Origin of the sequence: Treponema bryantii, from assembly GCF_900111035.1 — a bacterium.
GTDB classification, from domain to species: Bacteria; Spirochaetota; Spirochaetia; order Treponematales; family Treponemataceae; genus Treponema_D; species Treponema_D bryantii_C.
The window spans coordinates 115,343-173,013 of sequence record NZ_FOFU01000006.1 but is presented as its reverse complement, the minus strand read 5'-3'; the positions used below and the strand labels follow the sequence as shown (position 1 = coordinate 173,013).

General features: G+C 35.9%; 34 protein-coding genes and 1 pseudogene (2 of these 35 running past the window's edge). 12 read left to right on the top strand and 23 right to left on the bottom strand.

From position 1 onward, the window contains the following. Positions 1-350, top strand: partial view of an AmmeMemoRadiSam system radical SAM enzyme gene (amrS, locus tag BMY21_RS11290; protein WP_074644242.1) — the 3' portion only. The gene continues 499 nt to the left of window position 1, outside the view; only the last 350 of its 849 coding nucleotides appear in the window; its start codon lies beyond the left edge, outside the window; its stop codon occupies positions 348-350. After that, positions 347-1,033: a helix-turn-helix domain-containing protein gene (locus tag BMY21_RS11285; RefSeq protein WP_083379842.1), complete on the top strand. Its 687-nt coding sequence runs from the start codon at positions 347-349 to the stop codon at positions 1,031-1,033. The genes amrS and BMY21_RS11285 overlap by 4 nt, the downstream gene beginning before the upstream one ends. On the opposite strand, the gene BMY21_RS11280 is transcribed toward BMY21_RS11285, so the two are convergent. Beyond that, complete coding sequence (locus BMY21_RS11280) at positions 975-1,364, bottom strand: cupin domain-containing protein (RefSeq protein WP_074644238.1); 390 nt, start codon at positions 1,362-1,364, stop codon at positions 975-977. The genes BMY21_RS11285 and BMY21_RS11280 overlap by 59 nt on opposite strands. A 125-nt stretch (positions 1,365-1,489) precedes the next feature. Here BMY21_RS11280 and BMY21_RS11275 point away from each other — a divergent pair, with 125 nt between their 5' ends. After that, positions 1,490-3,784, top strand: coding sequence for a transglutaminase domain-containing protein (locus BMY21_RS11275; RefSeq protein WP_074644235.1), 2,295 nt, complete (start codon positions 1,490-1,492; stop codon positions 3,782-3,784). Between the two features lie 24 nt (positions 3,785-3,808). Continuing rightward, positions 3,809-5,539, top strand: coding sequence for an ABC transporter ATP-binding protein (locus BMY21_RS11270; RefSeq protein ID WP_074644233.1), 1,731 nt, complete (start codon positions 3,809-3,811; stop codon positions 5,537-5,539). A 10-nt stretch (positions 5,540-5,549) separates the two neighbouring features. Here the strand turns inward: BMY21_RS11270 and BMY21_RS11265 are convergent, their stop codons facing one another. After that, positions 5,550-6,581, bottom strand: coding sequence for a Gx transporter family protein (locus BMY21_RS11265; protein WP_074644231.1), 1,032 nt, complete (start codon positions 6,579-6,581; stop codon positions 5,550-5,552). Next, positions 6,565-6,927: a NusG domain II-containing protein gene (locus tag BMY21_RS11260; RefSeq protein ID WP_177177753.1), complete on the bottom strand. Its 363-nt coding sequence runs from the start codon at positions 6,925-6,927 to the stop codon at positions 6,565-6,567. The genes BMY21_RS11265 and BMY21_RS11260 overlap by 17 nt, the downstream gene beginning before the upstream one ends. Positions 6,928-7,000: 73 nt before the next feature. Between BMY21_RS11260 and BMY21_RS15975 the strand changes: the two genes are divergently transcribed. The 3 genes and pseudogenes from BMY21_RS15975 (at position 7,001) to BMY21_RS16190 (ending at position 10,881) form a co-directional block, all read left to right on the top strand. Beyond that, complete coding sequence (locus BMY21_RS15975) at positions 7,001-8,425, top strand: HD-GYP domain-containing protein (RefSeq protein ID WP_074644226.1); 1,425 nt, start codon at positions 7,001-7,003, stop codon at positions 8,423-8,425. Between the two features lie 146 nt (positions 8,426-8,571). Further along, positions 8,572-10,278, top strand: a pseudogene (gene pheT / locus BMY21_RS11250) (phenylalanine--tRNA ligase subunit beta); the annotation flags it as partial. Continuing rightward, a complete protein-coding gene (locus BMY21_RS16190; protein ID WP_439895608.1) occupies positions 10,276-10,881 on the top strand; it encodes a hypothetical protein in 606 nt (201 codons plus the stop codon). The pseudogene pheT and the gene BMY21_RS16190, both read left to right, overlap by 3 nt. Before the next feature lie 81 nt (positions 10,882-10,962). Here the strand turns inward: BMY21_RS16190 and BMY21_RS11245 are convergent, their stop codons facing one another. From BMY21_RS11245 to BMY21_RS11210, 8 genes are all read right to left on the bottom strand, one after another. Then, positions 10,963-11,463 carry a response regulator transcription factor gene (locus BMY21_RS11245; protein ID WP_074644222.1) on the bottom strand — a complete coding sequence of 167 codons (501 nt, stop codon included), beginning with the start codon at positions 11,461-11,463 and terminating at the stop codon, positions 10,963-10,965. A 3-nt stretch (positions 11,464-11,466) separates the two neighbouring features. Further along, the gene (locus tag BMY21_RS11240; RefSeq protein WP_074644219.1) at positions 11,467-12,441 is read right to left on the bottom strand and encodes a MotA/TolQ/ExbB proton channel family protein; all 975 of its coding nucleotides are present in this window, start codon (positions 12,439-12,441) and stop codon (positions 11,467-11,469) included. Between the two features lie 135 nt (positions 12,442-12,576). After that, on the bottom strand, positions 12,577-15,417 hold the full coding sequence (locus BMY21_RS11235) for a glycosyl hydrolase family 18 protein (RefSeq protein ID WP_074644217.1): 2,841 nt from the start codon (positions 15,415-15,417) through the stop codon (positions 12,577-12,579). Positions 15,418-15,432: 15 nt separating this feature from the next. After that, positions 15,433-17,496, bottom strand: a complete 2,064-nt coding sequence (locus BMY21_RS11230; RefSeq protein ID WP_074644214.1) for a glycosyl hydrolase family 18 protein — start codon at positions 17,494-17,496, stop codon at positions 15,433-15,435. Positions 17,497-17,779: 283 nt separating this feature from the next. After that, a complete protein-coding gene (locus tag BMY21_RS11225) occupies positions 17,780-19,828 on the bottom strand; it encodes a beta-1,3-glucanase family protein (protein ID WP_074644212.1) in 2,049 nt (682 codons plus the stop codon). 123 nt (positions 19,829-19,951) lie between these two features. After that, entirely contained in the window at positions 19,952-20,977 is a 1,026-nt protein-coding gene (locus tag BMY21_RS11220) for a GGDEF domain-containing protein (protein WP_074644209.1), read from the bottom strand. A gap of 55 nt (positions 20,978-21,032) precedes the next feature. Then, entirely contained in the window at positions 21,033-21,680 is a 648-nt protein-coding gene (locus BMY21_RS11215; protein ID WP_083379840.1) for a YczE/YyaS/YitT family protein, read from the bottom strand. 2 nt (positions 21,681-21,682) lie between these two features. Next, positions 21,683-23,470 carry a hypothetical protein gene (locus tag BMY21_RS11210; RefSeq protein ID WP_074644203.1) on the bottom strand — a complete coding sequence of 596 codons (1,788 nt, stop codon included), beginning with the start codon at positions 23,468-23,470 and terminating at the stop codon, positions 21,683-21,685. A gap of 186 nt (positions 23,471-23,656) precedes the next feature. On the opposite strand from BMY21_RS11210, the gene BMY21_RS11205 reads away from it, so the two are divergent. The 4 genes from BMY21_RS11205 to BMY21_RS11190 all read left to right on the top strand — a co-directional run bounded on the left by BMY21_RS11205 (position 23,657) and on the right by BMY21_RS11190 (position 28,876). Beyond that, positions 23,657-24,934, top strand: coding sequence for an endo-1,4-beta-xylanase (locus tag BMY21_RS11205; RefSeq protein WP_143064219.1), 1,278 nt, complete (start codon positions 23,657-23,659; stop codon positions 24,932-24,934). An 80-nt stretch (positions 24,935-25,014) separates the two neighbouring features. Beyond that, positions 25,015-28,173, top strand: a complete 3,159-nt coding sequence (locus BMY21_RS11200) for an FtsK/SpoIIIE family DNA translocase (RefSeq protein ID WP_074644198.1) — start codon at positions 25,015-25,017, stop codon at positions 28,171-28,173. A gap of 18 nt (positions 28,174-28,191) precedes the next feature. Then, the gene (locus tag BMY21_RS11195; RefSeq protein ID WP_074644195.1) at positions 28,192-28,452 is read left to right on the top strand and encodes a hypothetical protein; all 261 of its coding nucleotides are present in this window, start codon (positions 28,192-28,194) and stop codon (positions 28,450-28,452) included. Between the two features lie 91 nt (positions 28,453-28,543). After that, complete coding sequence (locus tag BMY21_RS11190; protein ID WP_074644193.1) at positions 28,544-28,876, top strand: hypothetical protein; 333 nt, start codon at positions 28,544-28,546, stop codon at positions 28,874-28,876. A gap of 124 nt (positions 28,877-29,000) precedes the next feature. On the opposite strand, the gene BMY21_RS11185 is transcribed toward BMY21_RS11190, so the two are convergent. The 5 genes from BMY21_RS11185 to BMY21_RS11160 all read right to left on the bottom strand — a co-directional run bounded on the left by BMY21_RS11185 (position 29,001) and on the right by BMY21_RS11160 (position 50,359). Further along, a complete protein-coding gene (locus tag BMY21_RS11185) occupies positions 29,001-30,245 on the bottom strand; it encodes a hypothetical protein (RefSeq protein WP_074644191.1) in 1,245 nt (414 codons plus the stop codon). A 2-nt stretch (positions 30,246-30,247) separates the two neighbouring features. Beyond that, positions 30,248-40,651, bottom strand: a complete 10,404-nt coding sequence (locus BMY21_RS11180) for an RHS repeat-associated core domain-containing protein (protein ID WP_074644187.1) — start codon at positions 40,649-40,651, stop codon at positions 30,248-30,250. 12 nt (positions 40,652-40,663) lie between these two features. Beyond that, positions 40,664-48,574 carry an Ig-like domain-containing protein gene (locus tag BMY21_RS11175; RefSeq protein WP_143064218.1) on the bottom strand — a complete coding sequence of 2,637 codons (7,911 nt, stop codon included), beginning with the start codon at positions 48,572-48,574 and terminating at the stop codon, positions 40,664-40,666. A gap of 23 nt (positions 48,575-48,597) precedes the next feature. Then, positions 48,598-49,005: a hypothetical protein gene (locus BMY21_RS11165; protein WP_074644181.1), complete on the bottom strand. Its 408-nt coding sequence runs from the start codon at positions 49,003-49,005 to the stop codon at positions 48,598-48,600. Positions 49,006-49,186: 181 nt separating this feature from the next. After that, positions 49,187-50,359, bottom strand: a complete 1,173-nt coding sequence (locus BMY21_RS11160; RefSeq protein ID WP_074644178.1) for a type III PLP-dependent enzyme — start codon at positions 50,357-50,359, stop codon at positions 49,187-49,189. Positions 50,360-50,620: 261 nt separating this feature from the next. Here BMY21_RS11160 and BMY21_RS11155 point away from each other — a divergent pair, with 261 nt between their 5' ends. After that, positions 50,621-50,827, top strand: a complete 207-nt coding sequence (locus BMY21_RS11155; RefSeq protein ID WP_074644176.1) for a hypothetical protein — start codon at positions 50,621-50,623, stop codon at positions 50,825-50,827. A 22-nt stretch (positions 50,828-50,849) separates the two neighbouring features. Here the strand turns inward: BMY21_RS11155 and BMY21_RS11150 are convergent, their stop codons facing one another. The 7 genes from BMY21_RS11150 to BMY21_RS11120 all read right to left on the bottom strand — a co-directional run. Next, positions 50,850-52,775, bottom strand: a complete 1,926-nt coding sequence (locus BMY21_RS11150) for an NAD(+) synthase (RefSeq protein WP_074644174.1) — start codon at positions 52,773-52,775, stop codon at positions 50,850-50,852. A 126-nt stretch (positions 52,776-52,901) separates the two neighbouring features. Continuing rightward, entirely contained in the window at positions 52,902-54,386 is a 1,485-nt protein-coding gene (locus BMY21_RS11145; RefSeq protein ID WP_074644171.1) for an APC family permease, read from the bottom strand. Between the two features lie 9 nt (positions 54,387-54,395). After that, positions 54,396-54,794, bottom strand: coding sequence for a Rid family hydrolase (locus tag BMY21_RS11140; RefSeq protein ID WP_074644169.1), 399 nt, complete (start codon positions 54,792-54,794; stop codon positions 54,396-54,398). Beyond that, complete coding sequence (locus tag BMY21_RS11135; protein WP_074644166.1) at positions 54,795-55,160, bottom strand: P-II family nitrogen regulator; 366 nt, start codon at positions 55,158-55,160, stop codon at positions 54,795-54,797. It abuts the gene before it with no gap. 42 nt (positions 55,161-55,202) lie between these two features. Beyond that, on the bottom strand, positions 55,203-56,342 hold the full coding sequence (locus tag BMY21_RS11130; RefSeq protein ID WP_074644163.1) for a tyramine oxidase subunit B: 1,140 nt from the start codon (positions 56,340-56,342) through the stop codon (positions 55,203-55,205). 147 nt (positions 56,343-56,489) lie between these two features. After that, positions 56,490-57,314 carry a helix-turn-helix domain-containing protein gene (locus tag BMY21_RS11125; RefSeq protein WP_074644162.1) on the bottom strand — a complete coding sequence of 275 codons (825 nt, stop codon included), beginning with the start codon at positions 57,312-57,314 and terminating at the stop codon, positions 56,490-56,492. Positions 57,315-57,432: 118 nt separating this feature from the next. Beyond that, positions 57,433-57,671, bottom strand: the final stretch of a protein-coding gene (locus BMY21_RS11120; RefSeq protein WP_074644159.1) for an NAD(P)/FAD-dependent oxidoreductase. The gene runs 907 nt beyond the window's last position; 239 of the gene's 1,146 nt are visible here — the last part of the coding sequence; its start codon lies beyond the right edge, outside the window — the gene reads right to left on this strand; its stop codon occupies positions 57,433-57,435.

Below are 57,671 nucleotides of genomic sequence, written 5' to 3'. Positions count from 1 at the left end.
CAATGAACATCGACCTCAAGACATTTACCACCAGCTTTTACAAAGATTTTCTCGACGGTGATTTTCAAATGGTAAAGGATTTTATCCAGTCAGCCACCGCTTCCTGCCACGTAGAACTCACAACACTAATCATCCCTGATGAAAACGACAGCGAAGAAGAAATGCGCGAACTCTCCGCCTGGGTCGCTCAACTCGAAAATCAGCTGAATAAAAAAATCCCTCTTCATATCACAAGATTTTTCCCGACCTTCAAACTCACAGACCGCGAGCCCACACCAGTCAACACAATAATGCGCCTCGTCGAAGTCGCAAAAGAAAATCTCGAATTTGTTTTCCCGGGGAATATATGATGAACGAAATCTCTTACCGCAAAAAAAATGATGACATTGAATGTGTTCATTATAAAAACTGGACAAAGACTTATCCGCCCCACACTCATGCCGAGCACCTCACTCTGGGAATTGTTGAGGCGGGCAAAGTTTGCATTGTAATGAATGGAGCTTCAAAAGTTTTTTGCGAAGGAGATGAGTTTCAGATTCCGCCGGATGTTCTTCATGAGATTAAGCCCGTTGATGACAAAGGCTATTCGATGCTGGTTACCTGCGTGCGCGTCCCAGCCCAGGCACAAACTGACCCAGACGATAAATCAGACGCCCCTCTCATCGAACTCAAAGATTCAATCCTAGATCAGCCGGAAAATCTTTATCTCATTGAAGAAATGGCTCAGGACACAAATATCAGTCCGTTTCATTTAATCAGGAAATTCAAAAAGCTATACGGTCTTACACCACATCAGTTTCAGATTCAGTGCAAGGTGCGTAAAGCACAGAAGCTGCTGGAAGAAGAAAAAAGCGTCTGCGAGGTAACTTATGATGCAGGCTTTTGCGATCAAAGTCACCTCGACAGATGCTTTCAAAAAATTGTGGGTATGACTCCCAAAGAGTACAAGGAAGCTTCAAGCCCATCAGAAAATACTAGCACAAAGCCGGGAAAAACTTCGCAAAAAGATAAAGACCTTCCGGACCGGCATTAACTTCGTGTGGCACCTTCGCAGGCATAATCGAAATTACACCAGGCTCATAACCAAGACTCTTCCCGTTATTTACACACTCACCGTAACCCGCAATAACCTCGTGAGTTTCGTGCTGAGTTTCGTGAATATGATTCTTAATGCTTTTATTTGGCGCAATTCTAACCAGATGATAACTGAAGTCCCCACCCGTATCCTTTGCAGTAATAATGTGCTTAAGCTCAACACCTTCAAAAGTCGGATGCTTGTTCCAGTTGATTTTACTGAAATCAATTTCACCGTTCGGCAAACGCAGACAGCCGCTGTTAAATTTTTCAAAAAGTTCTTTACTCATATTGTTACCTCTTGAGCAAAGTGTAATGAAGACATGATTTAAAAAATTGGATAAAATTGCTCTTAGTTAATTAAAAAAATCATGTTATGATAATATTTAAAAAGTAATTTAATGCGAGGTAAAAAATGAAAAAAACAAAACTATTTATTTCAGCCGTAATGCTTACTTTATTATTTACTGGCTGTAATTCAAATCCTAGCGGACCTTCCTATACGGATGAAATCTTAAATAATCCAGACTGGGAAATAACTAACAAGTCAGCCATACATTTTGATACAAGCAACGGTGTATATACAATTAATGCAAAAGAAAATGGCTGTGGATTTAAAACAACTATTACTTCCGCAGAACCAAAAACTGTAAACTTTAAAATTAAAACTCATATACTTGACCAATATGATGGCTATATGCAATTTCTTATTGATGATGAAATTATTGGTCAATACACAGGAACATATAGCATCTGGCAAAATGAACAAATTGATATAGGTTCAGGTACTCATACATTTGAATGGAAACATTATGATACGAACCCTGGAACATATTCAAACTTCGCTGCAAACAAACAGGCAGATCCTTATATTGCATTAAAAGAAATTAAATTGACAGATCAATCAAATGCAATTAAATCAATAAATAAGGATTCAAATAATGCAGTTATTTCTAAAATGTGGGTCGCATCAGGATTTTACTCAGAAGTTGTTGATAAAGACCCTGTATATGCCAGCTGGCCTCAATATGGCAAAGCCTTGGTGGACACACATGGAAAAGTTTTAAAACTTGCTACCTATAAATTAGAAGATGGAAATAAGTGCTGTGGTAACTCAACCATGACTATCAAGGAGATTGAGGTTTCCGAAGATTCAACTCTTTCTTTTGATTATAAATGTGACTTACTTGATTGGTCTGATGAAAACAATGTTTATCACAAAAATTATTTAAAAGTTTATGTCGATGATAATACAACTCCTGCTGTAGAAGGTTCTGGTTTCAAACAGATCTGGCAGAAAGCTTCGATTAATCTTCCGAAAGGAATTCATACAGTTAAATTTGTTTCTGGTACTGATGATTTTTATTTTGGAAATAATATTACAAATGCAACTTACATTGATAACATCACACTTGTTCCAAATACAATTGCCTCTGTAGATATATATCCAAAAGGCTTACAGGAGACCTATGTAAACGGAGATGCAATTAAATTTAATGCGAAGGCATTGCGTTCAGATGGTTCTGTAATTTCAGACAAAATTGTAAGCTGGTCTTCTACAGGCGGTAGTATTGATTCTGATGGTCTTTTTACTCCAGGTTCTGCAGAAGGAACTTTTACCGTAACTGCAACAATCGATGGACTATCTGCTTCCAATCAGACTATAAAAATCCACGGTTCAAATTATCTTTCAGATCCTGTAACAATTAATAATCATACTTTTACTGGAGAAATCTCAGAAGAATCTGGTACTCTTTTTTCCAAAACTAATAATATTACTCTGGAAGCTCCATCACCTAAATACACAAAATTTGCTGCAAATGGATTTTTCGTTCTAAAGGGATCAACTACAAATAATAAGTCAGTCAGAGTTTTTATTCGTAAACAAGGACCAGGAGCTTTAACAAGCAATAACCAATATAACCCTAATTACCGTTATCAGGCCGACATACTTATTCCGCCCGGAGATTTTGAACAAAGAATCTGGCTGCGTTTTGGAGATGGTTTATATGATGTAGAATTTGCTGAAGCTGATGCAACATTCAATGAAAATTATGACCAATATGAAGGTGCATTAACTGGATGGAATGTTCCATTTTCAGAAGGCAGCGTGATAAGATGCGAAGTAACTAACAAAACAGGCCTCAACTGGTCATCAGATGACTGTGCATATCTTATGCCTTCTGACAACTGCCAGTGTGATGACTTACTTATAAGCAATGCCTTTAATGCAGTTATGGCTGAATTGCCGGAAAATGCCTCTCTCGGTCAAAAACTTCAGGCCTTATATGATTGGGAAGCTCATACAAGTCATTATGATTATGTAAGCTTCTCTAATGGACAATCTACACCCAAAAGAAAAAAGCAGGATGCCGTTCATGTTCTAAAATATGGAATGGCAATATGTGAAGGTTATGCAGACCTTTATACGGCATTTGCACGACTTGCAGGTGTAAAAGCAACTTTCCAATATTCTAGAAACTTAAACCATAACTGGACAGAAGTATATTATGATGGAAAATGGAGAATGATAGATGTTACATGGGATGATACTACTAATGAAGGTTCTGTTGATAAAAAACCGACATCAGAAAACTATAGTTATTTCCTTATAGATCCTAACGATGCTTCACATATCAAAACAAATTCAGGTGGCTCTGACAGAATAACTGTCTACTCCAGAACAGCTTTTACAGAAACACAACAATAAGGACTTATAATCTGGAAGAAATATATGGACTTTTCAAAACACCCGCTTAAGATTTTTTTCTCTTACTACAAACCACACTGGCCCCTCTTTGCAGCTGATATGACATGTGCTGTTTTTATGGCAGCCATTGATATTGCATTTCCAATGTTTTCACGGTATGCACTGAATACCCTGATTCCGAATCATGAACTGAAAACCTTTTTGATTCTTGTGGCTGTACTGCTTGTTGGATTTTGCCTGCATAAAGGCTGTAACTGGTTTGTTGCTTACTGGGGACACGTTTTTGGAACACGTGTTGAACAGGATATGAGGCGGGATGTTTTTGATCATCTGGAAAAGCTGCCTTTCAGTTTTTATGATACTAACCGCACCGGAAAAATCATGTCGCGTGCGACAACTGATCTTTTTGAAATTACAGAGCTTGCTCATCACGGGCCGGAAGATTTTACAATCGCAATGCTCAATCTGATTGGTGCTTTTGTAATGATGCTTCATATTCGCTGGGAGCTTGCTATTATTGTTGTAATTGTACTTCCAGTAATGATTGCAATTGGAATTGTTTCGCGTAGAAATCTTTCAAAAACTTCTAAAAAAGTAAAAGAAATTACCGCCGAAGTAAACGCCGGACTGGAATCCAGCATTTCTGGAATTCGTGTAACAAAAGGCTTTAACAACGAAGAGTTTGAACGTGAACGTTTTGCCGGATTTAATAAGCAGTTTAGTGATGCAAAAAAATGGCGCTATAAATACATGGCAACTTTTTTCTCAAATATTGAATTCTGTAATAATCTGCTGTCACTGGTTGTGCTGGGAGCAGGCGGATATTTCATTATTAAAGGAAAAATGACTCTTCCAGATTTGGTTGCTGCAAATCTTTTTGTAGCAGCCTTTAGAGCGCCAATTGGTAAACTGAACTTTCTTGTTGAACAGTACACAAACGGAATGGCAGGTTTCCATCGCTTCCTTGAAATTATGCGTACAGAACCAGAGCCAGCTGATTCACCAGATGCAGTGGAGATTCTCTCAGCACGGGGAAACATCAATTTTAAAAATGTTGATTTTTCCTATACTGCAGACTACCCTGTTCTTACTGGAGTAAACCTCGACATCCGCTCCGGTGAAAAGTTTGCCCTGGTAGGTGCCAGCGGCGGCGGCAAGTCCACCCTCTGCAACCTAATTCCACGCTTTTATGAAATTACCGGCGGTGAAATAAGCCTCGACGGCATCGACATCAAGAAAATTAAAAAGAGTTCCCTCCGTTCACAGATTGGAATTGTTCAGCAGGATGTCTTTTTATTCGCCGGCACAATCCGTGAAAATATTGCCTATGGAAAACCAACTGCAACCGACGCAGAAATTGAACAGGCAGCACGTCGTGCAGAAATCCACGACGACATAATGAAAATGCCAAACGGCTACGACACAATTGTCGGTGAACGCGGAATCAAACTCAGCGGCGGCCAGAAACAGCGCGTTTCCATTGCACGCTGCTTCCTTAAAAATCCACCGATCCTTATCCTCGACGAAGCAACTTCCGCCCTCGATACTGCAACTGAAATTAAGATTCAGCATTCATTTGATGAACTTTCAAAAGGCCGTACGACACTCGTAATTGCACATCGCCTTTCAACAATCAAAAATGCAGACAAGATTGCTGTTGTAACAGACCACGGAATTGCCGAGCAGGGCACACATGATGAGCTTATGGCAAAACGTGGAGAATATTATAAACTGCGAACAGTTCAGGAAGAATAGCTTTTGACTGTTAATTCTTATTAAAGACAAGCGCAGTTCGAAGTTTTGTAAAGATTGAACCTGGTGTATTTACAAAACTAACTACCATTAGTTTGTAATATTTTAATGTCAGTCCCAGAAGACTTTTTTCTCCAGGCTGAATACAAACTGCACACTGACTGAATGCGGTTACAGTTGAAAGCCGGAGAGCCTTTTGAATGCCACTAACCATTGCGCCATGTGTTATTGAAAATCCCAGAAACTTAAATAATACATGGCCATTTGGAACCAGCACGGAAGTAATAAGAACAAAAAGCCACAGAGAAATATGTGGAAGAAGTAAAATCTTTCGCCCGCTGACTTTTTGTGAAACAAAAGCAATCAAAAGAAATCCGCACAAAACATAAGTGTTCTTAATAAAAAACACCGAGGCGCTCGCCGTAATCAAAACAATTAGCAATACAATATTAAATACTTTCTTTTTACTGTCTGAGTCTGCCGAATCAGCCGCAGAAGTTTCCAACTCCCCGTTTACTGCATTGACCCCTGCTGACTCACCCACTGCATTCTCCAGCACTACCGCCAGCCATGCTGTAATCACACCACTGATAACATTAAAAATCAGCATTGGCCCAAGTAAACTCCAGGTACCCTGACCAAGATACAGCGAAGTAAGACTTATCTGAACTACAGCGCTTACGGCAGAACCGAGAACAGAAATACCGTAAAGACTCAGAATTCTTCTTTGACGAATCATCCTGCTCAGACAAAACATCACCAGTACACTTGCAATACTCTGTGCAAAAGACACAAGGAAAAAAGGAGAAAAAAGAGTACCGGCCATCAGATTGGCACAAACTGTTTTTACTACACCTAAAAGCATAAATGCCGGAAAAGAAAATTCGAGTCCCATCAGTAAAGCGGCATTTCCCAGACCAAGACGAAAGTAAGGAAAAATACGCGGTATAAGCAGCTCTGCATAAGAGAACATAAGTGTCAAAGCAGAGAGGTATGCAATTTTTTGTCGGGTTTCAAAATTTAGTTTTTTATTCACTGATTGCATCTAACTCGTCCTCGCTTTCAACTGTGATAATTATTTTATTCGGTAGACATACCAGCGGATTATGCCAGCCCTGAGTGATGCAGGTTTTATTTGGACACGGAGAATCTGTTATCCTTACCAAGCCGTTTTTTATTTCAAAAGTAGTTGGACCAAGTTCGCCCTCTACAGTGTAAATTCCATTTTGTGATGCAGAATATTCGTAATGTGTTCCATTGGCATTTACGCAAATCTTCGAACCTTTATGTCTGGCTCCGCGTATAGTCAGCAGTATTCCACATATGAATAAAATAAGAATGATTAAAATGTCCAGCGGCCTTAATCCAAGCTTTTTTAATTGTTTCTGCATAGTCATATTATAACAGAAATATGTCATAAAAATACATTATGTGTTTTTGAAAATTTAGTTTATAATATAATCGATGACGGAAAAACATTTCCCTAAAATTACAAAAACAATAATTCTTTTCATTGTTCTTACAGATTTCATTTTATGTTCTCTTGTATTTACAGTAAGTTATTTTTCTTTTAATCAACAGTTCCGCGAACAATATGATACTAGTATTCAGGAAATTTGCAGGGCTGCACGAGAAACTCTGAATCCCGAAGATTTTCCTAAATATCTTCAAACAAAAGAACCTGATGAAAATTATTATACCGTATTCAATAGTCTGAAGAATTTTTGTGATCAGTTTGAATTAAATGTAATTTACGTTTCTGCTGTTAAACCTCCAGATTACACTCACATTTTCTATTTTTATGATCCTTGTGGCAAAGTAACACACTGGGAACCTTATCCTCTTGGATATGAAGAAGATTATTTTGAACCAAATTATAATGCATCTACCAAACGTGTTTTTGAAGAGGGCGCAACTATTACCCGCCATACTATTAAAACTCGCAGTGGCTCCCACATTACCGCCCAGCTTCCAGTTTATGATTCTGCAGGAAAAATAGTTGCAGTAATTGGTGTAAATAAAAGTATTCAGGAATTCGTTGATGCCCGCCAGTCTTTTGTTCGTTTTGTTATTATTACTGCTTTGATTTTTGGTATCTTTTTTATTGTTGTTTTCTCTTTCTATTTTAATCATCGTTTTATTAAACCTATTATGATGATTACAAATGAAACAAATCGATTCTCAACATTCAATGGTAATCCAAATAACGAGCTGCTGGAAATTACAAATCGTGATGAGCTTGGAACTCTGGCAAAAACAGTATTCCAAATGGAAAATTCTATTGCAGATAACATTTCGGCTCTCACCCGAATGACAGAAGAAACTGCTAAGGCTCTGGCAACTGCAATTGATGCTAAGGATAAATATACTCACGGACATTCAATCCGTGTTGCAGAATACTCAAGAGAAATAGCCCGTTTGTCTGGAAAAAGTGAAACTGAATGCCGTGACATTTATATTGCCGGCCTTTTGCATGATGTCGGTAAAATCGGTATTCCTAATGTGATTATCAATAAGCAGGATAAACTTACTCAGGAAGAATACGATAAAATTAAAACTCATCCTGTAATTGGAAAACAGATTCTTTCGAATATCACTCAGACTCCACACATTTCCGACGGTGCTTATTATCATCATGAACGTTATGATGGAACAGGATATCCTACTGGATTAGCTGGAGAAGCCATTTTAGACATTGGCCGCATTATTGCTGTAGCAGATGCCTATGACGCTATGACCAGTAACCGCAGCTACCGTAAAACTCTCTCTCAGGAAAAAGCCCGCAAGGAAATTGAAGAAGGTATTGGAACTCAGTTCGATCCTGTTTATGCAAAAATCATGCTAGCTATGATCGATGCAGATAAAGATTTTAATATGCGCGAGATGTAAGCCGGGGGCGTTACGGGGGTGTCCCCCGTTAGAAGGGGTAGCAGAAAACGCCGAAGGCGTTTGAAGCGAGGGGAAGACTTTCCCCATAATTGAATATCTCTCGAAATTCTTCTATAATTAAACATTAAAATTTCTCGAGGAAAAAAATGCCTAAAATCGAATGTAACGAAAAACTCTTTTTTGATGCTATCGGAAAAAAATACACTTATGATGCTCTGGAAGACGTACTTCCTTGCGCTAAGGCTGAGCTGGATGAAAAGCCGGATATGAGCCAGAGCGAAAACGAGCGCGTTGTAAAAATCGAATTGAATGATACTAACCGTCCGGACCTCTGGTCTACAAACGGTGTTGCCCGCCAGATTAAACTTCACGAAGGCGGAAAAACTGTTGATTATATGAAGCTCATGGCTAACCACGGAAACAGCGACTATGAAGGCCGCATTGTTGAAGTTGACCCAGAGCTTAAAGATATCCGCCCTTACATGGTTGCTTTTATGATTACCGGTAAGGCAATTGATGATCCGATGCTTAAGGACATCATCCAGACTCAGGAAAAGCTGGCATGGAACTTTGGACGCAAGCGCAAGTCTATTTCTATGGGCGTTTACCGCGTTGACCAGATTAAGTTCCCTGTTAAGTATCACGCTGTTGATCCAGACAAGACTTCGTTTGTTCCTCTTCAGTGCGACGCTCCAATGACTTGCCGCCAGATTCTTACTGACCATCCAAAGGGAAAAGACTTCGGCTGGATTTTGGCTGATATGAAAAAGTTCCCTCTCTTGAGCGATGCTAAGAACGAAGTTCTTTCTATGGCTCCAATCATCAACTCAGCTACTCTTGGTGCTGTTCAGGTTGGTGACAAAGACCTTATGGTTGAGCTTACTGGTGATAATATTGAAAACCTCATCCTTTCTGCAAATATCGTTGCATGTGATTTTGCTGATCAGGGATATGAAATCAAACCTATTTTGGTAAAGCATCCTTATGACACTGGTCTTGGAAAGGACATCATGGTTCCTTACTACTTCCAGCCAACTACAAAGACAACTCTTGGTGCAATCAACAAGCTTCTTGGAAGCGACTTTGATATGAACAAGGTTGTTGATGCTCTTACACGCATGGGAAGCACAGTTGAAGTTAAAGGTGAAGAAATCACTTTGAGCCCTGCTCCATACCGCAACGACTTCCTCCACGAAGTTGATATCATTGAAGATGTTATGATTGGCTGCAATGTTGCTGCATTCGAGCCACGCACTCCACAGGACTTCACTGTTGGTCGTCTTCTTCCACTTACTGAGTTCAGCCGCAAAGCTAAGACTTTGATGGTTGGTCTTGGATATCAGGAAATGATTTTCAACTATGTTGGTTCTAAGAAAGACTATATTGATAATATGCTGATTGATGGTTCTAAGGTTATCGAAATTGCTAACCCTATGAGCGAAAACTATCAGTTCATTCGTCCAGAAATCCTTTCTTCACTTTGTCGTGCCGAAGCAAGTTCTGCAAACGCAATGTACCCTCACAAGATTTTCGAAATCGGTAAGGTTGCATATCTTAAGGAAGATGAAAACACTGGAACAATTACTCGCCAGCACCTCGGCTTCCTTACAGCTGCAAGCAATGCTAACTTCAATACTTTGGCATCTGAAGTTTCTTCACTCGTTTACTTCCTCGACCACGAGTACAAAGTAGTTGAAAGCGAAGATCCACGCTTTATTCCTGGCCGCCAGGCTCAGCTTATTGTTGATGGTCAGCCAGCCGGAGTATTTGGTGAAGTTCACCCACAGGTTCTTGAGAACTGGGGAATTACAACTCCTTGTGTTGCCGGAGAACTCGACCTCGAAACTTTGATGGCAACAGCTGATACAAAAACTGAAGCTGAAAAGGCAAAGGACAAGAAAGCTGCAGAGCCAGCTGCTCCAGCAGGCAACAACCAGAAATCAGAAGCAGAAACAAACCCTGTAAAATACTTCAACGAGCACATTGAGCTCCGCGTTGCAAAAATCACAAAGGTTGAAACAAACCCACAGGGCGACAAGCTTTATATCGAAACTTTGGATGACGGTACAGGCACAGAACGCATTATTCAGAGCGGTCTCCGCCCATACCTCACAGAAGACGAACTTCTCGGCCAGCACGTAATCATCGCTGCTAACCTCGCTCCAAGAAAGATGAAGGGCGTAGAAAGCCGCGGTATGCTCCTCGCATGCGACTACACAGAAGACGGAAAAGAAAAGGTTGAACTCCTCACAGCTCCATGGGCAGCTCCAGGAACAATCATCCAGATCGAAGGTGCCGAATACACAGGCGAAAAACCAGCCAAAATCGACATCGACCACTTCTGCAAGATTGAATACCGTGTAAGTGGAAAATGCTTCACAATCGCAGGTCAGAAGGCAACAGCTGCTGGAAAGCCAGTTACTACAAACAAGGCTGATAACTGCGAAGTTTGCTAGACTTCGTCATTGCGAGGCATAGCCGACGCAATCCATAAAAATGAAAACCGTCCGAGCTCTCGGACGGTTTTTTTATGCCTTTTATTCTTTCAGTTCGGTACGGGATTTAATCTCCAGTTTTTCGAAGATTGTTGCCATATGGCGTTTTACGGTTTCTACACTGATAAATAATTCTTCGGCAATCTGGGCATTGGAATAACCGCGGGCGGCCAGGCGGGCAACTTCTTTTTCTCGCGGTGAGAGAATGGCAAAACGATCGATGAATTTAGTCTCTTCGCTTTTATTATATATCTGTTTTTTCTCAAAAGGAAATAAAATCAGCTTTATCAAAATACCAAACAGTAACGGACGGAAGTTCACAAAAACCATCAGCAAAAAAGTTGTGCTGGTGTAATCGGAATAAGCACCGCTGCTTGTCTTAAGACTTAGTTCAATCTCAGAAATCAAAATCACAAGTTTGACTACAGTGATAAAACTTCCGCTTAGGATCGCCGCTTTAGAGAAATCTTTTTTCTTTTGTAGAATTGCAGGAATCATGAAAATCACAAATCCCACAATCACAAGAATCAAATCTATTATCATCTGCTATTCCGAATCACCAAGCAAAGAAATCTTACTTTCTATTGGAAGTAAAACCAGATTGATGAGCAAAGCATAAATTAATGGAACACATGCAATTAAATAATTTGTTCCAAGCATAGATCTGTCTATGAGATTAAAAAGCATTCCTAAATATCCGGCTAAGGCATTCATAATCCCTTCCAGAAGCATAATCAATCCTAAAAGTCTTACTGCATTCATAGAAATTGCTTTTTGCGAAACTGAAAGCTTTGTATTTGTAGCAGCATACTTTAATGCTTTGAAAAAATTTTTGAAGTTTCCCGAAACCGCAAGCAAAAGAAAAGGCGGGATAAAAATATAAATCAGTCCTGGAATATCTCTAAGATAATTAAAACTAAGTGGCTCCTGACCTGAGTGATTTACAGTACTTGTATAGATAATCAGATAATAAAGACAAATTATCAGAACAAGTGAAATGAGGATTTTGCAAACACATCGAACTTTTTGTTTTGCAGAAACGGGATCTGGCTTTTCTGGTTCTGTCTCGTCTGTCATAAATCTAATAATCCGGGTTTTGTTTTTGCCCTTTAGCGTAAGAATAATCATTCCAAAAAAAGCAAGATAAAAAATTGAAAGGATAAGTACCGAGAGATTAAAACCGAGAGTTTGAGTTTCGTCGAAATTCAGATAAAAATATATTGCACTTATCAGCATGATAAAACAGCAGATAAAAATCAAAGCGCGGAAAGCAAAGCCCAGTGCACCGTCAATTTTTTTCAGCTCAGATAATTCAGTGTTTTTCATCCTTTTTGGTGGATAGAAAATCCGCAGAAATGACTTTCCGTATCCGCTGAGAAAAATCATAACAGCAAGAATGCCAGGAATAGAGAGCAGTAAGGCAGGTTCAAACAATTCTCTGATAAGCCCACCGCTTGTTAAAATGCACAGGCTGGAAGTTAAAAAAAGAACCAGTAGAGATAAAATAAATTCGACAATCATATATCCTCCTGAAAGGCCTGGCCGGCTTGCCTTTGACTATCTTAATTATCCCACTGGTTCTGTTCTAAAACAAGATGTAAAAAGTTGTAATTTTAGTTGTAATCTTTTATTTCACCTCAATTACAAAAACACAAACTAATAGTTATTCAAGAATGCTCTATTCTGGCGACCAAAACTGTTGTTGTTCTGGTATGCGTCCCAGTTAATAGACCAGGTCATAAATCCTCTCATTCCTGGATACTTTGCTTCAAGAGTTCTGAAAGCTCCCTGAAGCTGTGTATTAGAAACCTGACCCGAACCAGCAGCACTTGAAGAAGAAGGAACTGCAATTACAACCTGATCGGCTCTTAGTCCTGGGAAGAAATACTGTTTTCCACCATTAAGATAGAAACCGTCTATTAACATTTCGCACATCTCTACCAGAGAAGGTTCATCTCCCATTGAATACCAGCTGCCGTCATTTCCCTGAATTGCACATGAATTATACAACTGAACCTGAACGTAAGTTGTCTTATCTCTCAAGGCATGAATCATAGGAATATATCCACCGGCACGAGAATCTACATAGCCGTTGAGTCCGCCATAATAGGTGTGACCAAGCTGCATATAGAAGGTTTCCGGAGCCCATGAAAGAATGAAGTCGTCTCCATAAGAATCACAAATCTGACGAATTGCATTAATCATATTTACAATTCTTGGTGTTTTAGGATTTGCAAAATCCGGGTCTGCACCACTGTTCATTGCAACTGAAGACTGCTCAAGGTCGATATCAATTCCATCAAATCCATATTCGTTAATAAAGCCTTTAATATCATTAACGAAAGTATTTACAGCTGAAGAATTTTCAAGATAGAAATATCCTTCATAACCGCCGATAGAAAGAACGATTTTCTTGCCCTTTGCCTGAAGAGTTTTGATATCTGCCTTGAACTGATTTACGTCCCCTGCAACTCCAAACTTCATGCGGCCGTTTCCGCTTCCAGGAGTAACCGGTTCAGCGAATGAAACGTTAATTACATCCCATGAAGAATCTACGTCAGCAAGGCGGATATAAGGACAGCCGCCGTCCCAGGTGTGCCAGTAACCGCTCATAATGCGTTTAGGAAGGCTCTTGTTGATTACAGGGTCTCCGCTGCCAGTACCAGGATTTATAACCGGAGGTTCTTCGCCCTGTCCCGGCTGAGGCTCAGGCTCTGGTTCAGGCTGTGGCTGAGGAGTAACTACTGGAGTTGTAGAAGCCGAGCCCTTTGTTACTGTGTAATTAACAGTATTCGATGCCGCTGTACCAAAACTGTTAGAAAGCTTTACCTGATAAGCGTAAGTACCATTAGCCTTGTTTGAAATATTGAATACATAGCTTTGAGCATTTGGTGAATTATCAGTGAAGGTTTGAGAAGCAATTAAGTTTCCGTTTTCATACAACTGAGCAAGAGTACCATTATTGCCCCACCACATATTCATTTTGATTCCAAAGCTTGCCTCACCATTCCATGTAGACTGCTCGATGAAAGGTGTTCCAGGAATACCTGTTGCTTTAGGACTTGCAGGAACTTCTGTTGAAGGAGTTTCACTGCCAGGATTCTGATTTCCAGGATTATCAGTTGAAGGCTCTTCCTCATGTGGAGTCTCGTTTCCAGAATCATCACCAGGAGTGTCGCCTGTATCGCCATCTTCTGTGTCATCATCTCCAGGAATTACGATTGTGCCGTTTCCATTATCGTAGCCGCCATCAGCCTCGTTCATAGCCTTAAGCTTTGCACCAACAACCTTTGAAAAATTCCAGCCGTTTGAAGCATCCCAGTTAATAGACCAGGTCATAGCACCACGAATATTAGGATACTTACGAGGAGGCATATAAGAACCGTGCTTTGTTCCATAAGCCAGTGTATCCAGCGCATTTACAACAATCTGAGGGTCTACATATCCGCTGCCGGCACCTCTTGTACTTGCAGGAAGTCCAAGACCTACCTGATCAGCACGCAGACCGTTTTCAAGCTGAATTGTTGCAAGAGCAGTTAAGAAGTCTTCTCCACCCTGACCATAAACCTTTCCATCATAACCGCACATAGTACCCGAATTGTAATACTGAGTGTTATTTACAGTTAGAATATCTTTGATTGCCAGAGCAAGCTTAAAATATTCCTGACCAGTACCCTGCATATCCAGAGTCTGAGGAGCAAAGGTGATAATTGAACCTGATGGAATTGCGCGAAGAGCCTTTTCGATATATCTGGCCTGAATACCATGCTCCAGGTCGATATCTACACCTTCAAAGCCATATTTACGCATAAGGTTTGTTACAGAAGTTGCAAAACGATTAGCGTCTGCATCGCTGGCAATTGTAACATTACCAGTTTCACCACCAACCGAAATGATTACATGCTGGCCGCGAGCCTGAACAGTTTTAATATCCTGAATAAACTGTGCTTCAGAAAAACCTAATGAAGTATCAAGATTAAAAGTTACTTCACCCGGATTTCCTGTTGCATCAGCAAAAGAAACTACAATCAGATTATAAGTTTCTGGAACTTCACTGATACGCAGTACCTTTGCACCGTTATTAAAATTCTGCCAGTAACCGGTAAGAATATGCTTTGGAAGTCCTGGAACTGTGATTACAGTTTCATCTTCATTATCATTACCAGGATTTTCATCTTCTGCCGGAGGATTATCTGGAGGCAAAACAGGTTCGTCCTCTGCAACTCCAATTTCAAGCCAGAGAGCAGGAACGCCGTCAGGCTGCCAGCCGTCTAAAGCTGTGTGAGCAAGACGACACTGATATACTTTACCGTTGTAGGTAACCTTATCACCAATACTATATGATGTTCCTGCAGCCCATGGAGCAATTGCTGAATATGCAGCACGGGCACTGACTGTCCCTGAATTCTGTAAATCACTTACAGCATTAGAACAGCCTGCAAAAGTAAGGCCGAAAGCCAAAAGTCCAGCCCCTATTATTTTATGAATTTTTTTCATTTAATAACCTTCTTTTTAAAGTCTTGTCCACAAGGCAGGAGTATCTGCCGGATTCCAGGTTTCTGAATATGCTACGTGTGTTACCAGACAGCTGTAGTTAGCACCATTGTAAGAAACAACCTGTCCTGCAGTATAAGTTCCCATTACTGCCCATGTGTTGCCACCAGCTGGAGGCTGATTGTTTCCTGGCTGATCACCACCCTGATCTCCCGGCTGAGGTTCTGGCTCTGGTTCAGGCTGTGGGTTTACTGGTTCAGAAGAAGCGCTTCCCTTAGTTACTGTATAAGTTACAGTTCCAGAAACAGCTGTTCCAAAGCTGTTGATAAGCTTTACCTGATATGCATAAGTTCCGTTAGCCTTTCCAGAAATATTGAAAGTATAAGACTGTGCATTAGGAGAATTATCTTCAAAGCTTACCGAAGCAATCTTTACACCGTTCTCATAAAGCTCTGCAACAGTACCGTTATTTCCCCACCACATATTCATTCTTAATCCGAAAGAAGCTTCTCCATTCCATGAAGTCTGTTCAAGAGAAGGAGTTCCCGGAAGGCCTGTAGCCTTAGAACTTGGAGGAACTTCTGTACCCGGATTTGTACCAGGGTTAGTTCCTGGGTTATCATTTCCAGGATTTGTACCAGGGTTAGTACCCGGATTGTCATTTCCCGGGTTAGTTCCAGGATTATTATTACCAGGATTGTTTCCACCATTATCACCAGGATTTATATCTGTTCCAAAATCAACACCATTCAAAATTGATTCATGAACAATGTTTACAAGGTCATAACCGTTTTTCCAGTCATCACCATCGAGCTCCCAGTACATAGCTCCACCAAGACCAAGCTCATTGATGTAGTCGCACTTTGTTTTGATTGTAAGCTGATCATCATAAGTATAAAGCTCTCTTGCTCCGCGATTGTACAACCAGCAGGCCTTACTTACTTCATCACGATATTTTACCCAGCCCGGTGTATTTTCCAAAGCCTTTACAGCAAAATAAGGGCTCTGTCCACCAACACCCCATTTTCCAGACAAGGTTGAACCACCAGTACCAAACATACCGTCTCCAATGCCATCACCATCAAAATCGAGACCACCAGATACATTGTTCCAGCCACGACTGTAGAAAGGAAGACCTACAACAATTTTACTTGCAGGAACACCTTCTGAAATGAATTTCTTTACAGCCCAGTCAATGTTATACTTTTCTCTAACATCATCTGAATAAATGCCGCAGTTCATGTTTGCATAAAGCGGAGCCTGATGTCCTGTATTGCTTTCAAATGCACCGTGCATATCGTAAGTCATAAGATTCAATGCATCCAGATATTTGCAATAGTCACCAGGATTTGTTACAGCGATTTTATCATAACCTACACCAATAGCAGCTGTAAGTTCATACTTTTTACCATCTTTGCGTCCCTGAGCATCCAGAGCTTCCCGAATAGCTTTTAAGAACAAAGTAAAGTTTTCTTTATCTTCAATTCCACCAGGAGCACCAAGATCGTATTCATCATTTGGATCTTTTGGACGATTTACACCGGGGTATTCCCAGTCGATATCAACACCATCAAGACCATACTGAACAACAAAGTTTTTTAAATTTTCTGCAGCACGTGCACGTGTAGTTGCATTAGCAGCAGCGGCATGGAAGCCATTTGATTTTGTCCATCCACCAACAGAAATCAAAACCTTAAGATGAGGATATTCCTCCTTGAGTTTACGTAACTGACCTAAGTTACCTTTGTACTCTGTATCCCATTTGTCACCAGGGTATACAATATCTGTAGTTGCCCATGGGTCAAAAATCTGAACCGCCTGCGAAGAAGGATCCAGACCAACAAATGCATAATTAATGTGGGTTAATTTGTTTGCAGGAATAGATGTCGCATAATAGTTATCATGCGCACCATAGATTCCCCACTCACAGAAATAACCAACAACCCTTTTTGAACTGGTAGCCACTGCTGCCGCTCTTGAAGAGCTTGAACCTTCCGCAAGGTCCGAAGCTACAATCCCTTTACAACTCGTAAAGGCCAATGCCATTGCCATAGCAACCAGAATCGTTTTTGTCTTTTTCATCACAACCTCCTATGTGTGGTGTAATAATTTTGATTAGACAAGATAAACTCAAACTCTTAGGGCCCTGTACAATACATATATGTTTGTACAAACAGTGTACAATAAATAAATCATAAATCGTCTTTTAAAGAATTGTCAACAAAATATTTGATTTTTGTAGGGGTTTTTACTTATTTTACACTATTTGTTTGTAAATTCGGTGTACATACTTAAATGTGAGAAAAAGCCGTCCGATTTTTCGGGCGGCTTTTTTCAAGAAAACTAAAGAGTTTCCATATTTAGATTAAAAACCAAGTCTTACAACTACACCACGTGCATTTGTAGTGAAGGTTGTAGCACTCTGGTCATTTACATCGTCGTAGCAGAAACCGTATGCGAGTCCGCCGCGTTCGCTGTGATCATGCCAGAACTTAGAGTAGTAGTTACATGGGCCGGCATTGTAATATGCTGCAGCATTGTTCCAGTATGCATCTGGTTCCATGTGAGCTACGTGACGGTTGAGAGCCGCACAGATCCAGGCTTCAAGAGCAAGTTCCATAGGATTTCCAGAAGCGAGAACTCCATAGCCTTCGAATACTTCGCTTGTAGTTGGCTTACCGCGGATTACATAAGTCTGACCTGCAGCTGCAATTGAACCGTAAGCTTCGATACAGCGGAAATAGAGATTTGTTCCGTCACCAGTAAGAATAAACTTTCCCTGTGGATGAGTTACAGTCTGGCTCTTAGAAGCAATTGTGTTCCAGGTCTGTGTAACGTAATCATTAAAGTAATTACCGTAAGCACCACCAGTTCTGTTATCAAATGCACCCTTACATGGAGCAAAGATTCTGTATTCACTTGCAAGAGTCTTAAACTCAGCAGGCATTTCTTTCTTGAAGTAATCCCAGATAACTTCACGCTTTGTAGAAATACCAGTCTGCTGAACACGTCCATCATTATCATAAACATTCATAAGAACAGGGAAACCAAGCTGATCTACCTGAGTTGTATTTACCCAGAAACCGTTGTCCGTTACTGTATACTCAAGCCAGTCAAAATATGTTTCGTAGTTAGCATCTGAAGGATTGCTCAAAGAAGGAAGAACTACACCGTTGCCATTTCCCCACATTACAAGAGGCTTACCGTAAGAGTAGTAAATACGTCCTGAGTGAGAGAGAGGAATCTGGAAACCAGAGTACTTTACATCAGCAAGTGTGTACTGCCATGCAGAAGAATCAGAAGAGCCGATTGGAATAAGAGCTCCGTCTGGACGTGCATAGCACCATACATTGTTCTGATTCATACAGATGATGTAGATGTAAATCTGATTATCAGCAAATTTTCCGCGTGTATGATTCTGGAACTGATAAGTTACCTTCATTCCCTGTTTACGTTCTACAAGAGTATCGTTTGTATCAATTGGAATACCTCTGTCACCTGGCTGTGGCTGAGGCTGTGGTTCTGGATTTACAGGATCTCCGCTACTATTAGAAAGATTAGTAAGTTCCCAAAGCTGAGCGTCTGTACCATTCCATGTCCAGGTCTGAACGTTTGCACCGTCTTCTACAGAAGCAGCACTTACATCAAGAGCAAGATTAGAATAAGCATTTATGATTTTGTAGTAGGAACCTTCTTTAGTGATGTACCAGTCCTGATTTCTGTTATTGAGGTCAGTCCACTGAATAACGTTTGTACCATCAGTTGTTCCCCAGTTAGCAGCATCAAGTGCAAGGTTTGAATATGCATTTATGATTTTCCAGGTACCGTCAGAATTCTGGCGCAAAATCCACTGCTGGTTTGCCTGATTGTCACCATACCCCCACTGATGAATGTTAGTACCAGGAGCTGTCTGCCAGTTATCATTGTCCAGGGCCTTTCCAGAACATTTAGCAAGAATCTTATAAGTAGCACCCGAAACAAGACCAGAACTGTTTTCTACAGGAGCTGGAGTTCCCTTTACAGTAACTTCAATACCTTCTGCTTCTGAACGTCTTCCATTCTTTACAGCAGCTACTGCAACTACATGATTTCCAGCATAGCATTCAATTTCTACCTGCTTTAGAATTGAAGTTTCATCTACTTTTTTTCCATCAAGATAAATATACCATTTGTCTGGCATAACGGAAGGACATCCCCATGCAAGACGAATCAGATTGTTCTCTCCAACATCAGCTACAAGACCAAAAGGAATTGCAATTGAAGAATCTATTGAAACAGATCCATCAACCGAAACACTTCTCGAAGCTGAAAGTACAGTTTCATTTGAAACATCATACCCCAGATTTGAGCACCCGCTAAGGCTCAGCGCAATAGCTGCAACTCCCGCACAAATAGCAATTCTTGCTTTTTTCACAAAAGACCTCCAAATTTTTTTATGGACTTTTTCTCCATAAATCATGGTCTCATTGAATTTTTGTGCCGTCAATTCGCAAAAATTTCGGTATATACCTATTATTTTCTGTTATCAGGGGATAGATTACTTAACTACGCAGTTTTTACCGTTACGTTTTCCGTAATAAAGGCGGTCGTCAGCATTGCGGATTACCAGTTCATAATCTGTAAGATTTGTTCCGGTACACATACCAACAGTAACTGTAACTTTTATTTTTTGATTATCAAATTCAACAATATTGTTTTCTATTCTTTTTCTCAGATAAGTAAGATGTTCATAAGCTCGAATTTCATCTGTTTGAGGCATGTATAAAACAAATTCTTCTCCACCCCATCTGACTGTAACAAATTCATTATCATATGATTCTTCAATTATTGAACTTACAGCTTTTAAAACTGCGTCTCCTGCTTGATGACCATAAGTATCATTTACCTTTTTGAAATCATCAATATCAAAAATTGCAATCGTATATTTGTTTTCATTTTCAGTTTTATTACGCTGCATGATATGTTCAAAAAAGCGGCGGTTAAAAAGCCCCGTCATCAAATCATGATCACTACAATAAGTCAGTTTTTCATTAGCAGCATTCATCTCAAAGAAATACAGATTTGAAATATAGAACATTGTAAACAGAGTGATGCAGAGATTTAATAATCCGATTTCCTGTTTACATTCATCTATTACAGGAAGATATTCCGGAAAGATACATATTTGTTTAATGTGAATAAAATAAATGGCAATTGCATAAATAATGCCACATCCCTGAAAAATCTGCTTCATTCGCCTTTTTGGAGGAAGCAGATAATAAACTGAAGAAATCATTCCAACTACATAAAAGATATAAAAGAATGATCCTCCAGAAAATAATTCACTTGTTAATGAAAAAGTCAGAATTTCAAAATATGTAAAAATAATGTAAAAATCTTTTTCTTCTTTATAACTGACAATTACAATTGAATAGAAAACTGTGCTTAAAATATTCAACATTGAAAGAGGAACTAATCCAACGAAAAAAAATAAAACGGAATTACCTGCATGCACCATAAAGCACATAATCAAAAAAATCCAGGTCTTTTTTTTCGAAAGATAATCAAGAAATTTTTCGCACATAGAAACTCCCTTAAATATATTTTAACACAGTTTCTATATAATTCATAAAATTTTTTTATTTATTCAAAATTGGTCTTGCACAGTGAACATTAAAGAATTCAATGAGAGGTCCCATGAAAAAGGCCGTAATTATTGTACCAGCACCTGCAATTGTGATAATGGCTCTTGCAGCTCCACCAGAAAGCATGAAAAGTACTACGCCGAGAATTACACAAACAAGGTCAGTAATAATGCGAACGTACTGGAATTTTCCTTTGTGCCAGGTATTTACGATAATAAGAGCAACAGCATCGTAGGTTGAAACTCCAAGATCTGCAGTCATATAGAAAGCTGAACCAAAGCAAATAATTACAACACCAATCACAAGACACGCAATTCTTACAGGAAGAGATGGATCAACAATCACAGTCTGAAGATATTCATAAGTAAACTGTGTGATATATCCAAGTAAGAACAGATTAATGAAAGTTGCAATTCCAATATAGTGACGGTCAAAAAACAGCATGAAAATGAAAAGCACAGCGTTCGCAATAACATACAGCGTACCAAACTTAATTGGAACGAGCGCATCCAGTCCTGCCATAAACGACTGAAACGGATCTACACCAAGTGCTGCAATTTTGAAAATACCAACACTGATTGCACAGATGATTACACCAAATAATGACATTAAAATGCGTTTAACAAGATTCTTCTTATCCATAATTATTCCTTAATTTCGAAAAAGTCAAACTCTCCCGGAGTTGCACGGCCGTAGAAAACCGTTTCTGAATTTGCTGCGTTATCGTCCGGTCCCTCTTTTACATACAGCGGCTTATAAACCTGTGGCTTAAACATTTCTGGGCGGTCGCTGTCTGGAATGCGGACAAGTTCCTTTACACGGCCCTTAATATGCACATGGAATTCCTGTGGAACACAGCCATCCCATGCATAACAGTAAATACCAAAGGTTTTGTTGTCGTAAGTGAAGAGTGATACACCGCTGCCACCGTCAATCCAGATGCCTGTAGTGTCGAGTTCACGACGGATTGCTGTAAGAACCGGAGCAGGAAGGTCGTAAAGCTTAGAAGGCATTTCTGGAATTGAAAGTACCGTAAAACGTCCCTTGCCATAAGTATCGTAACAGAGGATGCTCTCATGGTATTCACCGTGACCCGCATTCATAATAGACCAGGTTGCATTATTACGGTGCTCAAGCAGAGGGAACTCTATTGGCTGAGCTGATTTCACATAGTTTTTGAAATGTGGGATTTCAGCTGGTGTCTGGAACTCATCTGCAGAAAGAACGCGATTTGTATAAGTTACGCTTGTAAGTTCGGAGATCTCCGGATATTTCTGCAAAGCACCAATCATAAAAGACGACGTCGCAATTGCGTGACCGCCGGCCTCAACAAACCGCCGCAGCTTTCCGACAATCTGCGAATCCTCGAGGGACGCTGCAGTTACCAGTACTTTGCGCGAAGCGCCGACCTCTGAGAACTCCAGAAATTCACAGCATGGCTCCATAGGAACTCCGACCATACCAATAAAATCCTCAATATGGTCATCACCCTGAGAATTAAACGGAATATAAGTCTTCAAACCACAAGGCTCACCAAGACGACCCAAAATCCTATCCAGCTTGTCATACATAAAGCCAAGCGGAGTTGCCCGTTTATTTCCTGCAATAGAAGGCCAGCAGAACATCATAATTTCCTTTGGCTTAGCAAATGCAGTCAGATATGCCTGCTCAAGGTAAGTATCAAATCTGTCACAATCATAAGGATCAAACCAGCCGCCACCATTACGGCCTGGTGCAACACTTTCAAAATAACGCATCAGCGAATATGAAAGATATCGCGGCAAATGCTGATCCTGCTGAGCTCCGTGGCGTGTTTCTGTTCCAGTGTAAATTGAATCAAAAATCTCACGCTGCTGACCCGGATTATAACCGGTTTCCTGGAAACTCTCGCGCCAGTTCGGATATTTGATGATTATATGAACCTTCGGATTTACCTTCTTGGCTGGCCCGATAATAAGATCTCGGGAAACTTCCATCATCTTTGCAAGACGGAATTCCTTCCACGAACGATTACCCTTTTCGCGGATACAATCCTCACACATACACTGTGTAAAGAAAAAGTCATCTATAATGAATTCATCAAAAAAAACTGCAGTATATTCGCTCACTTCCTTAAGACGGGCACGCATCGGCTCATTACAGTAACAGAAAGTATTAAACAGACGTTGACGCTTTTTATCACTCTCATTCAGATCAGGAGTTACAGTTGTAATTCCACCGGAAACTTCAATTCCGTAATCCTTCATTACGCGCTTTATCATTTCAATCTGTTCGCGGGAAGCGAACTCGTCACGATAAGTTTCAAGGTAAATCTTATCAATTTTCACATATTTCTGAAGAAAATCTGCATCTTTGCGAAGCTGTTCTTCAGTTACGCGGTTTACCCATGCAGCCACACAATAAGTTACGGTCTTGAAATTTTTATAAAACATAGCAGGCTTAAGCTCCTAAAAAATGATAAATATATAACGGAATTGTAAAAAATTATAACACGGAACTTTTATAAATATTGAAATCTTCTCTATATTTCTAGTAAGTTTTTTTTACAATTTTTTTACACGCCCATTATATAAAACCGCAATTTTTTGTGTACAATAATGATTAATTCGAGGTTATATATGTTTCATAGAAAAGATTCAGCAAAATTCAGAGTTCTCGACAGCAACGGAAAGCCTGTCGCAAATACAAAGGTTCATATCAATCAGATAAATCATGAATTTTTGTTCGGCTGTGGTGCTTTTGAAAGCCTTCCGTACACTCATGGACAAGCTGTACACAACGGTACCGGTGCTCCTCTTCCAACAGGACCAGACGGCAAACAATACACCGAAGAAGAACTCATAAAAGAACATGATCGCCTCGAAGACCGCATGAACAAATGGCTTGGTCTTTTCAACTATGGAACCCTTCCTTTTTACTGGGGCGGCTATGAACCCGAAGAAGGAAGCCCTCACACAGATCAGCTTATGGCTGCTGCTAAATTCCTTAAGAGTAAAGGTGTTACTGTAAAAGGACATCCTCTCTGCTGGCATACAGGCTGTGTTCCATGGCTTATGGAATATGACAATGAAACAATCCTCAAAAAGCAGCTTGAACGTATTCACCGCGATGTAGGTAACTTCAAAGGCGTAATTGATATGTGGGATGTTATCAATGAAGTTGTGATTATGCCTGTTTATGATAAATATGATAACGCAATTACCCGAATCTGTAAGGAATATGGCCGCGTTGGACTCGTAAAAAAGGTTTTTGATGCAGCACAGGAAACTAATCCAGATGGAATTTTCCTTATTAACGATTTTAATCTTTCTGAGAAATACGAACAGCTCATTACAGACTGTCTTGATGCCGGAGCTCCAATCAAAACAATCGGACTTCAGTCGCATCAGCATCAGGGAGTGTGGTCTCTCGAAAAAACAGAAGAAATTCTGAGCCGTTTTGAACATTTTGGCCTTCCAATTCACTTTACAGAAAATACAATTGTTGCAGGTCCTCTTGTTGCACCGGAAATCACCGACCTTCAGGATGCACATTATAATGATGATGATTCAACTCCAGAACTCGAACAGAAGCAGGCCGAAAATCTCGAAAAAATGTATAGAAACCTCTTTGAAAATCATCCGCTTGTCACAGCAATCACAAACTGGGACTTTGGCGACGGAGCCTGGCTCAATGCCCCTAGCGGTGTAATTCGTAAAGACGGCAGCCTTAAACCATCATATAATGCCCTTCATCACCTTATAAAAGAAGAATGGCACACTGAACTGGACGCAGAAACAGACGCAAATGGCTTTATCACAATTGAAGGTTATAAGGGAAAATACGAACTTTCCAGCAATGCTGGCAAAAAAGCAACATTTGAACTCAGTAAAGGCGGCGATATTCAGCTCATTTAGAACTTTCCATCCCTTTTTTGTGTCTTTTTATTACTAATAATTTCTCTAAAATCTTTTTTGATTGTTCCGATAATCGAACTATGAGAGCATCTAATAAGTCTAGTATCATAACCGGAGTCGTTTTGCTCGCGCTGGCGGCCCTTTTTACAATCAGTTTAATTCTTCTGCCACTGGATTACGGCGTTGCCGGTCCAGGACATAACAATATTATTTACTTACTCGGAGACATGCTGTATTCAGTATACGGATTCTGCAGCATTTTGATTCCATCTTTCCTGCTTGTTTCAGGACTTTCATGCTTTGCTTCTAAGTGGACAGCACGCAAAACACTTCGCCTTTTAACAGCACTTATTCCATTTTTTACCTGTGTTGTTACAGAAAGCATTATACGTTCAATTGTAAAGGTAGATCATTCTCCTTTTGCCATTGCTAAAATCCTCATTGCGCTTGTAACTGGCGCTATGTTAGTTGTAATTGAATATCTCGGAACTGGAATTATAGCTGATCGTCTTAATCATGGCGGCTTTAAAAATCTTAGAAAGAAGCCTTTAAAAGCCAAAGATTCCGCAGATGATATTCTTTCTGATGTTGAAGATATTTCAGAACCTGAAGAGACATCAGATGAAGCAGATACTGAACTTCCAGAATTCAAAAAACTTTCAAAACTCAAAGTACCAAAGGACACTCTTTTTGGTAAGTTGAAGAAAAAGTTCAAGAAAGCTGATGATGAAGATGATAACGATGAAACTGTAGTCTCAAAACCAACAATTTTTGATGAAATTCTTGATGATGTTGAACCATATGAGGAAGAACCAGCTGCAGAAGAAGAAACTTCAGTAGAAGAGCCTGTTGCAGCTGAAACATCTTCCCTCACACAGGAAGAATTTGCCGCCCTCACAACACCAGCCGATGAACTGGAATGGCCGGGACTTCCTCCACAGCCAAAGAATCTTCCTCCAGAATATGATGCAGATTTCGATGAAAACGATCCTGCCTTGGAATTCCCTCCAAAAGACGACAATACAGACGATACAGTAGTTGAAACTGTTGAAGACGCACAGCCAGTAGCTCCAGAAAAACCAGCTTCTGACGATAGCAACGATCCATACGCAACAACACGCTATATAGACTCAGTTGTGGAAAATCCTCTTTATCCTCATAAAATCGTGATAAACGATGATCCAACCCCTGCTGAAGAACCGGAAAAAAAAACTCCAGCTCAACCAGTAACTGAAAAACCTAAATATCCTACACGCATCCAGCTTCAGGATGATGCAGTTTTTGAATCAAAAACAGAACCTGCTATCAATACAAGGCCAGCTATTTACAATAAGCCTGCAGAAGATGCTAACGAACGTGCAGTTGGTTCATATTTTGAAGATGAAGTTGATGAACCTAAAATCGCAACAAAAGAAAATCTCTATAACTACTTTGAGAATGTAGACACCAAGAAAACAGCTCCAAAGATTGAAGACCCATATCAGGCCGAAAAGAATCAGGTTTCTGAACCTGACGAAACTAGCGCAGCCGTAGGGGACGACCATCAGATCTTCTCACAGCTTGCCCAGCAGGAAGAAACACAAGAAGAAGTAAATATCTCAACCGCCGCAGCAAGCGTATTTGCGGCAATGGATGCAGATATCAGAAAAACCATGCCGGCAAAAGCACCTGCAGCTAACGCTCAGAGCTCAAACCCGGCCTCTGCAAACAATCTCACAAGAGATGAACTTTCAGATTTCTTCAATGCCCAGCAGGAAGAAAACACACCTAAAACAAAAGAAATCGCCGCAAATCCACCAAAAACACATCGTGCCGCAAAGAAAGGCCCTTATGTTATTCCTTCAGATTTGCTCACAGCATACAAAGATGACCAGTACTGGATTATCGACGATGCAACAAAACAGGCTTCACTCAACCTCAAGCAGACCCTCTCAGAGTTTAATATCGAAGCCGACATTATCGGAATCAAAAAAGGTCCGGTTGTTACAATGTTCGAAATCCTTCCGGCACCTGGCGTAAAACTCAGCAAAATCGTAGCCCTTCAGGATAACATTGCACTCAGCCTTGCAGCACAATCAGTCCGCATCGTAGCACCAATTCCTGGAAAGCAGGCCGTAGGTATTGAAGTTCCAAACAGAAACCGCTCAGTAGTCGGCTTCCGTGAAATCATAGAAATGGACCTTCCTGAATGGAAGAAAATGGCCGTTCCAGTAGTACTTGGTAAAGACATCCTCGGAAAAGCTCAGCTTATCGACCTTGTAAAAACACCACATATGCTTATCGCCGGTGCAACAGGTTCCGGAAAATCCGTTTGTGTAAACTCTCTGATTCTTTCAATCCTGTACAAGAGAAGCTTCGAAGATGTAAAGATGATTCTCGTAGACCCTAAAGTAGTTGAGCTTAAGCTCTATAACAATATTCCTCACCTGCTCACTCCGGTTATTACAGAACCTAAGAAGGCACTTCAGGCCCTTCAGTGGTGTCTGTGTGAAATGGAACGCCGCTATGCCCTTCTCGACAGCATGGGTGTACGCGATATTTCTAACTACAACGCAAAAATCAAACAACAGAAAATCTGTACACAGAAACTGCCTTATATCGTTGTTATTATTGATGAGTTTGCAGACCTTATGGCAACAAGCGGTAAGGAGCTCGAAAACATCGTAGCCCGCCTTACAGCAATGAGCCGTGCCGTAGGAATCCACCTCGTACTTGCAACACAGCGTCCGTCTGTAAACGTAATCACAGGTCTCATCAAGGCAAATATCCCAACCCGAATCGCATTTATGGTTGCCAGCCGTACAGACTCGAACATCATTATCGATACAGTCGGAGCCGAAAAGCTTCTCGGCCGCGGTGATATGCTTTACGCTTCTGCAGTTGATCCTGCTCCAATCCGTATCCAGGGAACATTCGTAAGCGATCAGGAAGTAGAAAATGTAGTAACCGCAGTAAAAGATTACGGCGAACCAGACTACATCGACGAAGAAATCTTTGTAGAAGATGAAGAAGACGAAGCTCGTGACCTCTTCGGTGAACCAATGAGCGACGACGATCCGTTGTACGATCAGGCCCTCGAAATTGTAGTTCAGAGCGGAAAAGCCAGCGCAAGTTATCTCCAGCGACGCCTTAAGATCGGTTACAATCGTGCTGCACGCCTCGTAGAAGAAATGGAAGAACGTGGAATTGTAGGCCCTGCAAACGGTGCTAAACCTCGCGAAGTAATTCATATTCCATAATAAATAACCGGGGTCCCAATGATTCTTGCAATTTTGTGCTTTATAGCCGGTGCCGCACTTATTGCCACCGGCATATACTTTCTCACTCCAGGCTTCCAGAGCAAAACAAACTTCCGTCACACAAAAGCAATCAGTTATGTTGCACTAGGACTCGGAGCTTTAACCCTCGTCTGGAGCTTTATGCTGTTTACCTTCCCACAGGCACAAGCCGCACTCGCATTAGTTTACATGTTCCTTTTACTGGGAGCCGTTACCGCCTTGATGATTTTAATGAAATAAAACTCCAGACAATTAGTAAATCAAAACACCGAATTTTTTTTACTTTTCAAACAAATTCACTTATAATTTAAATATAGGAGTAAAAAAGTATATGAATTCAATGTTATTAAACATCATCATTCAGACAATGCCAAAAACAGACGCCAATAATTTTGAAGATTCCCGTCTGATTGTTAAACCAAGACAAAAATGGAAGGAAGACGGTTTCAAAGGACTCATAATTCTTCTTTTATGTCTCGCCGCAATAATACTTACAGATAAAGTTCCTGTTCCATATTTAGGAAGCATTTTCTTCATTGGCGGCTTCTTCGGACTGCTATACACCTTAATGTTCACCATCCGCGGCTTCATGGTTTACAAATACTATTATGATATTTACAAAGAAGAAGATTTAAAAAAACTCGACGAAAATTATTCAAAATAGATTTTTTTAAGAGGGGAAAGCCTTCCCCTGTCTCCAGCCCGCTCCGCGGTCTTCCGCCACCCCTTCCAGCGGGGGCGGAAATCACAGAGTTCTGTGCCCCCGCAACGCCTTATTTAGTTTACCATCAATGTATAGAAGGTACATCTAATTTAAAATCCTTAAAATGATTGACATCTTGGATAATAAAGTCATTTGTATTTATATCTAACTCCAAATACTTATCATTAGTATTATTATAAATAAATAGTATTCCTAATATAGGATATTCAAATTTTACGAATTCACAAGAATCATATTTCTGCTGAATAAACTTTTCATAATCAATATTTTCAATTATTCTATCATCTTTTAAATTTAAAATATTTATAACCAAATTGTTATCTTGTTTTGTTTTATATGCTACATATGAATTATTATTGGATAAAATAATTGATTCGTCTGAATATCCTATATCTACCAAATTTAATGTATTCAAATCAAGATCTGAAAGTGTATAATAACCATTGTCTTTTTTATTTCTTAAAAATATAACTTTTTGAATATTTGAATCATATATATATAATCTAACATTATCTAAACTAAATAATAAATCGTCTTTTTTATAAACTCGCCATTGTTTATCTTTTTCTTTTCCATAAGTTACATAATATCCAAGATCTTTAATTTTATATAACGTATCTATAATATTTATTTTGGGTTTTATGATCAAATCATTTTTGACTTCTATTGGAATTTGTTTTGAATAAATTATATTCTGTCTTTTCACGTCGTATGATTTAAGATTAACTGTTAGATTTTCAAATAATTCATTCCATAAATCATAATAAGTAATAATAGCTTCATTATTTACTATATCTAATTGAATTTTTCCTATATCATCACCATATAATTCATTTTTAATATATTGTGTCATGTCTAACCATATGACTTCATTTCCAGAATTTATATCATAAAATGAAACTCCAAAAGGATTTCTTAGACTTCGAATATTTACAAGAATTTGATCTTCAGAGGAAAAAAAATAGTATCCAGATGTCTCAGAAATAAATTTTGTTAAAATTTTGTTATTTTGGAATTCAAGATAATAAATTCTTAAATAACTATTTTCTTCTTTTATATAAAAACACTTGTTTTCAATATTATATTGTTTCTTAATATTAGTATCTGAAAACAACATTTCTTTTTGACCATCTTGATGTTCTTCAAATACTTCTAAAATACCATTGATATTGGTAAATTTTATTAACTTAATAGTATTTTTATTTTCTAATGTTTCATTATTCTGTATATCTTGTTTTTTATGATAACAAGATATATTAACCAGACATACGGAAATAATCACAAAAAAAATATTTAAACGTTTTGACATTTTTATTCTCCACTATATCTTTTAGATGGTAAAGGTTTTTGCGAAAACAAATGTATTATTGATATTTTTGTTGTTGGAATATAATATTTACCGTCGATTTCTTTCCAAAAATTCGGTCTTGATTGTAGATTATCATATTTTGAAGTTCCTTGTATTTGAACATATTTAATTCCTGTATCATCAATTATTTTAGAACTTCCAACAATGCCTACCCAATGATTTTCAGTATTTGGATTATTTTTATTATAAGCAACTTTTCCTAGAACTGCATATTTTGTATCAAGAGAATCATAATAATCAATTTTCTTTCCTAAATCACCATTATTTTTTTCTCGTGTCCACCAGTCAAATTCCAAATTGTATTTGTCAGCAAATTTCTTACCATCCATTACATGTTTATCGTTATCCGTTGTTCCAAAGATAGAATCATTAGTTCCATATTGTTTATTATTATTAATTGTTGATGGTATATTCCAATTTATTTTCATACTAAATGGATTCTCTAATTGTAAATTTAATTCCGCCATTGTTGTACCCATTAGATAACATCCTTGCTCTCCGATTGTGATTGAATCAGAATTCCCTAGATTATCAGATGTATAAAATAGGTTATGCATTTCAAACGGAATTCTAAAATCAATGTTTTCTAATCCATAATAATCTACATATAAAAGCGGATTTCCATTACAATAATTCCACCAGTTAAGCCCATCTCTTATTGGATCCTGAGTAATAAACCTACCTAAGTCAGAATCATACCATCTTGCGTTGAAATAATACATTCCGATGTCTTCATCATAAAGTTTTCCGGTATAAGACACTGTAAACATCTTTGTACCGTTTTTACTTAATGTTGAACCGAAGGCTTCAAATTCAGCTTCCCATACAATACTTCCATTTTCATCAGTAATAACTTGTGTTGTACCAAGATGGTTTATATGATGATAATAGATATTCTCAGAATTATTTTCATTTCTTATTTCAGCAAAAATATTATCATTTCTATAAATATAACAAGTTGAATCTCCTGTTTCTTCTATATAAATAAGTTTTCCATCTCCTGTATATTCCTTAAACTCTCTAATATCATCAGTTTTCTTTTCTACACAAAGTCCTCTATAATCATAGATGTATGAAGCTTTTGATATTAGAGTATCTGTTCCATTCTCAGAATATAAGACTTTAATTAATCTGTTTGAAAGATCATACTCATACTCCCAGATTTCTCCAGAAGTTGTACTATAATCATACTTTCCATTTGTAAATGATGCGTTTTTTCCTCTTTGAATAAGATTTCCATTTGCATCATAATTAAAATACCATTCATTATATTTTTTAAGAAGATCGCAGTTTGGATAATATTCAATATCGTACTTTATAGAAGATGAACCTATATATTCTGTTGTACTTATTCTATTACCCTTAGCATCATAAGCCCATCTATTTTCTTTTCCATCAGCCAGATAATATACTTCAACAATATCAGCTATATTACCACTTATTTCAGACATATTTTTAGGTAAATAGAATTCATCTCTCTCATCCCATGTTGAATGAATCTTAATAAATGATGTTTCAATATAATTCTTGAACATTATTTTTAAGCCTGTACCTGTCTTTGCAAAACCAAGAGTTTCAGAATTAACGCGAGTCCAATCATCTTCATTACCAGAATTACTCACATATATTTCTATATATTTTTCATTTAATCGGTCTGATTTACCGGTAATTTGTATAGAATTAATTTTCTTTTTGCCGTTTAGCGAATATCCAATACTTGATGCAAAATAATCAAATTTAATATTTTTATTTCCAAAAGAAAGTATGTTACTTCCTGTTACATCATCTTCAGTATAACCAGGTGTAAATTCTTTTGAACCTTTCTGTTCAATTAATACATTTGTTCTTTCATTAACAAGTCTATTCAATGTATCATAGCCATACTCTTTTGAAGTTTTTTTTGTTTTCTCAGAAATAATATTTCCTCTGTCATCCCAATCAAGTATTATTTTTGTTTTTTCAGGAATACCCCAATCATAACCTGTTAAAAGGTTATTTCTTTTATTCCATTCATAATTTCGTTTGGTTCCATTTCCTGCAGTAATAGAAACAGGATAATTACTACTGTTATAAGTACCACTAGATGCATATCTTGTACTATTTTGATTATCTCCTATATCTGTAACCTGACCAAGTCCATTATATGACCATTTTACAATTTTGTTATTTGGATAAATAATACTAGTATTATTCTGAAATTGATCATAACTGAATTTTGTCTTTAAACTTTTTCCATCTACAATTGTTTCATAGTCGGTAATAAGACCCCATGCATTTGGTACATAAATGCTGTTATTATAATTTATTTTTGAAACAATACCATTATCAGTAGCCTGATACATAAAACCGACTTTGTCATATGTATACGATTTTGTCTCAGTTCTATTGTTGTTTTTACGAATTTCTTCTATTTTGTTTCCATTACCATCATAAATTGACTTTATAATAGTTCCAGATGGATCAGTTTGTGTAATTAATAGCCCACGTTTATCGTATGTATATGTCCATTTCTGATTATGATTATTGCTTTCTTCTATTATTTGGTTCCATGCATCTGCCTTTCTTACCCAAATCTGGTCTCCACTTCCATTCGTATTGTTTTCATATACAGTTTTTATTTCGTTTCCGAATACATCATAATAATGTATTATTACATTATTTAACCCATCAACACTCTTAGTAATTTTATTTAAAGAATTGAACTCAAAGGTACTTATTCCTATTGAGTCTTCTTTTTTTATTACTCTTGAAATATCATCATAAGTATACTTTTCTTTTTGTCCGTCAGGGAAATATCTTTTAACAATTCTATTAAGATTGTCATATATATTTTCTGTAACTGAATCTCCTATCGTTTCTTTAAGAACATTTCCGACTTTATCATAAGTCCAACTATTGCGAATAGATTCTGCGTTATCTCCACTAATAACTTCTGAAAGCTTTCTATTTCTGCTATCATATTTCCATGTAGTAAGTTTTCCATCATAATTTTTTAATGTTAAAACATTACCACGATTATCATATGTAATTTTAACATTAACTGATTCTGAATTACCTGGAACTGCTGGCAGATCTGCTTTAATCAATCTCTTAAAGCCATTATATATGTAAATAACAGTTTCCCCTTCTGCATCTGTCATTCTTACAACATTGTCATCTCGATCATATTCGTATTCTGTTTTGTTTCCTAGTGAATCAATTTGAATTTTTACTTTATTTCTTTCAGTATATTGATATTGTTTAGAATATCCTTCTTCATCGGTTTCTTTTACTACATTTTCATTATTATCATATTCATATTTAATAATACGCTTCTGATTTTCGAATTCTTCTGTGACTTTTTTCTTTCTACCAAGACCATCATATTCATTCTCTATGATAAGAATATTATTACCATCTCCTTTTTGTATTCTCTTTTCTAATCCTCTTTCATCATAGTCAATTCTAATAAAAGGATTTATTGGATTTCCATTTTCTCCGATAAATGATGGTAATTTTCTTAATTTCTCTTTTCCAAATACTGAATAGCTTATTTCTGTTATTTGACCAATACCATCCTGTATTTTTACTGGTCGTCCGTTTCCATCAAATATTGTTTTTTCAATAATTGCTCTACCATTGTTGTATGTATCCTTTCTTTCTGGTAATCCAAAGAAATTCATATATTCTTCAACAACATTTCCATTTTCATCTCTTGTCGTCTTTATCGCATTTGGATCATCATATGAAATAGATACATATGAATTATCTGGATTTGTTTGTTTAATTAATCTACTACATGAATCATAATCGTATTTTGTAATATTTCCATTTTGATCTGTAATAGATATTAAATTGTTATATTTATCATATCCTAAACTAATAGTAATTGATGATGGTTCCTCAACATAATTATATTTGGTATTTGAAATCAAATTATTTAATTCATCATATACATATTTTTCTGCTGGGTTTTTATTACCATCTTTATAAACTGAAATTATATGATTTTTATCATCATAAACTATTGATTCATATATGTTTCCAGGATGTTTTATTTTTACCTGTCTTCCAAGCTTATCATATTCATACTCAGTTATATTTCCATTTCCATCTTCAGAAAAAGTTAGAAGTCCAGTTAAAATATTTGTACCATTTTTTGTAACAATCCTTTTTGTTGTAATAATACTTTCTTCTACAACTGGTAATAAAACTGTTGCCGTTGTAATAAGTGTATTAGAATTTGCAAATGTCTCATATGTATAATCAGTTACTTGATTTACTTGTGAAGTTAATTTTTTTATAAGTCCATCTGTTAAAGGAGTTTTTCCAGTTACTGGATAATATTCAAGAGAGGTAGCGGCCCATTTACTTTCATCGGTATATATACCACTCCACTTTTTCCTTCCGTATTTATCATAAACGTTTCCTGTATATACTGTCAAATATCCATCGTTTACACTTTGAGCTATTAAAAGATTTCTTAAACCACTTACAACTTGTGTTTCTGTTGTTTCTATTCCATCAGGAAATCCTCTAATAGATGGTGATGAGGTATTAAAATATTGAGATAATATTGTTTTTTGAATGGTTCCAAATCTTGAAGTCTGTGTCTCTTTTTCACTAATTATATTACCCCAATTATCATATTGGTATTCTTTTTTATCTGTTATAAGTCCTCTTTTTGTTGATTCTGACTTTAATCTGTTATTACCGTCCCATATATAGTCTGTTTCTTCATAATCACCTCCATACCTTGTATCTACATTTTTTGATTTTAAATGTGTATAGTACGCTTTCTCATAATTACTGTCTTCTGTCATAAGAGTAGGCGATTTAAATACTTCTGTAACATTATCATCTATACATGTATAACGATAATATTTTTTGCTTTGAACATAATAAGTATTAATTATAGTTTGATTTCCATCATCAATAATACTATTAGTAACTAGGTGTTGAGATCCATATCCTTCGAATGTATAATTATAATTGGTTTTTCTACTTAACAACCCATTTTGTATAGTAACTGATTTTGCTATAAGTTTCTGATAATAATCAAACGAAAACTTTACAGCCGTAGGAAGTAAACTTAAAAAATAATCAGCTGGTTCAACTTTAAATACACTCAAATCTAAAATACTATATTCAACTGTTTGTACTCCTTTTTCAGGAGCTTTTATTTTCGTAATAAATTGAGGCCATTCTATTCCAAATCTTGCCGTAAGAGTTAATGAATAAACTCCAAGTAAATCCTTTACAGCTGATACTGGCTGCCAAATATCTAATATTGCTAATACAATATTTAATTTAACACTTCCTCCACCAGAAACTAATACATTGCTATCTGAATAATCAACTTCATATTCTGTTATTCGGTTTTCAGGATCGGTTACTGTTTTTAATTGTGGTAAAACACAAAATAATGAATTAGCTACCAAGTTTAATATTTTATCTGTCTCATAAGAATAAAGCCAGGTTCTATCTTCTCCATTGTATGCTTTTGCAGATATTTTTGTAATATATGGACGTAAAAATGACAATTCATTATATTCAAATAATATTTCATTTCCGTTTGGGTCAATTATCTTTTTAATTTTTAATCCTTCATATTCAAATTTTATTACATTTGTTCTTGATGGATCAGAAATTTCTGTAATATATCCTAATGGTCCAAATTTATATTGCAATCCGTCTTTCATTGTAAGTGTACTTTCTTCAATCACCCAATCAATTAAATTCGATGCTGCATTTACCTTACTTGTAACAGAGCCTTGTCCCATAAAAGTAACAATAGAATTAAATATTTCAGTTAAAGCACCTGTAGTTCCACTTAAAGATTGACTATTAATACTTGATACTAAATCTTTTAATATTGTTTTTCGTAATTTTACAGATAATGTAAAATCGTCCCCAATATGATTTTCAAGTACCAAATTATGGGAAATAGCAAATGTATTATTAGATGAAATTTCATCCATCTGATTTGTTGAATAATATGAACCATTGGGAAGTCTCACCAAAACATTATTGTTATCAGCCATTACATAAGGTAAACTTAATCGCCATCCTGCACCCATCGCAAGATTATAATCTCCATTTCTAATATAATAATTTTTTAATGAAGACATTAAAGTACTAGTTACCAGACTTGCTCCTGCACCTTTAAGTTGTTTCAAAATGGTTGTTCCAACATTACCATTAAAATTCATTCCTAAGGTTAATTGTGTCTGCAAACTAGGACCATCTAATCTTGCAGTTTGTGTGTCATATATTCTTTTAATTGGGAACTCAAATCCATTTTTTCCGTGAATTACAAACTCTGTTGCTTCAGTAAGCATAGTTCCACTTTCAGGAGAAACAGAAATATCTCCCGTTTTTGATTCAGAATTTCCATAAGCATGTCCAGCTTTTTTTAATTCCTCTGGTGAAAGATCTTCTAATAATGTTGGTTGAATTGAGAAATTTGTAAAATGATTTGTTGCAAATATAATTATGTTTTGTTCTATATCAATTCCAGCTTTTTCTGTTCTAAACCATCTTCCCCATAAATCGTCGTAATAATATACTTCAAGATTTGCTTCTGGAAATCCATTTGGAACTATACTATCATCATAACTAACTAATACAAGAACTTCATCTTTAAATGAAGTATGTTCTGTTTCTGTTAATTCTCCATTTCCATCTTTATCTACTAATGTAGTAAAAGAATATATAGGACTAATAATTGGATTTACACTTTTTTCTTGCAAAGTAGGACTATCTAATTCCTTAATCATTACTCCCTTAATATTACTATCAGGACTCATTGGAGGAATTGCCATTTTGATATTATTGTATTCTACAAGAGTTGCATCATTATCTCTTAAAGGTACAATTGCAACACCGGTTAATGCCAATGATGTTTCTACAACTGGGCCAACATTATGAGCTTTGTCTTCTGCTTGAATAGTCATCTTTACAGAAGTTCCATTTATGAGTCCATTTTTCTTATAACTTGTTTCTGATGTTGTTATATCCTGAATAGAATCATTCTCTTTCCATTTTAAATGATAAGCTATTATATCATCATCATCTGATTCCCATTTGCCTTCCATAGTGCAATTTCCTGGAATTAAACGATAGTTTTTAACAGATTTAGGAGGAATGGTATCGATTTTTAATTCATAATTAATGGTTTCTGTATAATTACCAGCTTTATCATAAGCTCTGAATTTCGAAGTATGTATTCCATCTACTAATATAGGATATACATATGGGCTTGTTATTGTTTCCCATTGTCCGTTATTTGTACTAATTTCATAATGATCTAATCCAGAACAGTTATCTACTGTTTCAAAAACTGCCTCTGGAGTAACATTGTTAGTCCATCCATTTACATTGAAAGAAACTTCAAATGATTCTGGTTTTGTAGCATCTATATAATATTCAACTATTGAACTAACTGAATTTCCTGCTTTATCATAAGCCTTAACTTCAATCTGATGTATTCCATCTTCTTTTATAGATAATTCATCTCCACTATTCCAAATTCTTTCTTTTTCATTATCTACTGTAATTGTGTATTTTTGAATTCCACTTGTTGAATCTTCCGCTACTGTATATAAGGCAAAAGAAGATACATTTGTCCATTTTCTTTCTTCTATACTTGCTGAAACTTCAAGATTTACAGGGTTTGTTATATCTGTATATACATCAAGTACTGATAATGTTGTATTATCTGCATTATCAACAGCTCGAATATATAAAGTATGTTTTCCATCTATTAATTCACTAAATGATAAAGGAGATGAACATTCTATCCAATCTGGATTTCCCCATGTATATTCATATTTTTTTATTCCACTTGTTTCATCTGATGTTTCAAATTGTACAGTAAGAGTTCCATCATTTCTCCAATTTTCCGATGTTGTTTCTCTATCTGGTATAATCTTAAAAGCTTGTGGAGAAGTTACATCTATACAAAATTTAATTTCGATATCTTGTGTTTTATTTCCGGCACTATCTTTTACTGTCAAAGTCCAATTATAAAAACCATCTGATAATTGAATTTCTTTTTTATAGTTTTCGTTACTACAGTATTCAGCTTCTTCTCCATTTAATGAATACCAATAATCTTTTTCATCTGCTTTTATACTTAAAACAATTGTTGAAGATGAAATATATGCCCCATTTTCTGGATATTCAATTTCTACAACTGGAACTTTAGTATCTTTTACAATTATTAATTCTATTTCTTTTGTTCTTAAATATGCATCCTCTGCTTTTACAATTACTTTATTATTTCCTTCTTCAAGTTTTACTATATATTCAAACTTTCCATTTTCTATATTTGCATTCTGCCCATTTACAGTAACTTTAGCATCTAAACAGTTTAAAATATTACCTGTTAATTTATATTCGTTCTCTCTTGTAATAACACCATTCTCATCTCCATTTAATGAAATTATTATTCCATCTTTGTTATATCTGTAAATTTCTTTTGTCCAATATCCAACAGTATTTCCATTATTTACAGCTTCTACTGTAATACATTGATAACCTTCAGATAACTCTACTGATTTTGAGAATGTTCCATTAGATTCTTTTTCTATCAGTTTTCCATTGATATAAACTTTACTTGCCTTATCATATACCTTTCCTGTTAACAACCAATTATCTGACGAAGTATATTCTAGAGTTTCATTTTGTGTTAAATATCCGCCTTTCTGTTTTTTTCCTCCTTTAACTATATATTCATATTCTGTTTTTCTTCCTTTATTTTCAGCAGATATTTTAAGCTTTCCTTTTAATCTATAGAAATCAACATTGCTGACAGGCGTCCAGAATACTCTATCTGCTCTACTTAAACCATATCCAGAAGCATTTACATTTGTTTGTGAATCACCTATCATGCCAATTATACAACCATTCCACTGTTCATCTTCCGTTAATGGTCTATATAATTCAACTGAAACTCCTTTATCTCTACAAAGACTTCCAAAATAATGTTTTTGACAATCTTTATATTTTTTTAAATCTATTGAAGATAGTTTTTTTCCATTTCCTTCAATTATTTCTGTATTTCCATCTTCATATATTACAAGAATTCGTTCTATATCCGCATCATCATTGATTTCTACGATTCCATCATCTTTATAATCTCTAATTATTACAGTTTCTACATTTGTATCTTTTATGCTTAAAAACTGTTTACCTGTTCTAAGTTCTTCTCTATCAATCGAATATACTATTACATTATTACCATTAATTATTGTTTCATTTTTTACGAGTAGTGTTTTATTATTTATTTGTGCATATGGAGTTTTTTCTTTTAAACCATTATATGTTACTTCTATTTCGAGATCTTTTTTACTAGTATCAAATATATACCAATAAGTTTCTTTTTCATCATCATATGTTCCATACAGCTGTTTACTTCCACTACCTTCAACTTCTTGAACATTTTTCCTATTTCCCCAAATTTCTATTTCACTTAAAAATCTTGCCTGTTCCCAACCATTAGGGAATGTAATTCTGATTTTACTTGTATATATTCCATATACATCACTTCGCTGCCATGAATTATTCTTTTGCCCATATGGTCCAAGATCAGCTATCTGTTTCCACTCTCCATTTTCTTCATATTCAAATCGTACACATCTCCATGAATTAATCAAATATGCTTTTACTGTTGAGATTTCATATTCACCATCAAGATTCCATATGATTTCAGCTTCTTTAGAGGGATACCCTGTATATGTTCCAAAAATCTGTTCTCCTCGATTTTCCTTACTATTTCCACTGATATCCCATGGAATATACCAGTTTGGTTCAAACCAGGCATTTTCTAAACGTCCATCCCACAATCTATCTGCTTTCAGATTTATATTTTCTTCAATATTTATTGTATAGCTATATGGTTTTATTTTTCCCCATTCTTCAGTATCTGTTGCAGTTTCAATTTTTACCTCGTATATTTTTGACTCACTTGCTTTATCTCCACTTACAACTATCTGTATTTCTTTACCTGCTCTGATACTATCTGGTATTTCAAATTCTATAGCTCCTTCAAAAGGTCCATATTTCACGCTACCAGAAATTGCTTTTTTTCCATTACCACCATCTGTATATAATTGTATTTTGCTTCCAGATGATAATTCACCTTGTATAAAAATCTTTGATTTTTTCTCTACTTCGCCACTAATAGTAATGAAACCTTCAGTCTGATTCTCTCTTAGCTGCCAATATGTTTCGTTGTTTTCGTCGCCACATAACCAAGCTGCATGGCCTGGTTTAAAGTTGTTACTTGATTTATATTCATAACAATTAAGAGATACATTACTTACTAAAAATATTGCAATAAGTGTTATTAAACTTTTTTTCATTTTTCTTCTCCTCTATTTTGTGATTCCCTGAATATATGAATTTCTTCCATTTCCATCCAATACTTCTTCTCCATATTCGTATTGTCCCGCTTCCTCTTCCTTAATTCCATATTGTTTACTATTAATCACAGTTAACTTATCAGTCTTAAGACTACCTCCAAATAAATGCAGGCCTGTAAGACAATTATCTATTTTTAGTTCTTCTAATTTAACTTTTCCATTTGCTAAAAGTGTTAATCCTCTCTGTGCTGAATTAATATCAAGTAAGTCACCATTTAATTCTCCATCAATTTTGATTCCTTTCCACTTTAATACACTGTTTCCAGATCTCAGATTCACAGTTCCTTTTACTTCCATAGTTCCATAAACATCAATTCCACTATTTAGGAAGTTTTCATCTGAAAAACCTTCTGCAGTAACTTGAATGTTTTCTAATGAAAGTTTTTTACCAACTGGTACAGTAACTATTCCTGTTATTGAATGAGTTCCTGTCCAATATTCATCTACGATCAAAGCCCCTTTTCGTGTATTTTCAACAGTAACCCAAACTTCAATCGAACTTCCTTTTCCATAACAATCTTCAACAGTTAATATTCCCTTATATTCTGAAACTTGAGCCTTTTCATTCTCCTGATAATATGTTGTTTTATAATTTCCGTCAGTTCCAAGAATATTCTGTATATCCATTCCTCCAATCCATGAATGAGTATCTTCTCCATTACCAGGAGTCCATGTATAAGAAAGAGGATAATCTCCTTCTGTCATTTCCTCATAATCTGACAGATCAAAAAGTTCTGAAATAGTCTTTGTATGTCCTGGCCATACTATTATTCCGTTTTCAACTTTGCCCTCATCATAAAGTATTTTTATTACAGGAGCTTTGTTATACCTCAAATATTCGATTCTAGTTCCTTTATTACCAGCTTTGTCAGTCATATCAATTATAAGTTTATATACCTTTCCATCAGAATTTGTCTCAAAATCGACTAAATTATTAAATAATGACAAATATTCTTCACTTCTGACTTCCGATAATAATTGTCCATCACTATAAACATTCCAAAGAACTTCTTCATTTGAAGTAAAACTATATTGCTGTTTTGGACCATTTGTTACATGTACAACTGTTTCTGTATCTCCAATCATAAGATTTTGCTTTTTTGTGCCAGTAAATAATGATTTTTCAATATCAAATTCTGGTGCTGTTCTATCAATCTCAATATCAGAAGATTTCACATATGTCCATATTCCACTTCCATTTCTAACACCCAAAACGGCGTTATAAATTCCTTCTTCAGTTCCTATAATTGGTATTTGTAAATCATTTTCTTGATACAATTCTTTTGAAGTTGTATGAAGCAAATTATAATTTATATTACCTTCAGCTAAAGTATTTTCTATTAAGATATCTGATCCTGCATTTTCTTTATTAATTAATGCACATATATAAGCTGATAATCCAGAATCTTTATCTCCAGCACTTACAATTATATTATCAATATTACCAACTAGATTTGACCAAACCCAATTTCTAGAAATTTCTGCTGTTTCAGGTTTTGTTATATCTATTAATACCGGTGTGACTTTCTTTTCAATGCTGCTTAATCCCATTCCATTGATTGCTTTGAATTTTAACATTACATGTTTATTCTGCCAAAATTCTATTAACTTATTTTCAGAAATTTCATTTAGAAGTTTATTTATATTTATAGAATTAGAAATACGGTTTAGTATCCATCCAGAAAGTTCACTATTATCTTCTGCATAAATACTTGCCCATTCTATTGAACAACCTGTTACTCCAGAAATATATTCAACATATGCATTTATTTCATTTGCCCACGCTGTAAGTTCTGGATTCTGTGGAATACATTTTTTCTCTTCATTGAATACCGGAATCTGAAGATCTATCATAAAACTTTCAGTTTTTTCATTTTCTTCAGTATAATCTGATGTATAACTTACTGGTTTTACAGTTACTGTAAATATTGTACCATTTACATCATCAGAAATATTTATACCAATTGTACTCCAATCAAGTGATAACGAAGTTGTATTTGTATGGAATAATATATTATTTTTTTCATATAAAATATTTACAAGATATTCTTTAGTCCACTGATTATCTCCATTAACACCCCAAGTTATATTAAGTTTCTTTATATCACCTTGTATATTAATATGTTCGATTTCTACAGGAGACCCAACTAATAAAACACTATCACTTGAAGCACTTCCACTTCTATTTCCAGCAGCATCTTTTGCAACAGCCTGAACAATAAAACGCTTACCATTACAAATATCAATTTTATCCTTCAATTGAAGTTTTGCGTTTGCTTTTTTTCCTTTTAATGTTAATGTTGCATTTGAAACTTCTTTATGAATTCCATTTTCATCAATCTCGTATAAAATTGCATCTGCTTTTTCAATCCAGCTTGTTTCTTCATTTACATCGATTGAAATGTAAACAAAATCTCCTATTCTTTCTGATCTAGTATATCCACTTATCAGAGAACCATTTTCTGAATCATATAATTGTATTTTTTCAATTATTGGTGCATTACTATCCAAAAGTATTCCATCACTCTTTCCTATACTTTCTTCCCCAGTTCCATTAATTGCTTTTACTTCAAAACGAATAACCTTTCCATCATACTTCTCTTTTCTGATGTCTTCATCAATAATTCCATACATCAGTTGTTCATTTTTTTCAGTATTCCATTCTGCTTCTATCCAATTTTTCTTTTCTTTATCTTCTCCTTCAAAATACCATTTCCAATAATAGATACTTCCACTATCTGGATCATTAATACTTGTACTCCAATCTACCTTAATTGCTGGCTCTTGAATTTGATTTACAACTGTTCCCTGATCTACTGCAACAGGTAAAGGAGGTTTACTGTCATCTATTATTATTGCTCCTGTAATTACTTGTGTCTCAAGCCCTGCATTATTTTCTGCCGCTAATTTTATTCTTATTTGACTTCCATCATGTATTCTGCCTTTTTCTTTCAAGTTTTCTAAACTTAGAGTAATTCTTCCCTCATTACTATTAAGATTTATCCAAATATTTTCTCTATTATCTCCAACACCATACCAATCCCATATCTCATTTTCTGGATTCTTCTCAAAAACCTCGATTGAATATTTTTTCGTTTTTATACCTATACCTTTTCTTATATTATACTCTGCCCAAATGTCACTGCTTAATACTGCTTTAGGCACTTTAATCCATTCAACATCTGGATGTTCATTACAATACAAGACTGCATTACTTTTTCCATTTTCTGTTTCTGAATCATCTTCCGTATATCCTGTTACATATATATAAATATATGTTCCCTGAATCAATCCTTCAGGCAAATCATAGACCATGAATTTGTTATCCGTCTTTTCATTATCTAATAATATTTCATTATCAGAGGTTTTAATTGTATATTTGAAATACTTTGTTTCGCTTTTTCCTGTAATCCATCTTGCAAATATTGATCCAGAAGTATATTCATCTGCTTCAACAAATAAATCAGAATTTTCCTTTAATACAAATCCATGTATCATACTTGATTTTGTTACAAGCCCTGCATCATTTTCTGATTCTGCATATATATACACATTTTCTTTTAAAATATCATCTTCAAAAAGACCTGTAGAAAGTCTAATTATTTCATTCTCATCATCAGTTTTTGTTTCTTGACTATAAAGCAGCTCATACTGATCATTTTTATCTTTCTTTACTACATAGACAGTTCTTTTTACATTACATGAATCATCAAGGCCACCTTTTACAATAATTTCATGTCTATGTCCCTTTAATATTTCTTTGTCCGTCTCAATATATATTTCTGAAGGCTCTGTTGTTTCTATTTTTATACTTCGATTGCAAGTTTTTTCACTTTTGCTTCCAAATTTATTTTCAACAGAAACTTTTATTTTATATTCTTTACCATCTTTTAATACTGATTTTAATTCTGAGAAACTATCAAACTCTTGTTCTGTATTATCCTCTAAATCTTTAATTGTCCATTTTACTGTACATTCGCTAGTATCAATTTCTTCATTGAACTTAATTTCAGGTTTTAGATTTTCAATATTTGTTACATATCCTTTTTCATTTATTCCTTCAAATCTTAATTCAACTATTTCAGATATTTGTTCATATGGCTCACATATAATTTCATAACCAGATTCTTCACTTTCATTATTTACATTATCTCTTACCTTAAGTTTTAGTTTTCTTGCTTTATCACCAAATCTATTTTTTAGAATATATAATGTATTTCTTTTTTTATTATCGTAAGTATACCATTCTGACCATTTTTCTTCGGCTTCAGTTTTTGTACTATATTGTTTTACTTGACTTCCCTTAAAGTCAGTTGCTTCAAATTCAAATTGTATATCTCCATCACTATCTGGTAATGGATTTTTTGGATTATGATTTATAATCTTTGGTTTTTCCGTATCTATTTTTACTGATCCCATAGGTATAATTGCACTATTGCCAGCTGTATCAGTTACTACAATAGTAATTGAGTAATAACCACATAATGCTTCATTATTTATAGCAACCTTACCAAAATCCACTGAATATGAGAAATTATTATTATTTATATTCTTTTCTAAATCAGAATTTAAAATAATATCATCTTTTTTATATTCTACATAAATTGAATATATACCACTTCCATCATCTTTGAATGATAAAACTGACTTTTGTTCCCCAGTCCAATTATTACTATTCTCCCAATAATCTTTATTATAACTATCAAGATATGGAGCTTTAGAATCTATTTTATTTGCTTCATATTTATAAGGTTTCAGTTCTGTTGATTCTGTTTTTTCATTATTCCAATAAGTTTCATAATCAGGATCTGTTTCAGTTATATTTTTCCTAATTCCTTTAGCTTCAATTTTAACTGTTAAACCTGTTGAATAATCAAACCTTTCTGTATCCAATTCATCTTGTAATTTAATTTCACTTGTAAGATTATCTTTATAGATAACTTTAGTTTTATTGTCACTATTTATAAGTGTTATCTTAAATAAAAGAGTATCATCATCCGGATCAACAGCTATTGCTTTAAAATAATTATCAGGAGCTTTACAACTTAAAATTATATGATCTCCTATATATTCTGGCCATTGGATATATTTATTAAATACAGGTTTACTATCTTTGACAAAATATTCATTTACAATACTCTGTCCCTTTTTTACCTTTATTTTTTCCTTTTCTATTTCTGAAGGTTTATAATCCTCTGTATAAAATACTTTTATAGTTCTTGCAGTTTTATCATCACTCTCCCAATCAATAAGTCCTTTTAAATTGCTTGTGTAAATCTTAAAATTCCCAGATTCTTGCTCTTCACTTAAGCTAGAACTATTTTGATTTTCACGTAACTGTGTAAGATTATTTGTGACTTCATTTTTCTCTTTTGATTTATATACATACATGTATTCTCTTTCATATGTTATATTATGTTTGTCCCAAACACTTACAGTTTCTTTTTCGACAGGAATTTCTATAAAAGCTTTATATCCGTTTGAAGTATTTTCATATTGTATTTCTTCTACATTTGGCTTTTCACCATTTCTCCATAGCAGATATAATTCATTCCCTTCGTGATTTCCATACTGATCTACATTTTCAACATGAATGTTATAAACTCCATCATCTCGTTTTTCTTTTTTTATAACGTTTTCTGAAATATTACCATCTCTTGTTTTCTTATATACATCAATTGAATTATTACTATTTGGATTTCCATATCCATCCTTTGTTTTATAACTAATTACCCAACTTGTATCATCTTTAATTGAATTTTTACAAATTTCTATAGGATTTAAGGAATCTCCTATAGAAAAATTATCTGCCTCTAAAGTTTTAGCAATACGATCTATTATAATTGTTTTAGATATTAAGATATTATTTGTTGCTGCATCATTTATTTTGAAATTTAAATTGTATGTATCATCCACCAAGTGACTAACAGAATAATCGTATTGATATTTATTCCCATTAAGTATAGGTTTGTAATTATTTCCTCCAATTTCAATATTACTTGGTTCTGATTCATATTGATTGTTTTTATTAATTATTATACGAATCTTATCTAATGCACCTGCAAATTCCGGTAAATTATCCAATCCAAGTGCCGTTCTATAGTTTCTCACATTCTCTTTGTATATAGGAATAAAACTAATTGCATTCTCATCTATTGCAGTTTTATCAATTTTATATGTTTTTGTAATTATTGTTGATGGATTTCCTACATTATCGTTACACGTAATTGTAAGATTATATATACCTTCTTTATTCAGAGAAAGTTTTCTTGTTATTTTTGTTCCATTTGTTGTATCTACATATTTTATCTGTTCTTCTTTTCCATTTAGTATACAACTAGTGTTAAAATCTTTTATTCCAGAATACTTATCATCAGCTGTAATAGTTATACTGATATCTTTATTTGTCCAACCATTTTCATAATTAGCTGAATCAATGCTAATTTGGGGTGATGACTTATCTATTTTTATATTGCATGTATTTCCTTTTGTTGTTGGATTTCCAATAAAATCTTCAGCATTTGAATAAATATTGGTCACACCTTCTTTAGATATAGTTCGAGAAAATGAAATTTCTTTTTTACTACCATCTCCATTTTTTAACAGGTAATCTGCATTCCCATCAATTTCTAACCATACATTTTTTAATCCTGATTCTGGATCTTTTGCAACTCCAGTAATTAATACATCTTTATTAGTCCATTGATTATTTTTTGAACATACAACATCAAAAGATGGACTTGCATTATCTATCTTAACAGTTCGCGTTTGTGTTGTAGTTCTTCCTGCTACATCTTGTGCTTTAATTTCTAATACATGTTCTCCATTTCCAGTAATTCTAAATGATCTTTTGAATAAACTAGACCCCTCTTTTCCAGATAGTGTTGAATATACTGGTACATTTTGATTTAATGTTTTATCGTAAACTGTAATTGTTTTTACTCCAGAAATGGTATCTCTGGCCGTTACATCAAATCTTATCGGATTCTTCTGCCATCCAGTTGGAATTTCTGAAATCTCTAATATGGGATCTGTTTTATCAATTCTTACAGTCGTATATTTCGAAGTACGATTCAATACTTCATCATATACATCTATATAAATATTTGATGTACCTTCTTTATTTACTGTTACATTGTATTTACTATTGTTTATTTTTTTATATTCCGCACCTCTTATTTCTACAGAAAAAATATTAGTTGTAACATCAGAAACACTTATATCAAAGCTTTTATCTGTCGTAAACCAATCATTACCAGGTGCTACATAATCTACAATTGGTTTATCATCGTCTACTGTAAAATAAAGAGTCAGATAATCAACATCTTTATCCGAAAACAAACCATCTACATGTATTCTAAATACATATGTCGAATCTGCATCAATAATCCCCCCTCCCCATGCTGTACCATTTACTAAGTATAAACCATGTACAGATGTATATCCTTGTGGATATTCATATGTCATATTATTCAAAGAAGTATTCTTTTTTACGATAAATGATGTATTACCAGTTTTTACATATTGCTCATTAATATGAAAACTAACTGTATAATCCCCATTGTGCCCATTAAAAGGACTAGTCCATGCTTTATAGGATCCACTCCAACTCTCTGTTTGATTTCTCTTAATTTCTCCAGTATAGCTATAGGAACTTCCACCTCCTCCCCAACCTTGTCCACCTCCTCCTGAACCTTGTTCACCTCCTCCTGAACCTTGATAATAATCATCATGAAAAGAATTGTGATTATTAGAAGAGTCTCCTGAACCTCCAAAAATAGGTTCAGCATATGCATATTTTGTAACATTCGGAGAAAAAACGAATAAAATACAAACTAATAGTAATAAAGATTCTTTTTTCATATCTATTCCTTTTTTAATTATTTTTATTTGCCATAGATAGAATAATATTCTTCCATATAATTATTTATGATAGATAAAGCTTGTTGATTAATTTTATTTTCTAAAACCTTTAAGTTTTTATTATCTAAAATTCCAATATTATCAATGATACTTTGATATAGAAAACAATAAGTAATTATTTTAGTTTTTTCACAAGGATTACTTCCTTCAATTCCAAACTTTCTTAGAATTGCATCGGTTTCGTCATTTTCTATAAAAAGATTCTCGTCAAATGTAAGTAATTTCTTTTTTTGCATTTCATCATTTATTTGCATTATATTTTGAATAAAGTTTTGTACATCTTTTTCTGTTATAATTTCTATCTCGTTAACTTGAGCAAAAGTAAAAACTTTGAAAAGTATAAATAATAATAGCAAAATGTTTTTTTTCATTATATTAATCCTTTTTATGATATATTATAAATTTTATATAAGTTAAGAAAATGAATAAGTCAAGAATTATAAAGTATAAAAATACAAATTTGTGACAAAAGTCACAAAAAATTAACCATGGTTAAAAAATACCGTAGAAGTATTATCTCCTACGGTATTTTTTCACAGGTATAACCCAAATTTATTTCATGAAATAAGTCTTAATCGGCGGGAATCCGTTAAACGCGACCGATGCGTAAGTCGAAGTATAAGCACCTGTTGAAAGCCAGTAGAGTTTGTCTCCTGGTTTCAGGGAAATAGGAAGCTTATATTTTGCATCTTCGTACATGATGTCCATACTGTCGCAGGTTGGGCCGGCGATGATTACTACGCCTTCTTTTTCACCTGGAGCGTCGCGGCTTGTTACAACAGGGTATTTAATAGACTCATCGAGAGTTTCGATAAGACCGTTGAACTTTCCGGCATCAACATAAACCCAGCGGGCAAGTGCTGTGTTGTTTTTGCGTGATGTAAGAATTACTTCGCTAGTAAGAATTCCACTGTCTCCAACGAGGGAACGACCAGGTTCGAGGATAATTTCTGGAATATCATCACCAAAGTCTTCCTGAATATAGCGTGTAATTTCAGAAGCATACTCAGCCAGTGTGTTTGTAGGCTCGATATAGCTTGCCGGGAAACCACCACCCATATTGATCATAGAAAGGCGGATACCTTCTTCCTCTTCAAGAGATGTAAAGAGGTACTTTACCTTTGCAATAGCGTCGTTCCACTGACCAATATCACGCTGCTGACTACCTACATGGAAGCTGATTCCATAAGGAGTAAGTCCAAGATCACGTGCAAGAACAAGCAAATCATAAGCCATATCAGGATGGCAGCCGAATTTACGGGAAAGAGGCCAGTCTGCACTAACTGAATTTTCTACAAGAATACGTACATAAATGCGTGAACCAGGAGCATTCTCGGCAATAGCCTTCAAGTCATCCTTACTGTCGGTTGCAAACATGCGCACGCCCTTATCATAGAAATATTTAATGTCCTTTGCCTTTTTAATAGTGTTTCCGTAAGAAAGTCTGTCTGGAGAGACATTAAATTTAGAAATCATGTCCAGTTCGTAGCGTGAGGCAATATCAAAATTTGAGCCCATTTCAGCGAGCATTTCAAGAACTGGTTCGCCTGGATTTGATTTCATAGCGTAATAAATACGCGCATAAGGGAATGAATCTCTAAGTCTAATGTAGTTCTGCTTGATTGTATTGAGATTAATTACGACATTTGGAGTTTCCAAATCTTTAGAAAAGTCGAGAAAACGCTGCCAGTCCTTATCGCTGACATAGTCTTTACGATTAAACATCTACTACCGCCTTAATAATAGTGATAAATAACCGGTCAAAGCCGTCACGCTGCCTATGTCTAAGGAATCCTAGTTTATTTCAACGTTCGGTGAATAATAACAAAAAACATAAATATAGTTAATTACTTTTTAAAAAATTTTAATAAATAGTTTTTTGGCATTTTAAGCACGAATTTTAGCATTTCGTGTACTTTTATTGTCCAGTAAGTAAAAAGTGGGATTATAATGATTTTATGAATTATTTTTGTGGAGAAGACTAATATGTCACAGGAAATTATTGAAGAAACAGAAATCAGACCAGATGGTTCAAAAAGGATTGTAAAACGCACTGTTGAAAAAGGAGTCTCTTTCGGCTCATCACTTGCAATGGTTATAAGCTTCGTAACCTGGAAATCAGTTTTCTGGGCAATTATCCACGGTCTCTTTGGCTGGGCATATGTTATTTACTATTTTATTAAGTACAGGTAAATAACATACACCTGATTCTCCCTTACAAAGTTTCAATCTCTTTCAACCAGACAGTGGCCATAGCATCGCTTGGCATGCGCCAGTCTCCGCGTGGAGAAAGATTGATTGTTCCGACTTTTGCGCCGTCCGGCATGCAGCTGCGTTTGAACTGCTGACTGAAGAAACGGCGATAAAAAGTTTTAAGCCATTTTAAGATAACTTCGCGGCTGTAAATTTTCCCGAGTTCTGAATGCTGGGCCAAAAATAAAATCTTTGCAGGAGAAAATCCGAAACGAAGAAGATAATATAAGAAGAAATCGTGCAGTTCATAAGGGCCAACCAGATCTTCTGTTACCTGAGAGATTTTTCCATCTGTTGGAGGAAGAAGTTCTGGAGAAACCGGGGTATCCAAAATATCACGAAGAACTGCTGAATCATTTTCATCGGCAAACCACTGAACTAAGTAGCGGACCAGAGTTTTTGGAATTGATGAATTAACTCCGTACATAGACATATGGTCGCCGTTATATGTGCACCAGCCCAAAGCAAGCTCGGAAAGATCTCCTGTGCCAATCACTATACCATTTGTCTTGTTTGCATAATCCATAAGAACCTGAGTTCTTTCGCGTGCCTGACAGTTTTCGTAAGTTACATCATGAAGGTTTTCATCCTGGCCAATATCTTTGAAATGCTGACGAACAGAATCTGCAATGCGAACTTCTTTAAGAGTTACGCCGCATTCACGGGCAAGGGCACAGGCATTGTTATAAGTGCGGTCTGTAGTTCCAAAACAAGGCATTGTTATTGCGGTGATTTTTTCGCGGCTTACACCTACACTGTCAAAAGCGCGGCAGGTAATTAAAAGTGCTAGTGTAGAATCAAGGCCGCCTGAAAGACCTATTACGGCAGACTGACAGTTTATATGGCGAAGTCTTTTTGCAAGCCCCTGATACTGAAGCGTAATAACTTCGAGACAGCGTTGACTTCTTTTTTCCTTATCATTTGGAACAAAAGGATGGGAATCTATATATCGGGTAAAGTTTTCTTTCTGATTTTCTAAATCAAAATAGACTGTAGTATAATCCTGCTTAAATGGATTATTGTTGACTGAATAGCCATAGCTTGTTGTCTTTCTACGTTCCTGACAGAGACGTTCAACATCAATATCAGCATAAACTGTAGCATTTGAAAACAAGGTAGATTCTGCAAACAGGCTGCCGTTTTCTACTATTAAACTGTGGCCGGCAAAAACCATGTCTTGGGTTGATTCATCCATTCCGGCATTTGCGTAAAGATAGGCACAAATTGAACGTGCTGACTGAGCTTTAACCAGAGTTCTGCGGTATTCTGCCTTGCCGATAATTTCGTTTCCGGCAGAAAGATTTGCAATCACTGTAGCACCAGCCAGAACATGACGGCTTGATGGAGGAAGTGGAACCCATAAATCTTCGCAGATTTCACAAGCTACTTTTAGTGAAGGATTATTTGATTCCTGAAGAAGAATATCTGTTCCAAAAGGCACATTTTCAAAACCTGCAAAATTGATAAAGCGGGTTTTCATATTCTGCTGGAAAGGAGTAAACTGGCGGCGTTCATAAAACTCGCCGTAATTTGGCAAAAATGATTTAGCATAAAGGGCAAGGAGCTTTCCTCTGGAAATGGCGGCAGCACAGTTATAAATACCTTCTGTAGAGTATAAAGGAAGCCCTACAAAAATCAGGGCATTCAGTTTTGAAGTTTTTTTAATAATAGAAGCAAGTTGATTTTCTGCAGATTTTTGAAGAGCCTGCTGAAAGAAAAGGTCTCCGCAGGTATAACCTGTAATAGAAAGCTCTGGAAAAACAATAATTGAAGCCCCGTTTTCAGCAGCTTCTACGGCACTTTTTACAATTTCTTCTGAATTAAAAAGGCAGTCTGCAACTTTCATTCGAGGACTGACACAAGCAGTTTTTATAAATCCATATGTCATATTTTCACCAACTTTGGGTATTATATCAAAAAAGAAATATTATTGCTGAGATTTTATACAGCAGGTTTAAAATAATAAAAAACTCCTGCAATAAGAAAACTTACTGCAGGAGCATATACAATTTATTTAATTACTTTTTGGTCTGGTTCCAGTATTTGTTTCTGGAGAAAGAGGCTTAATCTCTGGTTCTGCAACCATATGAAGCTTCTTTGCAATTTCCGGATAATGACGAATCTGATAAAGATCTGTATCCATGGCCATAACCTCTTTAATTTCATAGCCCTTGAACATAGGTCTCTTGATTACAAACTTACACCAGAAGAAAGCATAAACTGCAAGAATTACAGAAACACCTGCAAAGACTAAATAGATAATCTTCTTTAATTCCCAGCTTGGATCTATGTTCCAGATCATGAACAAATTGCCAATTATTCCGAGCACAGGAATAACAATTCCAAACGGAAGCTTAAAGGTTCTTGGTGCCTTTGGTAATTTCTTTCTTAAGATGATTACATCAATATGAACCATAACATAACAGAAAATCCAAAAGGTACAACCAGTAAGAATCAAGAATACAAGGGAATCACTGCTTGAGAGTCCTATTGCATTCAAAATCACCATTACAACCGCTACAAGAATCAATCCTACATAAGGTGAACCTGCAGGTGTCTTTCTAAGGAAGCTTGTAGGCAGCAAACCGATTTTTGCCATACCTGCACATAACTGGCTTACACCAAACATTGCTGTATTAAGTGTACTAATTACAGCAAGCATTGAAACTACTGACATCCAGATTGTACCGGCTTTTCCAAGAAGAAGTGAACCGTAAAGAATATGTGGAACTGTACTTTCTCCCAGTGCTTCCCATTCTGTGTAATTCTTGAAACCGATTGTCAGAAGAATCTGCATAACAAGAATAATTACAAGACTCAAAACCATTCCTATTGGAACAATCTTTCTTGAATTTTTTACATTTGGTGAAATTGGAACTATATATTCAACTCCAATAAAGAGGAAGAAGGCAAGTCCCAGCAGCGACAGTGTATCAGTAAACTTTTCTGTCATAAAAGCCGGCTGTTCAATCAGTGTTGAAGGATTTACCTTGATACATCCAAGAATACCCATAATAACCAGGGAAACAATCAGTCCGTAGGCTACGATGTTCTGGATTTTTGCAAACATATCAACACCAAAAAGATTCAAAACAAACAGAATAACAATCAGTGCAATTGTCCAGACTGTAGGTGAAACAGGAACAGCTGTTAATACGGTACTCATAGTATTACCAAACATGGCTGCTTCCGAACTTCCCAAAATCATCTGACAACAGATGAAGCCACCCATATTTGTAATAATTGTGATGAATGGTCCGCAACTTGCAAGTGTAAACTGTGCCAGTCCACCTGTAAGGTTAGGCATCAGTGCATTCAATTCACAGATTGAAAGTGCTGTCAAAATATTGAAAGCACAGGCAATCGTCATTGTTATTATAAAGGGCAAACCAAGTATACTTGCTCCCTGAGCGATTGAAAGCAAAACACTAGTTGCAACAATCAACCCGACGCCAGTAGCAATAACACTCGGCAGACCTAATTTCTTTTCATCTGCCATATAGTTCTCCTATTCTTCTAATTCAGTTCCAATTGCAGCCGACATTTCAACTTCTACCAGTTGGGTCGGCCTGTTAAGTTTTGCAATTGTAACGCCAGTACACAAAGGCATAACATCGTGAAATATTTCTGTATAAGCAGCCATTCCAGCCTTTTCGAATTCCGGAGTCTGAAAGATTCTTACTTCAAAAACATCTTCTTTCTTTCCGCCAGCCTGTTCTATAATCTTGACCTGTTTTTCAAGAATATATTTGAGCTGAGCATAAGAATCTCCTTCTCCATATACGGAACCATCAGGCTGAACTGCTGTTGTTCCACCTACAAAAATAAAATCACCTATGCGGACTGCACGGGAGTAACCAGCTTTCTGTTCCAGCGGTGCTCCCGATGAATAGTTCTTTCTTTTCATTTATTTCTCCGTTGACAGCAGGGCATCCATACCTTCTTCTCCAGTACGAACACGAACAATATTTGTAACATCAGAAACAAAAATCTTTCCATCTCCAATGTGACCTGTGTAAAGTTCTTTTTTCAGGAACTCAATTACATCAGGGACTTCATCAGTTGGAACAACCATCATTACAACTTCCTTTGGAAGAAGCTGGATTTCCTTTTTTTCTTCAACTTCAAATTCCTGAGTTCCATGCTGAACACCACAACCCAATACCTGGTAAACTGTCATACCAGTAATTCGGAATTTTCCCAAAGCACTTTGAAGGGCTGCAATTTTTGAAATACCTGTAATTACTTCTACTCGACTAAACTTTTCTTCCATAAGTAATCTCCTTTTTCTGTGATATCTTTATCATCAGTTTTTTTATCTTAAATCTGGTGTCTCCCACAGATTTAACTTTGTACCAATACCTTTTTCCAAGGCATTTCGATAAACAATTGTTCCCCAGGCAACATCTTCAACCGGCATACCACCAACTGAATAAACTACGATTTCCTTTGGATCACGATGTACAGGTATTTTTCCTGTCAGGATATCTCCCAAATCATCAATCTGTTCACGCTTCATCTTGCCTTCTGCAATCAGATCTTCAACATGAACTGCAGGAATTGGAACAGTCTTATAAGCTTCTGGCGCATATTCTTCTTCCCAAGCTTCATACAAGGCAATATTGTCTGTTACAGTTCTTGCTCTGTTGATTATGAAGTCATCATCAAATCTAAGGGCTGCTGTGGAGCTGATGATTGTACCTGGCTTTATCCACTCTTCCTTGATGTATGGATAAATACTTGTATCGCCGGTAGTTGGTGTAGATGTGCTGACAGAAATAATATCTGCATCTCTACAAGCTTCTTCTATTGTATCTACTGCATATACTTCTTTTACTGACGGATAATCCTTCTTTGCGTCAGCAATAAATTTTTCAAGGCTTGCCTTACCTCGGCCTTTTACCTTGATAACTTCAATTCCTGGTCGTACTGCCATTGCCGCTGCAAGAGCTGTCTTGCTCATAACTCCAGGTCCTACAATTCCAATTACCTTAGAATCTTCTGGAGCAAAATACTTATAACCAACTCCCGGAACTGCACCTGTTCGATAAGCAGAAAGAATGTTTGCACTCATATAAGCCAAAGGTGCTCCAGTATCCTTATCATTCAAAGTCAGCATAAGAATTGAACGTGGTAAACCTTTTTCCCTGTTTTCTGCGTTTGAGCCATACCATTTCATTCCTGCCATATCAAATTTTCCACCAAGATATGCAGGCATTGCCATAAAGCGGCGGTCTGGGCCATCTACAGGCATTTCTGGGAATGGTGAACTTGCCGGGAAGGTAACCATTGTTCCGTGAGAGTTACCATTTGCACCTCCCATTCTGTAGTTTCCAACTTTCATAAGCTTGAACATCTCTTCCATTGCTTCGATACAGCCCTTCATATCTTTTACCCCAGCTGCAATCATGTCCTGTTCATTAAGATATAAAAAGTCAATTTTTGGGTATGCCATGTTAATCCTCCTTCTAGAAACAAAAAAGGCGCCGGATTTTCAAAATAATCCAGCGCCTTTGCTTTGCCCTTGTTTTTATAACTTATGAATGGATACTACAAATTATCTCCAATGTATAATTGTAAAAAAAGGAACTATTAATTCAAACTAAATATTTTTAATAGAACTAATATATTTTTTGTTTTCTACTTCTTCCGCATATTCTCCTGGAGTCTTTCCGGAAAACTCCTTGAATTCATGAATAAAATGAGCCTGATCATAAAAATTATATTCTGAAGCAATACTTGTAAAACTGTCTCCAATTCCCTTGTTCATATCATCTAATAAAAACTGAAATTTTATAGAATTACAAAGCTGTTTAGCACTTAAGCCAAGTTCTTTATCAAAAATCTTGTTGATATATCTGGAAGAATAGCCGGACAATTCTTCTAATTCGCGGACTTTTACTATTCCCTTACGTTGAATAATTAAATCTGAAATCTGCTTGAATAAAGTATCTTTGGTATCTCCATTTTCATAAGCCTGGAACTTTGAATATTCCTGTAAAAAGGTTAGCATGCGGCTGTTAAAATTCTTTTGTTCGCCCATTTTTTTACAGAAGTCTCTGGTAGAAAGTAAATCATCTAATATAACGATATTTCCAACTAATTCCTTTGGGGTATATTCTTTTACAAATTTTGTAACACTTGGCTGAAGTCTGACACCAAAATAGTCTGCATTCTTTTTGACTGAAAAAGTACGCTTTTCAACTGTAATTCCAATCAGATGTGTTCTCACACTTCCATCTTTATATTCAAAGATTAAATTACTGCAGCTGTCTACTAATAAAGGCAGTGTAATATCCTGACTTGAATTATTTGAAAAACTGAAGAAATGTGAAATGCCATTTTCGATTAATATATGCTGACAGAAGTTATCTGATTCCATAACAAAATATGGCTGAATTGAAATAAGGGCCTGGTTCTTTTTCACGGGAAAAATCCTTTAAAATAAAAAAAAGTGCAAAGGTATATATGGGGTTACCCAAGTACACCTTTGCACCAATGTTCCAAAGTATGCTGGAAAAAGAACCCTTTGTCAATTTCTTTTGCTATTTTGCCGGCTTGAATCTGTCGTATCTCAATGGACTGATATCTGCCGGGCAGGAACCTGTACAGATTAATTCTGCAATGTTGTAAGCTGCTGCAGGTCCAATTCCAAAACCATGTCCTGTAAAACTACATTCAACATACAGCCCCGGAACTTCATCTACCTTACTTACTGTTGCACATCCATCCACACAGAAATCTACATATCCGCCCCAGGCGCGAACAATCTTTGCATTTTCCA

Coding starts and splice junctions, on each gene's coding strand:
- BMY21_RS11285 (WP_083379842.1), top strand. CDS start 347: ATGATGAACGAAATCTCTTACCGCAAAAAAAATGATGACATTGAATGT.
- BMY21_RS11280 (WP_074644238.1), bottom strand. CDS start 1,364: ATGAGTAAAGAACTTTTTGAAAAATTTAACAGCGGCTGTCTGCGTTTG.
- BMY21_RS11275 (WP_074644235.1), top strand. CDS start 1,490: ATGAAAAAAACAAAACTATTTATTTCAGCCGTAATGCTTACTTTATTA.
- BMY21_RS11270 (WP_074644233.1), top strand. CDS start 3,809: ATGGACTTTTCAAAACACCCGCTTAAGATTTTTTTCTCTTACTACAAA.
- BMY21_RS11265 (WP_074644231.1), bottom strand. CDS start 6,581: ATGCAATCAGTGAATAAAAAACTAAATTTTGAAACCCGACAAAAAATT.
- BMY21_RS11260 (WP_177177753.1), bottom strand. CDS start 6,927: ATGCAGAAACAATTAAAAAAGCTTGGATTAAGGCCGCTGGACATTTTA.
- BMY21_RS15975 (WP_074644226.1), top strand. CDS start 7,001: ATGACGGAAAAACATTTCCCTAAAATTACAAAAACAATAATTCTTTTC.
- BMY21_RS16190 (WP_439895608.1), top strand. CDS start 10,276: ATGGCAACAGCTGATACAAAAACTGAAGCTGAAAAGGCAAAGGACAAG.
- BMY21_RS11245 (WP_074644222.1), bottom strand. CDS start 11,463: ATGATAATAGATTTGATTCTTGTGATTGTGGGATTTGTGATTTTCATG.
- BMY21_RS11240 (WP_074644219.1), bottom strand. CDS start 12,441: ATGATTGTCGAATTTATTTTATCTCTACTGGTTCTTTTTTTAACTTCC.
- BMY21_RS11235 (WP_074644217.1), bottom strand. CDS start 15,417: ATGAAAAAAATTCATAAAATAATAGGGGCTGGACTTTTGGCTTTCGGC.
- BMY21_RS11230 (WP_074644214.1), bottom strand. CDS start 17,496: ATGAAAAAGACAAAAACGATTCTGGTTGCTATGGCAATGGCATTGGCC.
- BMY21_RS11220 (WP_074644209.1), bottom strand. CDS start 20,977: ATGTGCGAAAAATTTCTTGATTATCTTTCGAAAAAAAAGACCTGGATT.
- BMY21_RS11215 (WP_083379840.1), bottom strand. CDS start 21,680: ATGGATAAGAAGAATCTTGTTAAACGCATTTTAATGTCATTATTTGGT.
- BMY21_RS11210 (WP_074644203.1), bottom strand. CDS start 23,470: ATGTTTTATAAAAATTTCAAGACCGTAACTTATTGTGTGGCTGCATGG.
- BMY21_RS11205 (WP_143064219.1), top strand. CDS start 23,657: ATGTTTCATAGAAAAGATTCAGCAAAATTCAGAGTTCTCGACAGCAAC.
- BMY21_RS11200 (WP_074644198.1), top strand. CDS start 25,015: ATGAGAGCATCTAATAAGTCTAGTATCATAACCGGAGTCGTTTTGCTC.
- BMY21_RS11195 (WP_074644195.1), top strand. CDS start 28,192: ATGATTCTTGCAATTTTGTGCTTTATAGCCGGTGCCGCACTTATTGCC.
- BMY21_RS11190 (WP_074644193.1), top strand. CDS start 28,544: ATGAATTCAATGTTATTAAACATCATCATTCAGACAATGCCAAAAACA.
- BMY21_RS11185 (WP_074644191.1), bottom strand. CDS start 30,245: ATGTCAAAACGTTTAAATATTTTTTTTGTGATTATTTCCGTATGTCTG.
- BMY21_RS11180 (WP_074644187.1), bottom strand. CDS start 40,651: ATGAAAAAAAGTTTAATAACACTTATTGCAATATTTTTAGTAAGTAAT.
- BMY21_RS11175 (WP_143064218.1), bottom strand. CDS start 48,574: ATGAAAAAAGAATCTTTATTACTATTAGTTTGTATTTTATTCGTTTTT.
- BMY21_RS11165 (WP_074644181.1), bottom strand. CDS start 49,005: ATGAAAAAAAACATTTTGCTATTATTATTTATACTTTTCAAAGTTTTT.
- BMY21_RS11160 (WP_074644178.1), bottom strand. CDS start 50,359: ATGTTTAATCGTAAAGACTATGTCAGCGATAAGGACTGGCAGCGTTTT.
- BMY21_RS11155 (WP_074644176.1), top strand. CDS start 50,621: ATGTCACAGGAAATTATTGAAGAAACAGAAATCAGACCAGATGGTTCA.
- BMY21_RS11150 (WP_074644174.1), bottom strand. CDS start 52,775: ATGACATATGGATTTATAAAAACTGCTTGTGTCAGTCCTCGAATGAAA.
- BMY21_RS11145 (WP_074644171.1), bottom strand. CDS start 54,386: ATGGCAGATGAAAAGAAATTAGGTCTGCCGAGTGTTATTGCTACTGGC.
- BMY21_RS11140 (WP_074644169.1), bottom strand. CDS start 54,794: ATGAAAAGAAAGAACTATTCATCGGGAGCACCGCTGGAACAGAAAGCT.
- BMY21_RS11135 (WP_074644166.1), bottom strand. CDS start 55,160: ATGGAAGAAAAGTTTAGTCGAGTAGAAGTAATTACAGGTATTTCAAAA.
- BMY21_RS11130 (WP_074644163.1), bottom strand. CDS start 56,342: ATGGCATACCCAAAAATTGACTTTTTATATCTTAATGAACAGGACATG.